The sequence below is a fragment of the Streptomyces sp. NPDC059668 genome (assembly GCF_042734135.1).
GTDB lineage: Bacteria > Actinomycetota > Actinomycetes > Streptomycetales > Streptomycetaceae > Streptomyces.
Window position 1 is genome coordinate 70389 of the sequence record NZ_JBHWEL010000003.1, and the last position, 55305, is coordinate 125693.

The 55305-nt window shown below is 71.7% G+C and carries 55 protein-coding genes (1 of these 55 cut by a window edge); 21 read left to right on the forward strand and 34 right to left on the reverse strand.

Going from position 1 to position 55305, the window contains the following annotated elements; all coding sequences use genetic code 11:
* Nucleotides 1-204: 204 nt before the first annotated feature.
* The 7 genes from ACFV2J_RS03975 to ACFV2J_RS04005 all read right to left on the reverse strand — a co-directional run bounded on the left by ACFV2J_RS03975 (nt 205) and on the right by ACFV2J_RS04005 (nt 7936).
* Nucleotides 205-1050, reverse strand: coding sequence for an SGNH/GDSL hydrolase family protein (locus ACFV2J_RS03975; protein WP_385437223.1), 846 nt, complete (start codon nt 1048-1050; stop codon nt 205-207).
* Nucleotides 1051-1281: 231 nt separating this feature from the next.
* Nucleotides 1282-4407 (reverse strand): discoidin domain-containing protein, encoded by a 3126-nt coding sequence (locus ACFV2J_RS03980; RefSeq protein ID WP_385083775.1) that lies wholly within the window; start codon nt 4405-4407, stop codon nt 1282-1284.
* A gap of 546 nt (nt 4408-4953) precedes the next feature.
* Entirely contained in the window at nt 4954-5589 is a 636-nt protein-coding gene (locus ACFV2J_RS03985) for a GPR1/FUN34/YaaH family transporter (RefSeq protein WP_385083802.1), read from the reverse strand.
* 250 nt (nt 5590-5839) lie between these two features.
* Nucleotides 5840-6244, reverse strand: coding sequence for an actin-binding ADF family protein (locus ACFV2J_RS03990; RefSeq protein ID WP_385083776.1), 405 nt, complete (start codon nt 6242-6244; stop codon nt 5840-5842).
* A 239-nt stretch (nt 6245-6483) separates the two neighbouring features.
* Nucleotides 6484-6990, reverse strand: coding sequence for a hypothetical protein (locus ACFV2J_RS03995; protein ID WP_385083777.1), 507 nt, complete (start codon nt 6988-6990; stop codon nt 6484-6486).
* Between the two features lie 269 nt (nt 6991-7259).
* Nucleotides 7260-7646 carry a VOC family protein gene (locus ACFV2J_RS04000; protein WP_385083778.1) on the reverse strand — a complete coding sequence of 129 codons (387 nt, stop codon included), beginning with the start codon at nt 7644-7646 and terminating at the stop codon, nt 7260-7262.
* Nucleotides 7643-7936 (reverse strand): ArsR/SmtB family transcription factor, encoded by a 294-nt coding sequence (locus ACFV2J_RS04005; protein ID WP_385083779.1) that lies wholly within the window; start codon nt 7934-7936, stop codon nt 7643-7645. The genes ACFV2J_RS04000 and ACFV2J_RS04005 overlap by 4 nt, the downstream gene beginning before the upstream one ends.
* Before the next feature lie 274 nt (nt 7937-8210).
* Here ACFV2J_RS04005 and ACFV2J_RS04010 point away from each other — a divergent pair, with 274 nt between their 5' ends.
* A complete protein-coding gene (locus ACFV2J_RS04010) occupies nt 8211-8687 on the forward strand; it encodes an ATP-binding protein (protein ID WP_385083780.1) in 477 nt (158 codons plus the stop codon).
* Between the two features lie 225 nt (nt 8688-8912).
* Entirely contained in the window at nt 8913-9392 is a 480-nt protein-coding gene (locus ACFV2J_RS04015) for an RICIN domain-containing protein (RefSeq protein WP_385083781.1), read from the forward strand.
* Nucleotides 9393-9568: 176 nt separating this feature from the next.
* Here ACFV2J_RS04015 and ACFV2J_RS04020 read toward each other — a convergent pair whose 3' ends face one another.
* Nucleotides 9569-10210, reverse strand: coding sequence for a hypothetical protein (locus ACFV2J_RS04020; RefSeq protein WP_385083782.1), 642 nt, complete (start codon nt 10208-10210; stop codon nt 9569-9571).
* 289 nt (nt 10211-10499) lie between these two features.
* Between ACFV2J_RS04020 and ACFV2J_RS04025 the strand changes: the two genes are divergently transcribed.
* From ACFV2J_RS04025 to ACFV2J_RS04035, 3 genes are all read left to right on the forward strand, one after another.
* On the forward strand, nt 10500-10682 hold the full coding sequence (locus tag ACFV2J_RS04025; RefSeq protein ID WP_385083783.1) for a hypothetical protein: 183 nt from the start codon (nt 10500-10502) through the stop codon (nt 10680-10682).
* Nucleotides 10679-11044 carry a hypothetical protein gene (locus ACFV2J_RS04030; RefSeq protein ID WP_385083784.1) on the forward strand — a complete coding sequence of 122 codons (366 nt, stop codon included), beginning with the start codon at nt 10679-10681 and terminating at the stop codon, nt 11042-11044. Before ACFV2J_RS04025 ends, ACFV2J_RS04030 begins: the two co-directional genes overlap by 4 nt.
* A 156-nt stretch (nt 11045-11200) precedes the next feature.
* Nucleotides 11201-11776, forward strand: a complete 576-nt coding sequence (locus tag ACFV2J_RS04035; RefSeq protein ID WP_385083785.1) for a GNAT family N-acetyltransferase — start codon at nt 11201-11203, stop codon at nt 11774-11776.
* Between the two features lie 165 nt (nt 11777-11941).
* Here ACFV2J_RS04035 and ACFV2J_RS04040 read toward each other — a convergent pair whose 3' ends face one another.
* Entirely contained in the window at nt 11942-12931 is a 990-nt protein-coding gene (locus tag ACFV2J_RS04040; RefSeq protein WP_385083786.1) for an alpha/beta fold hydrolase, read from the reverse strand.
* Between the two features lie 437 nt (nt 12932-13368).
* Complete coding sequence (locus ACFV2J_RS04045) at nt 13369-14280, reverse strand: helix-turn-helix domain-containing protein (RefSeq protein ID WP_385083787.1); 912 nt, start codon at nt 14278-14280, stop codon at nt 13369-13371.
* Between the two features lie 171 nt (nt 14281-14451).
* Here ACFV2J_RS04045 and ACFV2J_RS04050 point away from each other — a divergent pair, with 171 nt between their 5' ends.
* From ACFV2J_RS04050 to ACFV2J_RS04065, 4 genes are all read left to right on the forward strand, one after another.
* The gene (locus tag ACFV2J_RS04050) at nt 14452-14667 is read left to right on the forward strand and encodes a 4-oxalocrotonate tautomerase family protein (protein WP_385083803.1); all 216 of its coding nucleotides are present in this window, start codon (nt 14452-14454) and stop codon (nt 14665-14667) included.
* 132 nt (nt 14668-14799) lie between these two features.
* Nucleotides 14800-15504: a VanZ family protein gene (locus ACFV2J_RS04055; RefSeq protein WP_385437229.1), complete on the forward strand. Its 705-nt coding sequence runs from the start codon at nt 14800-14802 to the stop codon at nt 15502-15504.
* Between the two features lie 162 nt (nt 15505-15666).
* Nucleotides 15667-16368: a response regulator transcription factor gene (locus ACFV2J_RS04060; protein WP_385437231.1), complete on the forward strand. Its 702-nt coding sequence runs from the start codon at nt 15667-15669 to the stop codon at nt 16366-16368.
* Complete coding sequence (locus ACFV2J_RS04065; RefSeq protein WP_385083790.1) at nt 16361-17491, forward strand: sensor histidine kinase; 1131 nt, start codon at nt 16361-16363, stop codon at nt 17489-17491. The genes ACFV2J_RS04060 and ACFV2J_RS04065 overlap by 8 nt, the downstream gene beginning before the upstream one ends.
* Before the next feature lie 68 nt (nt 17492-17559).
* Here the strand turns inward: ACFV2J_RS04065 and ACFV2J_RS04070 are convergent, their stop codons facing one another.
* From ACFV2J_RS04070 to ACFV2J_RS04090, 5 genes are all read right to left on the reverse strand, one after another.
* Nucleotides 17560-18453, reverse strand: a complete 894-nt coding sequence (locus ACFV2J_RS04070; protein WP_385083791.1) for an alpha/beta hydrolase — start codon at nt 18451-18453, stop codon at nt 17560-17562.
* Between the two features lie 88 nt (nt 18454-18541).
* Nucleotides 18542-19366: an alpha/beta fold hydrolase gene (locus ACFV2J_RS04075; protein ID WP_385083792.1), complete on the reverse strand. Its 825-nt coding sequence runs from the start codon at nt 19364-19366 to the stop codon at nt 18542-18544.
* A gap of 131 nt (nt 19367-19497) precedes the next feature.
* Nucleotides 19498-19899 carry a tautomerase family protein gene (locus tag ACFV2J_RS04080; protein WP_385083793.1) on the reverse strand — a complete coding sequence of 134 codons (402 nt, stop codon included), beginning with the start codon at nt 19897-19899 and terminating at the stop codon, nt 19498-19500.
* Nucleotides 19900-20112: 213 nt separating this feature from the next.
* Complete coding sequence (locus tag ACFV2J_RS04085) at nt 20113-20847, reverse strand: flavin reductase family protein (RefSeq protein ID WP_385437235.1); 735 nt, start codon at nt 20845-20847, stop codon at nt 20113-20115.
* A gap of 245 nt (nt 20848-21092) precedes the next feature.
* Nucleotides 21093-21518: a nuclear transport factor 2 family protein gene (locus tag ACFV2J_RS04090; protein WP_385083795.1), complete on the reverse strand. Its 426-nt coding sequence runs from the start codon at nt 21516-21518 to the stop codon at nt 21093-21095.
* A 290-nt stretch (nt 21519-21808) separates the two neighbouring features.
* On the opposite strand from ACFV2J_RS04090, the gene ACFV2J_RS04095 reads away from it, so the two are divergent.
* Together ACFV2J_RS04095 and ACFV2J_RS04100 are read left to right on the forward strand one after the other, a co-directional pair.
* Nucleotides 21809-22276: a winged helix-turn-helix transcriptional regulator gene (locus ACFV2J_RS04095; RefSeq protein ID WP_385083796.1), complete on the forward strand. Its 468-nt coding sequence runs from the start codon at nt 21809-21811 to the stop codon at nt 22274-22276.
* A gap of 72 nt (nt 22277-22348) precedes the next feature.
* A complete protein-coding gene (locus ACFV2J_RS04100; protein WP_385083797.1) occupies nt 22349-23206 on the forward strand; it encodes an MBL fold metallo-hydrolase in 858 nt (285 codons plus the stop codon).
* 175 nt (nt 23207-23381) lie between these two features.
* On the opposite strand, the gene ACFV2J_RS04105 is transcribed toward ACFV2J_RS04100, so the two are convergent.
* Both ACFV2J_RS04105 and ACFV2J_RS04110 read right to left on the reverse strand, forming a co-directional pair.
* Nucleotides 23382-24278, reverse strand: coding sequence for a class I SAM-dependent methyltransferase (locus ACFV2J_RS04105; protein ID WP_385083798.1), 897 nt, complete (start codon nt 24276-24278; stop codon nt 23382-23384).
* 112 nt (nt 24279-24390) lie between these two features.
* On the reverse strand, nt 24391-24996 hold the full coding sequence (locus ACFV2J_RS04110; RefSeq protein ID WP_385083799.1) for a helix-turn-helix domain-containing protein: 606 nt from the start codon (nt 24994-24996) through the stop codon (nt 24391-24393).
* Between the two features lie 331 nt (nt 24997-25327).
* Between ACFV2J_RS04110 and ACFV2J_RS04115 the strand changes: the two genes are divergently transcribed.
* Entirely contained in the window at nt 25328-26926 is a 1599-nt protein-coding gene (locus ACFV2J_RS04115; RefSeq protein WP_385083800.1) for an MFS transporter, read from the forward strand.
* Between the two features lie 434 nt (nt 26927-27360).
* Nucleotides 27361-28590, forward strand: coding sequence for a phosphodiester glycosidase family protein (locus ACFV2J_RS04120; protein WP_385083801.1), 1230 nt, complete (start codon nt 27361-27363; stop codon nt 28588-28590).
* Nucleotides 28591-28690: 100 nt separating this feature from the next.
* Here ACFV2J_RS04120 and ACFV2J_RS04125 read toward each other — a convergent pair whose 3' ends face one another.
* Nucleotides 28691-29395, reverse strand: coding sequence for a hypothetical protein (locus ACFV2J_RS04125; RefSeq protein ID WP_385097354.1), 705 nt, complete (start codon nt 29393-29395; stop codon nt 28691-28693).
* A 572-nt stretch (nt 29396-29967) separates the two neighbouring features.
* On the opposite strand from ACFV2J_RS04125, the gene ACFV2J_RS04130 reads away from it, so the two are divergent.
* Nucleotides 29968-31173, forward strand: coding sequence for a glycosyltransferase (locus tag ACFV2J_RS04130; protein ID WP_385097351.1), 1206 nt, complete (start codon nt 29968-29970; stop codon nt 31171-31173).
* A 212-nt stretch (nt 31174-31385) separates the two neighbouring features.
* On the forward strand, nt 31386-31772 hold the full coding sequence (locus ACFV2J_RS04135; RefSeq protein ID WP_385097348.1) for a signal peptidase I: 387 nt from the start codon (nt 31386-31388) through the stop codon (nt 31770-31772).
* A gap of 138 nt (nt 31773-31910) precedes the next feature.
* Here ACFV2J_RS04135 and ACFV2J_RS04140 read toward each other — a convergent pair whose 3' ends face one another.
* On the reverse strand, nt 31911-32474 hold the full coding sequence (locus tag ACFV2J_RS04140; RefSeq protein ID WP_385093810.1) for an NADPH-dependent FMN reductase: 564 nt from the start codon (nt 32472-32474) through the stop codon (nt 31911-31913).
* A gap of 142 nt (nt 32475-32616) precedes the next feature.
* Here ACFV2J_RS04140 and ACFV2J_RS04145 point away from each other — a divergent pair, with 142 nt between their 5' ends.
* The 3 genes from ACFV2J_RS04145 to ACFV2J_RS04155 all read left to right on the forward strand — a co-directional run bounded on the left by ACFV2J_RS04145 (nt 32617) and on the right by ACFV2J_RS04155 (nt 35147).
* Nucleotides 32617-33162, forward strand: a complete 546-nt coding sequence (locus ACFV2J_RS04145; protein ID WP_385093807.1) for a MarR family winged helix-turn-helix transcriptional regulator — start codon at nt 32617-32619, stop codon at nt 33160-33162.
* Nucleotides 33163-33647: 485 nt separating this feature from the next.
* A complete protein-coding gene (locus ACFV2J_RS04150) occupies nt 33648-34463 on the forward strand; it encodes an SDR family NAD(P)-dependent oxidoreductase (RefSeq protein ID WP_385093804.1) in 816 nt (271 codons plus the stop codon).
* Nucleotides 34464-34553: 90 nt separating this feature from the next.
* Nucleotides 34554-35147, forward strand: coding sequence for a TetR/AcrR family transcriptional regulator C-terminal domain-containing protein (locus tag ACFV2J_RS04155; RefSeq protein ID WP_385437241.1), 594 nt, complete (start codon nt 34554-34556; stop codon nt 35145-35147).
* 175 nt (nt 35148-35322) lie between these two features.
* Here the strand turns inward: ACFV2J_RS04155 and ACFV2J_RS04160 are convergent, their stop codons facing one another.
* Nucleotides 35323-35736 (reverse strand): helix-turn-helix transcriptional regulator, encoded by a 414-nt coding sequence (locus ACFV2J_RS04160; protein WP_385093798.1) that lies wholly within the window; start codon nt 35734-35736, stop codon nt 35323-35325.
* Nucleotides 35737-36162: 426 nt separating this feature from the next.
* Between ACFV2J_RS04160 and ACFV2J_RS04165 the strand changes: the two genes are divergently transcribed.
* Together ACFV2J_RS04165 and ACFV2J_RS04170 are read left to right on the forward strand one after the other, a co-directional pair.
* Nucleotides 36163-37500, forward strand: a complete 1338-nt coding sequence (locus ACFV2J_RS04165) for a helix-turn-helix domain-containing protein (RefSeq protein ID WP_385093795.1) — start codon at nt 36163-36165, stop codon at nt 37498-37500.
* 621 nt (nt 37501-38121) lie between these two features.
* On the forward strand, nt 38122-39423 hold the full coding sequence (locus ACFV2J_RS04170) for a hypothetical protein (protein WP_385093793.1): 1302 nt from the start codon (nt 38122-38124) through the stop codon (nt 39421-39423).
* 120 nt (nt 39424-39543) lie between these two features.
* On the opposite strand, the gene ACFV2J_RS04175 is transcribed toward ACFV2J_RS04170, so the two are convergent.
* The 4 genes from ACFV2J_RS04175 to ACFV2J_RS04190 are packed head-to-tail and all read right to left on the reverse strand — an operon-like array spanning nt 39544 to nt 43763.
* Nucleotides 39544-40542 carry an aldo/keto reductase family protein gene (locus ACFV2J_RS04175; protein ID WP_385090638.1) on the reverse strand — a complete coding sequence of 333 codons (999 nt, stop codon included), beginning with the start codon at nt 40540-40542 and terminating at the stop codon, nt 39544-39546.
* A 13-nt stretch (nt 40543-40555) separates the two neighbouring features.
* The gene (locus ACFV2J_RS04180; RefSeq protein ID WP_385090635.1) at nt 40556-41197 is read right to left on the reverse strand and encodes a 2OG-Fe(II) oxygenase; all 642 of its coding nucleotides are present in this window, start codon (nt 41195-41197) and stop codon (nt 40556-40558) included.
* On the reverse strand, nt 41194-42804 hold the full coding sequence (locus tag ACFV2J_RS04185) for an MBL fold metallo-hydrolase (RefSeq protein WP_385090632.1): 1611 nt from the start codon (nt 42802-42804) through the stop codon (nt 41194-41196). The genes ACFV2J_RS04180 and ACFV2J_RS04185 overlap by 4 nt, the downstream gene beginning before the upstream one ends.
* Entirely contained in the window at nt 42801-43763 is a 963-nt protein-coding gene (locus ACFV2J_RS04190; RefSeq protein WP_385090629.1) for a class I SAM-dependent methyltransferase, read from the reverse strand. Before ACFV2J_RS04190 ends, ACFV2J_RS04185 begins: the two co-directional genes overlap by 4 nt.
* Before the next feature lie 141 nt (nt 43764-43904).
* On the opposite strand from ACFV2J_RS04190, the gene ACFV2J_RS04195 reads away from it, so the two are divergent.
* Nucleotides 43905-44468: a histidine phosphatase family protein gene (locus ACFV2J_RS04195; protein ID WP_385090626.1), complete on the forward strand. Its 564-nt coding sequence runs from the start codon at nt 43905-43907 to the stop codon at nt 44466-44468.
* Between the two features lie 96 nt (nt 44469-44564).
* Here ACFV2J_RS04195 and ACFV2J_RS04200 read toward each other — a convergent pair whose 3' ends face one another.
* The 10 genes from ACFV2J_RS04200 to ACFV2J_RS04245 all read right to left on the reverse strand — a co-directional run.
* The gene (locus tag ACFV2J_RS04200; RefSeq protein ID WP_385090623.1) at nt 44565-45749 is read right to left on the reverse strand and encodes a phosphotransferase; all 1185 of its coding nucleotides are present in this window, start codon (nt 45747-45749) and stop codon (nt 44565-44567) included.
* A gap of 12 nt (nt 45750-45761) precedes the next feature.
* A complete protein-coding gene (locus ACFV2J_RS04205; protein WP_385090620.1) occupies nt 45762-46826 on the reverse strand; it encodes an aKG-HExxH-type peptide beta-hydroxylase in 1065 nt (354 codons plus the stop codon).
* A gap of 32 nt (nt 46827-46858) precedes the next feature.
* Nucleotides 46859-47827: a hypothetical protein gene (locus ACFV2J_RS04210; protein WP_385090617.1), complete on the reverse strand. Its 969-nt coding sequence runs from the start codon at nt 47825-47827 to the stop codon at nt 46859-46861.
* Nucleotides 47828-47840: 13 nt separating this feature from the next.
* Nucleotides 47841-49013 (reverse strand): radical SAM protein, encoded by a 1173-nt coding sequence (locus ACFV2J_RS04215; protein WP_385437246.1) that lies wholly within the window; start codon nt 49011-49013, stop codon nt 47841-47843.
* 77 nt (nt 49014-49090) lie between these two features.
* Entirely contained in the window at nt 49091-50092 is a 1002-nt protein-coding gene (locus ACFV2J_RS04220) for an NAD-dependent epimerase/dehydratase family protein (protein ID WP_385090614.1), read from the reverse strand.
* Nucleotides 50093-50156: 64 nt separating this feature from the next.
* The gene (locus ACFV2J_RS04225) at nt 50157-51275 is read right to left on the reverse strand and encodes a phosphotransferase family protein (protein ID WP_385437248.1); all 1119 of its coding nucleotides are present in this window, start codon (nt 51273-51275) and stop codon (nt 50157-50159) included.
* Complete coding sequence (locus tag ACFV2J_RS04230; protein WP_385098295.1) at nt 51253-52404, reverse strand: hypothetical protein; 1152 nt, start codon at nt 52402-52404, stop codon at nt 51253-51255. The genes ACFV2J_RS04225 and ACFV2J_RS04230 overlap by 23 nt, the downstream gene beginning before the upstream one ends.
* Nucleotides 52401-53285 (reverse strand): glycosyltransferase family 2 protein, encoded by an 885-nt coding sequence (locus ACFV2J_RS04235; RefSeq protein ID WP_385437250.1) that lies wholly within the window; start codon nt 53283-53285, stop codon nt 52401-52403. Before ACFV2J_RS04235 ends, ACFV2J_RS04230 begins: the two co-directional genes overlap by 4 nt.
* The gene (locus ACFV2J_RS04240; protein ID WP_385090168.1) at nt 53282-53950 is read right to left on the reverse strand and encodes an AAA family ATPase; all 669 of its coding nucleotides are present in this window, start codon (nt 53948-53950) and stop codon (nt 53282-53284) included. Before ACFV2J_RS04240 ends, ACFV2J_RS04235 begins: the two co-directional genes overlap by 4 nt.
* Before the next feature lie 26 nt (nt 53951-53976).
* Nucleotides 53977-55305, reverse strand: the 3' portion of a protein-coding gene (locus tag ACFV2J_RS04245; RefSeq protein ID WP_385090170.1) for a protoporphyrinogen/coproporphyrinogen oxidase. The gene runs 33 nt beyond the window's last position; 1329 of the gene's 1362 nt are visible here — the last part of the coding sequence; its start codon lies beyond the right edge, outside the window; the stop codon is at nt 53977-53979.

Here is a 55305-nt window from a genome sequence, read left to right on the forward strand (position 1 = left end):
ACACCCCACCCCCCCCCCCCAACCCCCCCCCCGGCGTGTTCTCGGTGGGTTTTTTCGACCCCCGCCGGGGGGGGGCCCCCCCCCCCCCCCCCCGGTGGCTTCCCTGAGCGGTGGGGTGGACATCGGGGCGGTTTCCGTTCCCCGATCAGCTCCCTGACCAGTGGTCGCAGGTCAACTCCCGGCCCTGCGTGTGGTGTCCCGGCGTCAGCCCGTGATGGCGTTCAGGGCGGGCAGGTAGCCGTCGTGGTGGCCGGCCTGGTTCGGGTGGTACGACTCGTTGATCTTGTCCCACTCCAGACTCGTCACCCATGGCGTGCTCCGCGAGCAGATGGTGTGCGGGTCGAAGGCCGGCCGCGGATCGAGGAAGGTGAAACCGGCGTTCGCGGCCTGCTGGGCGAGGACACCGTCGAGCACGTCGGCCGCCGAGTTCAGCGCGGTCCGCTCCGTGTCGCTCAGGCCGAATATCCCGCACGTACCACCGATGGTGTAGAACCGGGGATAACCCACCACGACCACCTGGGCGTCGGGTGCGCCCTGTCTGATGGCCGCGTAGGTCTGGGCCAGCGCGCCCGGCAGCACACTGGTCGCCGTCGCCTTCGCCTGGTCCACTCCGGTGACGCAGTCCTTGTCGTCCAGCGTGAGGATGCAGTTCGCCAGGACGCTGACGAATCCGACATCGTTGCCGCCGGCCTGAACCGTCACGAGCGTCGCGTCCTGAGTGAGCCGGGGCACCTGTTGGTTCCGGATGTCCGCGGTGGTGGCTCCCGAGCAGGACGCCTCCACGAAGGCGTACGAGGTGTGCTGTGCCGCCCACAGCCGGGGGTAGGACAACGGACCGCGCCGGCAGGTGTCATTCGGGTCGTCGTAGGTCCGTGTGCCGGGCCCGACGGCGTACGAGTCGCCGAGCGCGACGTACTTCCCCGCCGCGGCGCTCGTTTCGCCCCGCTCCGCGCCCTGTGCGGCGGGGGCGGCCGCGGTGACAGCGAGACAGACGGCGGCGAACGCGGTGAGGAGCGAGGCCAGTGGTCTGAGGGAGCCTGCGGAACGCATACGAACTCCTGGGAGTGTGGGGGAACTTGACCACACTGAGATACCAGGTCAAGGATTCGGGATTGCTAACTCCGTTGGAATAGAGGGCTGTTGGGCGGGCGGTGGCGTTCGGGCGCCGGGGGGAGCGAGACACCGAGCGGGTCGGGAACAGCGCGGAGACGGAGGCGCACGACCCGCTCGGTGCGGTGTCACCGGCCCACCCGGTGCACGGCCAGAGGGTGGAAAGGCTGGTCAGCGCACGGAGAGGCGGGTCAGCCGGGCACCGCCCCGCTGCCCCGCCCCGGTCGCCAGCGCCACGTAACGGGCGGTGCCGTCGATGGTGAGCCGGCGGCTCCTGCCGTGCCCCGTGAGCCGGCCGGCCTGCGTGTAGGTCAGACCGTCGCTGCTGAGTTCCGCCGTGAGGCCGGGGACGTGACCCCCGGTCCACTCCGTGCGGATCTCCCGGACGGGGAGTTCGGTGCCGAGGTCGACGACCATGCGGCCGTCGGGACCCGGTGTCCAGGCCGTGTGCGGGTCACCGTCGACGGCGGCCGAGGGGTCCGACATGCCGGGCGGGAGCGGGTCGGTCGGGAAGACCGTGCGGCCCAGAGCGAGGTCGTCCAGCGGATACGCCTCGGCGCCCCGCAGGGTGACGGTGGTGGTACGGCCCGCGCGGACCTCGGTCAGCTCGCTGCGGCCCTGGCCGGTCACCCGGAGGCGGCAGGACGGCCCGGTGAGCCGCACGGTGGCCGCGTCGACGACCTCCGCCCGGAGTCCGGCGGGCAGCCTTCCGCCGGAAACGGGGCTCACCACCATGCGCGGGGGCAGGAGTTCGGCCGTGGCGGCGTCGAGGTGGGCCTCGTAGGCGCTGCCTTGGGCGGTGAGGGTCTGCCGTCCCTCGAACAGGACGGTGCGCGAGCCGGATCGGGGGAGGTCCACGCTCGTCGCCACCTGCTGGTCGGAAAGGTTGAACAGGCTGAGGTGGTCCTCGGTGAGAGCCGCTCGGACGCGGTCGTCCTGGGCCTGCGGAGCGGCGGCACGGGCGAGGTCGCGGAGCCTGTCGGTGGATATGCCGGGATAGCCCTCGGCCAGCAGGGGCGACGCCGGCCCGTCGGCCAGGACGACCGTGTCGCCGTACACCGCGAGCGGCTGCTTCGTCCCCCTGACGACGAGCCCGGCCCGGCCGTCGACGTCGAGCCAGCCGCCCTTGCTGGAGACGTCGGGTTCCGGCCAGGAGGCGAGGTCGTTCCACTGCTGACCGTCTGTCGACCCCTGCACGGTGTACGCGCGTCCGGCGGCGGCCTCCCAGCGGAGGGTGACACGGTCCACCGTGTGCGTCGCTCCCAGGTCGACGGCGATCCAGCTGTCCGCCCTGGGCCGGTCCGCCTTCGAAACCGCCCACCGGCTCGTGGCGTTCCCGTCCACCGCCAGCGCCGGCTCCTTGCCGAGGTCGTACGAGGACGCGGTCGCCGTCCCGCCCCGGGCGAGGTCGGCACCGTCCGAACCGTCGCGGGCCTCGAAGGCGTAGAGGGAGTAGCCGTACGTCGGGTCGGGCAGGACGCCGGTCATGCGCAACTGCCTGACCTCCGTCCTCGCGAAGGTGACCTCGTCCACGCGCGGGGTGGCGGCTGCCGGGCGGGCGTCCTGTGCGGTCACGGTGGCGCTGCCCTCCGCGAAGCGGTAGGTGCGTGAACCCGTGAGGCCCGCCATGCCCGGCATGGTGAGGTTGTGGACCTCCAGGTGCCCCTCCCCCGCGGCGACGCCGGTCGTCGCGTAGACGACCGCGCCCGAGGGCAAGGTGGTCAGACCCGCCCGGCCCGTGTTCAGGCGCACCACGGTGGCACTGCCGTCGAACCCGTCACGGAGCTTGTCGTACGTCCGCACCTGACGGCCGGTCACCTGCGCGGCCGTGCTGGGCAGGAACATGGGGTTGGCGCCGCTGAGCTTGAACAGCCAGTCGTCGTGGGCCGGTTGCCAGGCGAACTTCACGAAGCCCGGCTTGGTCACGGCACCCGCCCAGGCACCGGCCGACTGGTGGGACACCAGGCCGGGGCCGGTGCCGAAGTCGGTGACGCCCGAGGCGTGTTCGAACATTTCCTCCGCGGTCAGCGGCCGCACCGTGCGTCCGTTTCCTGCCGCCCACAGGTGCAGGAGGTAGCTGATGGCCACCTCCGCGCGGGCCTCCGGCTCGTACTTCGGTTCGCCGGAGAACTTCGCCAGACGGTACTCCGGCGGGTACTTCTGGTACGCCTCCAGCCGCTCCGCGAGTGCCACTTCCGCCCGGGCCGCCGCGCGGTCGCCGACCACCTGGGCGAGGAAGGCGAGCGGGATGACGTCACGGCCGTAGAGGTGCTCGCGGTCGTTGACCATCGGCATCAGCGGCTCACCGGCGTCGCTCATCACCCCGAGCAGGGTGCGCCACAGCTCGTCGGCGTTCGGCTGGTTGGTGAGCACCTGGGGCAACGGGCGTCCGGCGGTGATGAAGTGGGCGGCGTTGCGGCCGGACGTGCGCCACAGCTCTTCCTGGTAGTGCGGGCCGAAGGACCCGTGGTTCTCGACGATGAAGGTGTCGTACAGGTTGCGGGCGGTGTTGCCGGACACGGGGACGCCGTCGACGAGGGCCGGGTTGGCCAGGTCCGCCTGGGGCAGACCGGTCTCGTTGCGCGCCCAGGTGCCGAAGGCCTTGTCCCAGTCGGCGTGGCGTGCGTCGTCCGTGGCCCAGGCCAGTCCGGGGGCCAGTGACTGCGCGTAGACGCCCATCTCCTCGAGCTTGGTGTCGCCCTCGTGGCCACCGAGCAGTCCGTGCGGGGTCCAGCTGCCGGAGTTCGGGTCGTCGCCCGTGCCCAAGCCCGTGGTGTAGGCGGCCTGTTCGCGGGCGATCGTGTCGACGTTGGTGCGGGTGGCCTCGTCGAGTTCGTCCCACAACAGCCGTGCGGCCAGCACGAAGTAGAGCTGGAAGGTGGTGTCGAAGAACAGCGTCCGGCCCCACTGGGTGCCGCCGGTGAGCCGGTTCGACGCGGCGAAGTGCTGGATCGTGGCGATCGTCCGGGCCTTCAGCGTCTTCTCGTCGATCCCGGCGCGTTCACTGTCGTAGGTGCCGTGCGTGAGCAGCACCGCGTTGCCGAGCACCACGGCGAAGCCGAAGTCCTTGTCGGTGTAGTAGCCGCGCGCCCCGTCCCACTGCGTCTCGGACCAGTGGGTGTGGTTGAGCAGCACGCGGTAGTAGGTGTCCGCGAGGGGGTCGGGGGCCGTGCCCGGGCGTCCTTGGGCGCTCGCAGTGCCGCTGCCGAGGCTGACGGGGACGGTCGCCGCGAGCGCGGTGGCGCCGAGAAGCTGGACGAAACGGCGGCGATCGACATTCAGGGGTGCATCGGGCACGCTGGGCGCCTTTCGGTAAGACAACGTTGTCAGGCGGATGACCGAAATTGTTCGTCCGGAATCGTCCGTGCGTCAAGAGGTGTGACAGGAGTGATCGTTGCCTCCCTCGGTGCGTGGTGGCGGCCTTCGGCGCGGGACGACCGGGACCGGGCCTGCCAGGGGGGTCCATCCGGCGGGACTCCGTCAGGCCTGTTCGTCCCGATCTCGTGGTGGTGCCGGCCGGATCACGGTCGGCCTTCGAAGTGGGCGAGTCGCGGGCCGTGTTCGGGTTCCCCGGTGGTCGCGCTCGGTCCTTGGGCGGACCCTGGCCGGACGCACCGGGTCGGCGGTCGCGGCGGCGAACGGTCGCCCGTCCGGCGCCGGCGGCCGCCCGACCCGCTCCGGGCCGGCTCACCGGTTCCCCTCGAACGGAGGGGCCGGGCCGAGTCACCGGCTCCCTCGAACGGATGGGCGTAGTGTCGCGCTCACATCCGATCGGCGGCTCGAACAGGGGCGGGTCCAACTCGCGCCGGGGCGGGGCCGGTCGGCGAGACCCGGCACTCCGCGTCACAGCTGTTCGCGGACGCCGGGTTCGCCCGTAAGTCCGGGCGGGGCGGCGCTGAGCTTGCCGTTCAGCGCGAGCACCGCCTCGCCCCGTCGCAGGACCGGGAGGACGGCACGGGGCCAGGCGTTCTCGATCAGCAGGGCGAAGCCGAGGTAGGCGGCGGCCAGGGCGGCGGCACACGCTACGCACCCGGCCGCGCGTTGGAGGCCGGCGGATCCCGTCAGGACGTGGAGTCCGTCCAGTACCGCTCGGAGGGAACACAGGACGAGGACCGCGGCGATGAGGGGCTTGGCGCGTGAGGAGACCACCGCCAGGCCCGCGACGACGACGCCGAAGGAGAGGGAGAACAGGCCGAGCACGGTGGGGGTGGATCCGGGGCGGCCGACGATGTCGAGGAGGCCGAAGGCCAGCCAGCTCGTGGTGAACACGCCCAGTGTGGTGGCCCCCACGCTGTCACGGCCGAGGAAGGCCATGACGGTGGCGATGAGCTGGAGCGGGAAGGCGTAGGCGGCCAACAAGACCCCGACCAGCAGTTGCTCGTCCTCCACCCAGCCGAGGCTGTCGGCAGCCAGGACGATCATGCCCAGAGCGAAGGCGAGGTATCCCAGGGGAAGGCTGGTGGCGATGGGCCTCAGCATCACGCGGGTCAGGGGACCGCCCGTTCCGCCTGTTCCGTCCGTTCCGTGAGAGTACTGGGCCGGTGAGGTGCGATCGGGTTCATGCGGCGGCGCAGTCATCGTCGTCTCCGGGCAGGGGTGTTGCGGGTGGTCAGGAGCGTGAGCGTGCTGGGCGACGCGCTCGACGGTCTCGGACGGTGATGCCCACGCCCGCGCGCCGGGCGGACCCACCGGCCGCGATCACCAGATACCGCCGAGGAGGAGGGCCGGGTCACGAGGCCAGGGATACGAGTGCCTGGTACTGGACGTCGGACGGGTCCCTGGCGGGCACGTAGACCTGGACGCCTTCGAGCAGGTTCCGGAGGGGGTCGTAGCCGGCGGAGTGCGCGGTCTTCTCCTCGGCGGTCGACCGCGCCGGGCACCAGGAGATCAGCAGCACCTTTTCCTGCCGGGCCCCGTCCGCCGATGCGAAGAGCAGATCGTAGACGACGTACCGGGGCTCATCGGCCGGGAGTGCCTTCAGCAGTTCGTCGTGCGTCAGGTTCCCCTTGAAATCAAGGATGACGGTGTCCAGGCTCGCGTTGAGCCGGTAGATCACCGTGTTGACGTCCCGTCTTCCCTTCAGCTCGTGGAAGGCGCTGACACAGCTGTCGTCCACTGGGATTTGTCCGCTCACGACGAGTCCTTCTGATCGCAGGGAGAGCCGGCCGAGCGGCTCAACGAACCGGCTCCCCTGGAGGTTCTGGGCCGGTTGCCCTGAGTACCCGTTCTGCTGGATCGGACGGGCTCGGGCGACCACCGGGAGTCCGGTGGCGGCGACCGGAACTCCGCGGGCGGTCGGCCCCTGGTGGTCCGCCGCCAGAGGCCCCGGTTGCCGTTCCAGCCGGTCCCGCGGCGGACGGGCCGATCCGCCGTTCAGTCCCCGGACCCGGCCGCCGCCAGCCCGAGATAGTGGCGGGCCAGGTCCAGATGGTGGGTGCTGTCAGCGACCAGGTCCTCTCGGGTGGCCAGGTCGCCGTGATCGTCGGTGAGGACGGCTTCAGCAGCCTGGAAGAGATGGAACACGCTCTGGAGCTGCCCGTCCCCGGAACCCTGAAGTGCTCCGGGACCGGCGGGGACGATGGGAACGCGGACACCCCAAGTCCCCTCGATCTCCTCCTCCGTCGCCAGGTCCACCAGGTCGGCGAGGACCGAAGTCTGAGCTCTCGCCGTCTCGACGAACCGACCCGCCGCGGGGAGCCGCGCAAGCTCCGTGCCGCCGGCGGCGAACGCCTGAACGTCCGCGTCGAGCGCCGCCTCGAGCCCCTGGACCGTGACGGCCCAGATCTCCGCCCACGCGGCCACCGCCCCCGGCCGTGCGGTCTTCGCCGCCGACCTCAATGTCTCCAGCGCAGCCAGCAGTTCAGGATCAGTGATCGTCATGACGGGAATCCTGCTCCCCCGCGTACGGGCTCACGCTCGCGGAGCGGCACATTTACGGAGCCGGACCACGGGAGCGCGGCATTTCCGCGCCGGCTGCCGACCGGACGACCGAGGCGGCCGGCTGGTCAGCGGGAGGTCCCCCGCGAACATGCCGGCCGTCTCACCGCGCCGCCGCTTGTCTTCCCCCACCGAGGAGCGGGCCGGAGGGGACGCTGCCGGCGCGCCCGCGGACACCGACGGTCGGCAGACGGCACAGGCACCGCGGCCTGCTACTTGCTGTGCACGATCTGGATGAGGTTGCCGCAGGTGTCGTCCAGAACCGCGGTGGTGACCGGGCCCATCTCCAGCGGCTCCTGGGTGAAGTACACCCCGAGCTCGCGCAGCCGACCGAACTCCGCCCGCACGTCGTCCACGGCGAAGGAGGTGGCCGGGATGCCGTCCTGGACCAGCGCCGTCTTGTACGGCCGCACCGCGGGATGGCCGGAGGGTTCGAGGAGGAGCTCGGTCCCGTCCGGATCTTCCGGCGAGACCACGGTCAGCCACCGGTGGTCGCCCAGGGGGACGTCGTGCTTCTTCACGAAGCCGAGCACCTCGGTGTAGAAGCGCAGGGCCTTCTCCTGGTCATCGACGAAGACGCTGGACAGGTGGATCCTCATGGGGTGCTCTCCGGTGCATCGGGCCTGAGCCATCGTGTCGCGATGCGCTCGAGGGGTTCGGTGTTCAGATCGTGGAACTTGTAGCGCCCCTGGCGCCGCGAATGGACCAGACCCGCGGATTCGAGTACAGCCAGGTGCTGACTGATCGCCTGGCGGGACAGTCCCAGACCGTGCTTCGTCACCAGTCGCGCGCATATCTCGAACAGGGTCTGCCCGTCCCGTTCCACCAGCTCGTCGAGGATGCGCCGACGGGTCGGGTCGGCCAGCGCCTTGAACACATCCTCCGCCATGGCCGACACCATAGGCAAGTGACGGCTTGCCCATCAAGTGGATCTCCACCCTTCACGGCAGGCTCCTGACGGAAGCCGCACCTTCTTCCCGGAGTCCGCCCAGCGTCACGTGAACCGCCTGCCTTGCCTGATCAGGGCAGCCGTCAGGTCGGGTGCGGGCCGTCCCCGGCCGGATCGCGCAGGCCGTCGACGCCGGCGAGGTCAACAGGGATGCGGCCGTGTTTCCGGGGCAGCCGAGAGGGAGCAAAGGCTCTTCGGCAGTGAGGCAGAACCCATGAATCTGGCTGAGCGGCACCGCGGCCTGCACCACCTGCCCGGCCCTTCGGCGGCGGTCTCCGTCGTGGTAGAGGGCGCCGAGGAGATCGGCCGCACCCGGGACGCGGCCCGGAGCTTTCTGGAGTCGTTGCAGGCCGTGCACGGCCTTCCGGTGTCTCAGCGCGCGATCGGGGTCGTCCAGCTGGTGGTGTCCGAGCTGGTGACCAACGCCCACAAGTACGCCCCCGGCCCTTGTCTGCTGACCCTCGAGCTCAGCGAAGGGACCGTCGCGGTGACGGTGTGGGACAGCAGCACCGTACTGCCTCTGGTTCTGCCGCCGGACCCTGCCCGGGTCGGCCGGCACGGACTGGAGATCGTCATGGCCGTGTGCCGCAGCTTCGAGGTGCACCGCGAGCCCGTGGGCAAGCGCATCCGAGCAGCGGTCGTCCTGGCCGACGACCCCGGCGGCGACCCGGCCGGCCGGCAGCCGATGTGACCACACGTCCCCTCGGGGCTGCTGGACGCCGAGTGCGTGGATCAGGCGAGTGGTTGAGTAGCGGTTACTCATCCCCTGCCCCGGCGAGGTGGGCACGCTTTGCCACGGCGGCAACGTTGTCGCCGGCGCAACCAGTTCACGTCATCGGGGGACCACCCAATGAGCAAGTCCACAGCACGTGCGGGGCTTTCCGGACGCGCCGCCGCAGCGGCAACGGCGCTCGGAATGAGCCTGGTCGGACTCTTCGCCGCCGGAGCCGCCGCCCAGCCGCAGGCAGTGACGTACTACACGATGACCAACTACAACAGCGGCAAGTGCCTGGACGTACCGGAGTCCAGCACCGACGACGGGCAGGGCCTGGAGCAGTACCTCTGCACCAGCGGCAGGAACCAGCAATGGGCGCTGGAGCCCACCACCAGCGGTTACTACCTCGTCGTCAACCTCAACAGCGGCAAGTGCGCGGACGTCCGGCAACAGAGCCTCGACAACAACGCGGTGGTCAATCAGTACGGCTGCACCAAGCAGAACAACCAGCAGTGGCTGCTGAGGGCCGCACCGGCCGGCGTCAACGGCTTCCAGCTGGTGGCACGCCACAGCGCCAAATGCATGGCCGTCGCCAACTCGAGTCAGTCCGACAAGGCGGGAGTCGTCCAGTTCACCTGCGGTGCGGCAGCCGCGTGGAACCAGTACTGGCAGTTCAACTGACCGTACGAGAAGGCCTCGGCCGGGTGCGGGATCCCGGCCGAGGCCGTCGACGTGCGTGGGCGTGAAGGGCGGACGCCCACCCGGCGGGAGGCGCCAAGAGGCTTCCGCCGCTCGATCGTCGTCATGGGCTGTGGGTGCGGCCCGGGAACACGGCCGACTTCACCCGCGGCCCCCGGTCAGGACGTGCAGAAGCCGAGCCCCTTGAGGGCTTCGTTGATCTGCTTGCCCTGGGCCTCGGTGGTGGTGACGTCCTTGTAGGTGAAGCGCTGCGACGCCGCCCGGTCGAGCCGCCGGCCGCCGCCGGTGATGGCCATGCACTGGTTGCGGGCCGCGTCGATGGCCTTGTCCTCGTAGCGGACGGTGTCGGGGTTCGCGACCTCGAGCGCGCGGAGCAGCACCGCTCGGGTGGCGCCGGTCGGCTCCGGCGGCAGGCCGACGGCCTTCTCCGCGGCGCTCCGGGCCGCGCTGGGCGTGGCGGCCGCGGTGGCGGGGGCCTTGCCGGGCTTGTCCGCGGAGTCCTTGCTCGTGCCGCTGTCGCAGGCCGTGAGTACGGCAGCCGCCGCGAGCAGAGAGACGGCGGGCAGGATGGCGCGGGTCTTCAAGGTCCCCCCAAGGGTCGCGAGTTGAGTGGCCATCATGCCGTGGGAGCGGTGCGGGCGTCGCATGGCATGGCAGATGCGCAGGTAGCGGGTCGCCGACGGCAGGGGCACGGCATCCACGGGGCGGGGCCGGTACGGCCGTCCTGGTGCCGGGGCCCGCTGGTCGAACAGGCGGATGCCCGTGGACCGGGCGGAGCCGGTGGCGGAATCGGCACTCACGTCCTGAGCGTCCTCGTCACGGCCGCAACCGGGCGTCGCCCTCAGCAAGGACCTCGACGACGACTCCCCGGACTTCCCCTTCAGCCCGCGGGGCGGAGCCGACGCCGCGATGCCCAGCACCAGCCGGAACCTCTGCCGCCGTCCCGCTTCACCGTGGGTCTCGCCCCGACTGCCCTTCGAGGCCGACAGCCATCCCGAGCCGCCTGCCGGCCCGGAAGCCTGTTCGCCGGGCTCCGCCGTCTGTAGAACGGTACCGAGGGAACCTGTGTGACGAACGAGGGCGGCCTCCATGCCCCCTCCGCTGGTGGGTCGTGGCCGTCAGGCCACCCCCGGAACGCGCTCCGCGACGAAGGCGCCGCGCAGTCGCACCCGCCAGCACCAGAAATTCCCCCGCGACATCCGCGGCCGACGCCTCACCGAGGGAATGCTCAACACGACGAACGACATCCAGCCCAGCGGGGAGTACCTGTGACCCGAAACGAAACCGCGTGCACCATCGGCGCCATCATCCTGGTGGTCGCCGGCACCGCCGCCGCCTCGCACAGCATGTGGGCGGAGACCGCGGTGTTCTGGGCCTCCGCGCCAGTGCTGGTCACGGGAGCCGTCCGAGGGCGCCGCCGGGCACGCCGCGCCCGCTTCGACGCGCAGCGTGCCGAGCTGGCCGCCCGCGGCCCCGCTCCCCTGCCACCTCCGTGCTGCCAGATCTGGAAGTCCTCCAACGGCGCCGCCCACGGAGCCGACTGCACCCGTCCCCCGGCCGCACGCACCACGCTCCCCGACGCGGAGCGGCGCATCCTCGACCAGCTCGACGACGACACCCGGGACACCGCGTGACCGTGACCGCGGAAGCCACTCGGTGACGCCGGCGGCCCGACCGCGAGCCGGCCGGGGAGCCACTTCGCCGGCAACGCCGGGATCGCGGGGCGGGGACGGCCCGGCGGCGGCGGAGGCCGGAGTTCGGGATCTCGGCCGGGCCTTAGGCTGCCGGTCATGAATTCGGCCATGACCAGCGGTGCGTCCCTTGAGCCCGTCATCCTCGACGCCATGGAGCTGACCTCCGATCCGGAGCTGGAGGCCCGGTTCGCGGAGTCGGCGCACCGGATCCTGGCGGATCTGGTCGGTGGAGGTGCCGCGCTGGGCTGGATCGAACCGCCGTCACGGGACGAGGTGGCGGAACTCCTCGGCCACGTCGTCACCGCGGTGCGGGCCGGTGATGCGGCACTGCGTGCCGCCTACCTCGACCGCCGGCTCGTCGGGCTGGGGTACTGGGTCCGTTACAGCCGGCCGACCCATCGGCCACACGCCGACTTGGAGAAGATCGCGGTAGCGGCCGCCGCCCATCGTCGTGGTGTCGGCCGGGCGCTGACGACCGCGTTGATCACCGACGCCCGGGACGCGGGGATCGAGGTCCTCACCCTGGACGCCCGTGGGGACAACGCCCAGGCCCTGCGCCTCTACCGGTCGCTGGGCTTCACCGAGTACGGCCGTCTGCCCGACTTCGTCGCCGTCCGCGAACTCCGCTACGACAAAGTCTTCTACATGCTGGACCTCCGTCGGCAGGGCTGACCGTCGCCCTCCCGCACGAAGGCCTCGGCGCTCCGTGACCGCCGGAGACCTGGTTCTCGGCCTCCGTCCGTTCCTCCATCGTCGGCCAAGCGGCCGTAGGCGGTTCATCGCCTTGCGCCGGGAGGCACTTGGCCTCCGGCCCGCTCTCGGCAGCGGACCTCTCGCTCACAGGGTTCTGGACACGTGCGCCAGAAAGTCCAGGAGTTCCTGGTTGACTTCGTCGGGACGCTCCTGCTGGGTCCAGTGGCCGCAGCCGGGCAGGATCACGGCGCGCCACAGCTGCGGCGCCGCCTGTTCCACCGCGCTCAGCGTCGCGTCGTGGCCGCGCAGGCCGAGGACCATGTCACGGTCCCCTCCGACGTACAGGGCCGGCACCTCGATCCGGCGCCCGCGGAAGGCCGCGAGCAGCTCCCAGTTGCGTTCGATGTTCCGGTACCAGTTCAGGCCGCCGGTGAAGGCCCGGTCGCCGTGGCGGCCGTAGTCACCGACGAAGACGTCGATGTCGTCCTGGGTGAGCCAGTCCGGCAGGTGCGTCGGCTCCGGCATCGCGTCCAGCAGCGTGCCACCGGCGGGCACGATCCAGGGGCCGGGTGGATCGTTGAGGGGGTTGTCCCCCGAGGCGCCGACGAGCAGCCGGCGGAAGGTGGTCACGAGGTCCCGGGCCAGCGCCGCGTCGGCGACCCCGGGTTCCTGGAACCGGACCTGGTAAAAACCGTCGCCGAACCTCTTCCGGGTGACCGACGGCGGCGTCATCCCTCCGGGCAGTACCGGCGGGACGCTCAGCCCCGCCACGGCGCGCACGACGTCCGGGCGCAGCATGGCCGTCACCCAGGCGACAGGGGCGCCCCAGTCGTGGCCGACCAGCACCGCGTTCTCCTCGCCCAGCGCGTCGACCAGTCCGATGACGTCGCCGGCGAGATGGAGCAGGCTGTACGCCTCGACCGCTTCGGGCTGCGTACTGCGGGCGTAGCCCCGCTGGTCAGGGGCGACGACCCGATACCCCGCCGCGGCCAGCGCGCCGAACTGGTGCCGCCACGAGTACCAGCTCTCCGGGAATCCGTGAAGGAGTACCACCAGCGGGCCCTCGCCCAGCTCGGCGACATGCAGCCTGACGCCGTCGACGGTGACGAACGTGTGCTGGACCGTGCTCGACATCGCAACCTCCGTGTTGGGTTTCCGTCCCCCACCCGGCGCCCTTCTCCCGAGCGCAGGTCGGGCCGAGGGTGCGGCCGGCGCGGGTCTTCGTGCCGGAAAGCGCCGTAAAGGGTCGTCACCCGGCGGTCGGCCGGCCGACGACCCGACGACACGTCACCGCCGCCACGGTGGTCCGTCGCCGCGGTGGTCCGTCGCCGCGGTGGTCCGTTGCCGAGGTGACCGTTGCCGTGGTCGCCGTTGCCGGTCGCGCGGCACTGCGCCGCACCGCCTTCGGATCGGCGCAGCCGGGGAACAGTCGCATCATCTCGTCGGAGACCGCCTCGGGCATGCCGGCGCCCTCTTCGGCGAGTCGTGGGAAGGTGTGACGGCGACCGGGCCGGACACACGGTGCCGGTCCCGCGGCAGCCGAGGGGTGACGCGGTGCGCGTGACGACGGCTCAGCCGCGCCGCGCGTCCGGTCCGGGCACCCTGTCCGGTGCCCGCTGGGCCCGGGAGGTGCCCTCGGTCGCCGCCATGTCCTGCGTGCCGATGACGCCGAGGAGCGCGAGCTGAGCGGCACCCTCGGTGCCGGGCGGGGCCGTGAACCACAGGAGGCGCTGGCGGCCGTCCTCGCTGAACAGGCTGTGGCAGTCAAGCTCGATGACGCCCAGCGCGGGATGCACGATGCGCTTGTGATCGGTGCGGCGCAGGCCGACGTCGTGGGTGTCCCACAGGGTGGCGAACTCCGCGCTGCGGCGCCGCAGTGCGGCCGTCATCCCGGTGACCTCGGTGTCGCGGCCCCGGCGGGCGGCCACTGCCTGGAGGTCGGCGACGAAGACCCGTGAGTGGTGCGGATGGTCCTCCGGAGGGTAGAGCGCGCGGGCGGCCGGATCGGTGAACCAGCGGTAGGCGAAGCCGGTGGCGGGACCGCGCGGCTGCGGAGCCCGCCCGAGCAGTGCCGCGGCCGGCTCGTTCTGGACGAGCGTCTCGTGCAGGTCGGTGATGACCTGGGCCGGGGTGGTGGCCAGCCGGTCCAGCAGCCCGAGCAGGGCGGGCTGGACGTGGCGCGCGCTCGCGCCGTGCGTCGACGCGGGCAGCGGCCGGTCGGCGAGATGGAACAGGTGGTCGCGCTGGTCGCCGCCCAGCCGCAGCGCCCGGGCGAGGGCGGCCAGTGTCTGCGCCGAGGGCTGGGCACCGCGTCCGCGCTCCAGCTCGGTGTAGTAGTCCGCCGACAGGCCCGCCAGTTGCGCGACCTCCTCGCGCCGCAGGCCCGGCACCCGGCGCCGGGGCCCGGCGGGCAGACCGACGTCCGCCGGCCGGGTCCGATCACGCCGGGACCTGAGGAACGCCGCAAGCTCGGGAAGGTTCACCCGCTCATCGTCACCTCTCCCGCGGGGTCCGAGCCAGGGGCTGGTGACCCCTGGGTGGGCTGAGCCCTGGCCCGAGCAGGTGTCCCGGACGGATGGTTGCCCCCATCCGGGCCGACCCTCCTGCTCGCCGTGAGCAGCCAGGACGCCCCCTCCGCACGAAGAGAGAGCACCATGCCGTTCGCGAACTTCAAGGTCCCCGCCGGCGCCCTCACCGCCGAGCAGAAGGAGCAGATCATCACCCGTACCACCGACCTGTACGCCGAGATCTTCGGCGACCGCGCCCGGGCCACCACCCTCGTACTGGTCGAAGAGGTCACCGACGCCGGATGGGGCATCGGCGGCGAGGTCCTGACGCTCGCCAAGATCCGGCAGGCACCTCAGGAGTGACCAACGGCGGGGCGGGGATTCGGGAAAGCCGGGGGTGCGGCGGAGCCGGGGATGCCGTGTACGGCGGGTGTATCGCGGGCGTATCGAAAACCGCATACGCCACGGCAACGGCCCTCCGTCTCCCATGGGGGCATGAACCACAACGCGTCTCCGTCAGCAAGGCCCCGCCGCGTGCGCGCAACGGTGCTCCTCGGCGTGGCGGTCCTCGGCTCGGCGAGCGCCGCTTTCGTCCTGCGGCGGCCGCTCATGATGTCCGCTCCGATGTGCGTGGCCGGGCGGTGGCACGGCTGCTTCGACACCTTCAACGGTGTGGTGCTCATGACGTTGGTCACGCTGCCGTTGGCCGCGCTGGTGGTGTGGGCGCTGGCGCGCCGTCGACGTGCGGCCGGCGTCACGTCGGCGTGGCGGATGTCGATGGCCGAGGTGGGCATGGTCCACGGGACGGTGCCGTTCCTTTGGATGACCATGATGCCGGGCGCCGGTGCCGGCGTCGTCCCCCCTCGGGTGAGCCTGGTACCGCTGCGGGACCTGGTCACCATGGGGGCGCCCGGGATCGTCGGCAACCTGCTGGTCTTCGCGGCGCTGGGGTTCTTCGCCCCGATGCGGTTCGCGGCGCTCGCGTCCGCGCCGCGGATCCTGGCCCTCGGGGCGGGCTGCTCGGTCCTGGTCGAAACCGCGCAGTACGTGCTGCGGCTGGACCGGGTGTCCTCGGTGGACGACGTGCTGGTCAACGCCGTCGGCGCCCTGCTGGCCGCACTGGCGTCGCGCCGCTGGTGGCGCACCACGGCGCGACCGCCGTACGACCCGCCCCGCCCCGCGCCGGCACCCGCGGGCTGAGTGACGCCTGCGACCCGCACACGTTTCTGCGCACGTCCTCGCCAGACGTCGGGCGGTCGTCCCCGCAGTCGCCGTGCACTCGTCCCCGCGTACGCCGTGCACGCGTCCGTGCGTACATCCCCGCATACGCCGGCGATATGTCGCGCTGCCTACTCTTCGGACATGCGCGTACTGATCGTGGAGGACGAGCCCTACCTCGCGGAAGCCGTCCGTGACGGTCTGCGGCTGGAGGCGATCGCCGCGGACATCGCCGGCGACGGCGACTCCGCCCTGGAACTGCTCGGTGTCAACTCCTACGACCTCGCGGTCCTCGACCGCGACATCCCCGGCCCCTCCGGCGACGAGGTCGCCCGGCGCATCGTCGCCTCCGGCAGTGGCATCCCGATCCTCATGCTCACCGCCGCCGACCGGATCGACGACAAGGCCTCCGGGTTCGGGCTCGGCGCCGACGACTACCTCACCAAACCGTTCGAGCTGCGGGAGCTCGTCCTGCGGCTGAGGGCACTCGACCGCAGACGCGCGTACGCCCGGCCCCCGGTCCGCGAGATCGCGGGGCTGCGCCTCGACCCCTTCCGCCGGGAGGTCTTCCGCGACGGACACTACGTCGCGCTCACCCGTAAACAGTTCGCCGTGCTGGAAGTCCTCGTCGCCGCCGAGGGAGGGGTCGTCAGCACCGAGGAGCTGCTGGAACGGGCCTGGGACGAGAACGCCGATCCCTTCACCAACGCCGTGCGCATCACCGTCTCCGCGCTGCGGAAACGGCTCGGCGAACCGGGGATCATCGACACGGTGCCGGGTGTCGGCTACCGCGTCGGGACCGGCCCGGACCCGGAATCCACCCGCCCGGGAAGTACGCGTGCGTAGACGGCCGGGGCTCAGCGCCCGACTGAAACTCACCCTCAGCTACGCCGGGTTCCTCGCCGTCGCGGGCGCTCTCCTGCTGGCCGTGGTGTGGGGGTTCCTGCTGCGCTACGTGCCCGACAACTCCAAGGGCCTTCTCGGGATCTCGCCCAACCGCTATCTCCTTGTGCACACCTTCGCCCCGGCGGCGGCCGTGGCGATGGTCTTCCTGCTCGTGTTCGGCCTCGTCGGGGGATGGCTCCTCGCCGGCCGGATGCTCGCACCGCTCACCCACATCACGGCCGCGGCACGGAGGGCCGGGAACGGATCGCTGTCCCACCGGATCCGTATGAAGGGCGGCCAGGACGAGTTCCGTGAACTCGCCGACGCGTTCGACACCATGCTCGAACAACTCGAGTCGCACGTCGCCGAGCAGCGCAGGTTCGCCGCGAACGCCTCCCACGAACTGCGGACCCCGCTGGCCATCTCGCAGACGCTGCTCGACGTCGCCCGCAGGGACCCTGCGCGGGACCGGGACGCGCTCCTCGAACGCCTGCGGACGGTCAACACGCGCGCGATCGACCTCACCCAGGCTCTCCTGCTGCTCAGCCGCAGCGACCGCGGAGACGTCCCCCGCGGGAGCGTCGACCTCTCCCTCATCGCCGAAGAGGCCGCCGAGACCCTGCTTCCGCTCGCCGAACAGCGCGGGATCACGCTCGACGTCACCGGCGGGGCGGCCCGCACCACTGGCTCGGCGGAGCTCCTGGCGCGGATGGTGACGAACCTCGTCCAGAACGCCGTCGTCCACAACCTCCCGGCCGGCGGCACCGTGACGGTCCACACGGAGACGCGGGGCGACGCGAGCGTGCTGCGGGTCGAGAACTCGGGGCGCCGGCTTCCCCCGGAACTGGTGCCGACCCTCACCGAACCCTTCCAGCGCGGATCGGAACGCGTACGCACCGACGGGCACGCCGGTGTCGGCCTCGGCCTGGCCATCGTGCACAGCGTCGTCCACGCCCACGACGGGACGCTCGACCTCGTACCCCGGCCCGCCGGTGGTCTCCTCGTCACGGTCCGGCTCCCCGGCACGCCCTCGACCGGCGGGCTGTCGGAGACGGACGGACGGCAGGTGGGGCCACCGGCGTAGCGGAGGCTCCCCGTGCGCCCCCGCACCGCGAAGAACGAGCGGTACGGACCGAAGGACCGTCGCTCCCCTCAGCCGAGGTGCTCGCGGAACCACTCGACGGCGGCACCGCTCGCCTTGTCGAACTGGGTGGTGTACGGGTCGAAGTGGCCGCCCGCGACGGTCCGCAGCCGTTTGGGCTCCAGTGCGCGCTCGTAGGCGGCGAGGGCCAGATCGGTCACGGTGACGGTGTCGGCGAGCGCGACCACCATGAGCAGCGGTGTGGGCGAGACCCTGTCGACCCAGGTTCCGGGCTCGTACATGCGCGCGGCCCGTGTGGAGCGGACGGTGACCTCGTTCTCCCACACGCCGTCGGGCTTGGGCTGGAGGTAGAAGTCGATGGCCTCCCCCGTCCGGTAGGACGCGGGCACCGCCGGGTCGCTGCCGACGACGGCCAGGGTGCGCGGTGCCTCGCCGCGCAGCTGGGCGCGCTCGTCCTCGGAGAATCCCTCCTCCAGGGCCGCGACGGCCTCGGGGACGACACGGCGCCGGCCCTGCTCGAAGCCGCTGATGGTCGGCACCTGGGCGACCACGGCCCGCAGTCGGCGGTCGGTCGCTCCCAGGACGATCGCGTGGCCGCCGGCGTAGCTGGTGCCCCACAGGCCGATCCGCTCCGGATCGACCTCGGGCAGACTCTCCAGGAAGGAGATGGCCCGGCGCCAGTCGGCGATCTGCCGCCACGGGTCGACGTCCTGGCGCGGCCGGCCGTCGCTCGTCCCGAAGCCACGGTGGTCGTGGACCAGGACGACGAAACCGTTCTCGGCGAAGGCCTGGGCGAACGGCTCCAGTCCGTGTTCCTTGACCGCCGCGTAGCCGTGGGCCATGGTGATCGCCGGATGCGGTCCCGGGCCGTCCGGCAGGAAGAGCCACCCGCGCAGCTGCACCGCGCCGTCGGCCGTGAACTGGACATCCTTGCGCTGAATCATGGGACAACCTTGTCAGTCGGGAGGGACTTCGGCCTGGTCGCGGCCTTCCCCCGAGGGGGTGACGACGCTCGTCACCGGGGGCGTTGGCCTACCCCTCCCGGCGGGAGGTGGTCGTGGCGGGGGCGCTGTCGGTCCCGAGGATCTCGGCGAGGAGGCGGTCGAGGTGGGTGGCGACATGGGCCGCCTGCTCGATGTGGGCCCAGTGGCCGGCCCGGGCGACCGCCACCGGCGTCGTGGCGGTGAAGTGGGGGACGATCGCGTCGTCGACCATCTCCTCGGTGACGAATCCGTCGCCCTCCCCGCGGAAGATGAGGACCGGGCCGGTGTAGTCGCTCGGCCGTTGGCCTTGAGGGTGGCCGGTGTTCCAGCAGTCGGCGAGGGCGCGGACGACCTCGGGACGCAGATGCCGCCCGGTCGCCAGCAGCCTGTCGAACTCGGCCTCCGGGAAGGCGACGGACAGCTGTTCGCGTACGCCCCGCTGTCCGTCCTCGTCGCCGCCCAGGCCGCGGAACTGTTCGATCGTCTCGTCGGGCAGGTGGACGCCCCCGAGAGGGACCGGGGTCACCAGCACGAGTCCGCGAGCCCGGTCGGGCCGCCGCGTCGCGACCAGTTCGGCCACGGCGGCGCCCATGCTGTGCCCGACGATCACGAACGGCTTGCCGACGGCGTCGACGACCCGGCCCGCCTCGTCGGCGAACCGGTCGTAGTCGTAGGGCCCGTCCACCGCGTCACGGTCGCCGCAGCCGGCCAGGTCGAGCGTGACGCACTCGATGCCGGGTGTGGTGAGCCGGGAGATCAGGCGGTCCCAGGCGTACTGGTCGTCGAGGAAGCCGTGGACGAACACCACGGCCAGGTCTCCGTCGCCGGTGCGCCGATACCGTACGTCGGTGTCGGCGACGCGTTCCGTCTTCATGTGTGTCCTCACTGTCCGGGACGGACGTCGCCCCGGAAGGGGACCGGTCCTGGCTGTCGATGGGGGAAGGCCGTCGGAGGGGGCTCAGGTCCCGTCGAGCGGTCCCGGGCCCGCGGCCGGGGCCGCGGGGTTCACCAGCGTGGAGTGCCTTCGGCCAACTGCAGTTCGCCCCTTCCGAACGAGAAGCTCTCGTTCGGGACCGGGATCAGGGCGATGAAGATGTCGTCGGGCGAGACACCGAGCGTCTCGACGACCAGCCTGTTGATGGCCGCGGAGACGGCCCGCTTGTCCTCGACTGGACGGTGGGCCCCGAGGAGAACCGTGATGATCATGGCGTCCGAGCTGCGCTGCATGCCCATGAACGTCGGGTCGACGAACAGTTCGTCCTCGGCGTGTTCGCTGATCAGGATGAAGCGGTCGCCCTCGGGGATGCCGAGCCCCTGCACCAGCGACTGGTTGAGCGCGTCGGCGAGGGCACGCTTCTGCTGCGACGAGAAGCGGTCGGCGGGGATGTGGGCGTTGAAGACCGGCATGGGGGACTCCTTCGGGGAGAGGTCAACGGTGAGCTCGAGCAGGACGGCACGACGGCCGAGTGCGGTGTCGGGTGTCCCGACGGTTCGGAGGGCCTGGTCCAGGCCCCGGTTGCGGCGCAGTGCGCCGTGGGCGTCCGCGGGGCGCGGATGCGGTGAGGGGGTGCGTACGGCGGGGGTCGGGGTGCGTACGGCGGGGGGCGGGTGTCGGTGGCGTCAGGCCTTGACGGCTCCGGAGGCGGACCAGTCGGCGCTGTCCACCGGTGACCATCCGTCCGGGCGCTCGTCGAGACGGTGGCTGCGCCTGCCCAGACGCTCACGCAGGACGTCCGTGGCCAACGGCGGGACGAACGTGTTGTCGGCCAGGGTGTACTCGGCGGCGAGGCGGCCGACCGCGGGTATCGCCCCGGTGTCGATCCGCCCGTTCGGGGCGTAGACGTCGTCGCGGATGTGGAACCGCACGACCTTGCCCCAGACGACCTGGTCGTTGACGTCGCCGACCTGGATGATCCGGTCGAGCGTGCATTCCATCGCGATCGGGGAGTCCTTCACGCGTGGCGCCCTGACCACTTCACAGGCCTCCTTGGCCAGCCCGACCTCGTCGAACTCGTCCTGGGAGCCGTCGAACTCGATCGCGCTGCGATGCATCGCGTGGGCCTGCGGAAGCGTGACCAGGTTGGTGACGAACTCACCGCTGTCCCGGATGTTGATGAACGTGTCCTTCAGCGTCCCGTCCGACCTCGGCTGCAGGGTCAGGGACACCATCGGGGGGATCCGGCTCACCACGGTGAAGAACGAGATCGGGGCCAGATTGGCGACACCGGACGACGACAGGGTGCTCACCCAGCCGATCGCGCGCGGTGTGACCGCCCCGATGAGGAGCTTGTACGCGGACCTCGCGTCCAGTTCGTCGCTGTTGATGATCACATTGATGGCCTCTCTGACGTGCACGGCGGATTCCCGCCGCTGAAGGTGCGGCCCGTGCGACTGCTGCCGCAGGTGCGGGTCGAGGAGGGGCCGCCGGGCCGTGGGACGGCCGGCGCGTGCCACGACACCGCGGGTGCTCCGCAACTGCCCGGCGCCCGTGGGCCGTCCGCCTTCCCGGAGCCTTCCAGGGTCTGCTCCGCGATCAGCGTCACGGTAGGGACGGCGGGTTCCCCGGGTGGTGCGCCACGCCGTCGCGGTCGCGGGGTCGGTCAGCCGGCTGCGGAGGGAAAGAACTCCAGGCCTTCGAGCACGTCGCGCCCCTTGGCGGTGTCGGCGTACAGGCGCGCCTGCGTGATCAGTCCGCCGGTCACGGCGAACAGCAGGAGGTGCTCGTTCTCCATCGCGCGGCCGTTCTTCGCCTTGGCCCGGGCCCGGACGGGGACCACGACGTGCGAGCCGGCGTCGAGCACCGTGTGCAGGTCGTAGTGGAAGTACTCGTAGTAGTGGTCGAAGAGGTCCTTGTAGAACGCCACGAAACCCTCCCGCCCGTGGAACGTCCCGCCGTACGGCAGCGAGGTGGGGAAGTGGAAGACCACGTCCGGCGACATCAGTGCCACCAGGTCGGACGAGTCGTTCTTCTCGAATCCGGTGTAGGCGCGGTGGCAGGCGTCAACGATCGCCTGGTTGCTCGACATGTTTCCTCCATGCTCATGGCTGGGTGCGGCGCCGGGTGGACACGTGTCGGTCCATCCGCCTCCGGTTTCCGTCCGTCGTACGCGGAGGGACCGCAGGCAAGGGGGCGGCCGATCGGCTCGTGAGACGCGAGGCGAGCCGGAGGCCCGGGGGCTCGGCGGTCACCGAGCGGCTTCGCGGGCCGCCGGTGTGGCAGTGCCTTCCGACGGCCCCACGCCAGCTAAGTTCCCATCCGGAACTCAGGAAGTCAAGGCTGGGTTCCAGATGGCGACCCTGGGGTTATCCTGGCGGTATGGACTGGCGTGAAATGGATCTGGGCAATTGCAGCGTCGCCGCGACGCTGGGGCTGATCGGCGAGCGGTGGACCCTGCTCATCCTGCGCGAGGTCTTCGCCGGACTGCACCGCTTCGACGAGATCGCGGAGCACCTGGGGGTCTCGCGCCGTGTCCTGACCGAACGCCTGGGGCAACTCGTCGACGCCGGCCTGCTGGAGCGCCGGAGCTACCAGGAGACCGGACAACGTGCGCGCCAGGAGTACCACCTCACGCCGTCCGCCCATGACCTCCAGTGGGTCCTGGCCGCCCTCCTGCGGTACGGGGACACCCATCTCGGCGGCCCGGAGGGCCCGCCGACGCTGCTGGAGCACGCCGGGTGCGGCGGCCAGGTGCACGTCGAGCTGCACTGCTCGTGCGGGCACGAGGTCCCCGGGTCCGAGGTGGTGCCGATGACCGGCCCCGGCGCCGTCAGCACGTCCCGCTGACGGCAACCCGCGACCCGGCCACGGAGCGGACGGTCGCGTGAGCCACGTTCCGCCCCTGAAGGAGGCAGCATCATGACCGCATCCGCGTCCACTCCCCTGGCGTACGAGGTTCTCGTCCAGGAAGGGACACCCCGGGCGGGCGGCGAACGGCTGCCCAACGGTGAGGGGATCGTCTCCTCACCCCTGACGTCGACGCTGATCTTCGGGGACGAGGACGCCGTACTGGTCGACCCGCCTCTCACCGTCGAGCAGACCCGGCGGGTGGGCGACTGGATCGAGCGCTCCGGCAGGCGCCTGGCATACATCTACGCCACCCACGGACACGGCGACCACTGGTTCGGCACCGCCGATCTCGTGAAGCGGTTCCCCGGCGTCACCGTGTACGCGACCCCCGGCACCATCGAGGTCATGCACGAGCAGGCCACCCGGGGACGCGAGGAACTGTGGGACAAGCGCTTCCCCGGCCTGATCCCCGACACCCCGGTCCTGGCCCGGCCCGTCCCCGCCGAGGGCTTCCTCCTGGAGGGAAACCTCATCGAGGCCGTCGAGGTCGGGCACACCGACACCGACGCGACCACCGTCCTGCACGTGCCCTCGATCGGCCTCGTGGTGGCCGGCGACGTCGTCTACAACGGCGTGCACCAGTACCTCCTCGAAGGCGGCGACGGCGGCCTTCAGGAGTGGCTCCTGGCCCTCGACCGCGTCGCCGCGCTGACACCGCGCTCCGTCGTGGCCGGTCACAAGAACAAGGACCTGCCCGACGACCCGGCCACCATCGAGGAGACCCGCCGGTACCTGCTCGACGCCATCCGGCTGCTCGGCCAGAACCCCAGCGCCCGCGAGTACTTCGACGAAATGACGGCCCTCTACCCGGACCGCCTCAACCCGGGCCCGGTCTGGTACGGAGCGGTCGGCCTGCTCGGAGCCTGACGCCACGAGGGCGACGCCCCCGGCACGGGCCGGGCCGGCGTCCTTCCCCACGGAGCGGTGCATCCGCGCCACGGCCAGGTCGTCAGCGGCCCGATGCCGGCCGTGTGGCAGGGCGGCACGGCGGCACGGCGGCACGGCGGCACGGCGGCACGGCGGCACGGCGGCCTCCGGATCATCAGTCGGCGCGGCGGGCGGCCCAGACGCTGCGTTCGGTGCGTACGACCAGGTCGCCGCGGCGCAGGATGCTGTGGGGACTCTCGGTGTCGAGCAACCGGTCGAGCGCCGCGAGGTCCTCGGCCTGGAGTGCGTCGGTCACGCTGCCGCGCATGCGCTTCATGCTGCCGAGGGCGTACGCGCCGACCGCGCTGCCGTGGGAACCCTCGATGTTCACCGTGACCGTGCGTTCACCGGCGAGCAGGAATCCGGCCTCGGTCAGCTTCGGCCCCCAGTCGGCGCCGCGGTGGGACACGTGTTCGGCGTGATAGCGGTCGCTTGCCTCATGGCAGCGTTCCTCCAGCCCGGGCCGGTCCTCCGGAGCCGTCTCGGGCAGGAAGCGGGGGAAGCCGGACAGCTCCACCACCGCGAACAGCCCACCCGGCGCGAGCAGGTCGCGGACGGTGCGCAGGGTGCGGTCGGGGTGGGCCATGTGATGCATCGAGGCCGAGGCCCACACCAGGTCCGGGGTGCCGAGGTCCGGCCAGTCGGCGTCGTCGAGGTCGGCCTGAACGGTCCGTACGCGTCCCTCCACCCCCCTGGCACGTGCCTTGTCGCGCAGGCGTCGGAGGTGCCCGGCCGACGTGTCGACCGCGGTGACGTGCGCCTCGGGGAAGCGGTCGAGGAGTGCGAAGGTGCCCGCTCCTGTCCCGCATCCCAGGTCCACGATCCGACCGGGGACGGCCGTGACGGGCAGCCACCGGGTGATGGCGTCGATGTGCTCGGCGAGGACTTCCGCGTCCAGGTCGAGGATCTCCGCCTGGCCGTCGGTGTCGTGCGGGCTGTCGTGGCCGGGCCCGGTGCCGTGCCCGGTGCCGTGGCCGGTGTGACGGGGGGTCTGCGGGTGTACGTGGCTCATGCGCCCACGCTAGGGCGGCCATGTCCGGAGGACACGGTGTCTCCCGGTATCGGCAAGAAGGTGGCCGCAGCCGGTGCCGGGCGCGCAAGAAATCCACGCGGAGGGCGCGCGGTCACCGGCTGATGTCGTCCGGTTCGCGGTCGCCTTCGGCGCGTCGGTCGTCGCGTTGGTGGCCACGGCGGGCGTCGCGGTCGAAGATGCCCAGAATCTCGCAGGGGCCCCCTTCGGCGCCGATGGCGTGCGGCAGCATCGTGGGGAACTCGGCGGCCTGATTGGTCTCCACGCGCAAGCGGCGGTGGCCCAGCATGAGGATCGCGGTTCCTGACAGTACGACGAGCCACTCCCGGCCGGGGTGCGCGCGCATGCGGGCGGGGTTGTCCGGGGGCGGGTCGGTCATCCGCTGCCGGACGACGCTCATGCCCTGGTCGCCCTTGATGGGCCACCGCATCAGCCCGTGGGTGACGTCGATCATCGGACTGATGACCACATCGTCGGAGGCGGTCTCCACCAGCTGGTCCAGCGTGGTGTCGAGAGCGCGGGCGAGTGTGACGAGCTGGTCCAGGGCCAGCCTGCGCTGACCGTTCTCGATGCGGCTGAGGGAGGACTGGCTCAGGTTCGCGCGCGTGGCGAGCTCCTCGAGGGACCAGCCCTGCGCCACCCGCAAGGCGCGGATGCGTTTGCGTACGAGGCTGTCCAGGTCACCGTTGTCTTGCTTCATGGGCAACATCGTATGCGTTGGCCGCAAGGCCGGCTTAGCTTCGTGAGCACAGCACGGGTCACGGGTCACGGGTCATGGGCCACGGGTCAGGGGTCAGGGACGGTCGGGGCCGCGCACGAAGAGGAGAAGGGGAGCCGGTGGCCGCCACGGCCGCTCTCCCGGCCACCGACGACACGGAGGCGGCTCCGGCCGCCACCCGGCCCTCCCTCCTCACCGGCCGGCTCGCGCGGCAGACCCGAGCACCGCGCTGCCGTCCTCCCACCACGACGACCGGACCGGGTCCGGCGCCGGACCCCGTCTGCCCTTTTCCACTTCCACCTGAGAGGAATCCATGATCATGAATCAGCCCGCCCAGGGGGCACCAGCCCCCGCAGGCGGCGTGGGCGCACCCGACGCGCGTCAGCTGCGGACGATCCTGATAGCTGTCTCCGTCGCGTTGATGGCCGTCATCGCCTCGGTGTCCGGGCTGAACGTGGCCCAGACCGAGCTGGCCGTCGAGTTCCACGCCTCCCAGGGCACGATCCTGTGGATCATCAACATCTACACCCTGGTCCTGGCCGCCCTGCTGCTCCCGCTCGGCGCCGTCGGCGACCGGATCGGCCGCAAGCCCATGCTGACCGTCGGCCTGATCGTCTTCGGCGCCGCCGGCGTGCTGGCGGGCCTGGCCCCCTCGGCCGGGATCATGCTCACGGCGCGCGTGCTCAGCGGCGTCGGCGCGGCGATCGTCATGCCCATCACGCTCGCCGTGATCACCTCCACCTTCCCCGAGGAGGAGCGCGGAAAAGCGATCGGCGTGTGGACCGGTGTCGCGGGAGGCGGCGGCATCCTCGGCATGTTCCTCTCCGCCGCGCTCGTGGACGTCGCGAGCTGGCGATATCTGTTCGTCCTGCCCGTCGCGCTGGTCGTCGTCGCGCTCGCCATGACCCTGCGCTCGGTCCCCGACTCCCGCGAGCACACCGGGCACGCCTTCGACACGGTCGGTGCGCTGACCTCCGTCGTCGCCGTGGTGGGGCTCATCTTCACGCTGCAGGAAGGTCCGGAGCACGGCTGGACCGCGCCCGTCACGCTGATCGCCCTCACCGCCGGCATCACGGCCGGCGTCGCGTTCGTGGCCTGGGAGCTGCATCGCCGGGACGCCTCCCTGCTGGACGTGCGCCTCTTCCGCGAGCAGCGTCTCGCGAGCGGTTCCCTCACCCTGCTGGTGGCTTTCGGCGTCCAGGCGGGCATCGCCGTGGTCCTCTTCCCGTTCCTCCAGGCCGTGCTCGGCTGGTCCGGGCTGCTGTCCACACTCGCCCTGATGCCCATGGCCGTACTGATGATGACGTCTTCCGGCCTGGCCCCCAAGCTGGCCGCACGCGTCGGTGCCAACTCGGTCATGGCCGCCGGAATCGGGCTGGGTGGCGTCGGTCTCGCCCTGATGGCTCTCTTCGTCTCCGTCGACGGCGGCTACCTGTCCATCCTTCCCGGCATGCTCACCATGGGCCTCGGCATGGGTCTGGCGATGACCCCCTCCACCGAGGCCGTCACCGCCGCGCTGCCCCACGAGCGTCAGGGCGTCGCCTCCGCGCTCAACGACGTCACCCGCGAGTTCGGCACCGCGCTCGGGGTCGCGACGCTCGGCGCGCTCCTGTCGGCCGGATACCGGAGCGCGATCGACGACAGGCTGACCGGCATTCCCCGGGACACCGCGGACACCGCGCGCGAAGGGATCGCCAACGCCGTCGAAGCCGCGGGCGGCGCGGGCTCCCACCGGGACGCGCTCCTGCACGCCGCCCAGCAGTCCTTCGTGGACGGCTGGCAGCGGGCCATGTGGGTCGGCGTCGCGGTCATGGGTGTCCTGTTCCTCCACGTCGTCGCCCGCGGGCCGAAGCCCAGGGCCTCCACACCGGCGGCCGAACACGATGCCACCGAGACCGCCGTGGCCGGCTAGGCCCAGGGGGAACCAGGCGGTGACGGCGGCGGGGGTCGCCGTGGCGCTGCCCGACGCCCTCACCGCCTCGGCCCGTACAGGTGAACCGCCCACTGTCGCCGCGTGAGCCGGCCCGCTCCTCGCGGCGACCGAGGCGGCATCGCCCCGCGGCTTGACCTCGGTTGTCCCCCGCCCGACGCCCTCCCCCGGCCGCTCCCCCGTGCCCCCGGCCCTGTCCCGCGGTCGGTGGTGAGGGAGAGGACCCGCAGGTCCGCGCCGGCGTGGTCCACGGGATCCGACCACGCCGGTTGACCACACCGGTTGACCACGCCGACGCCGCGCCACCAGAGTTCGTCGTCATGTCGGTGCGCCGTTGTCCGATGTTGTGCCCCGTCCTGTGTCATGCCGTGTGTCGAGGATCCGGCAGGCAAAGAGATATGACGGGACATCACGTGATGAGATCTGTTGTGCGGGCGCGTACGGTCGTCGCTGCGGCGGCCACCGTGGGTGCGGTGGTCGCGGGTACGGGTATCGGGCCGGCGGCCGCCCTGGACAGGGTCCGGCTGGCCGACGACGTGTCCGTGGCTCCGGGCGTCAGCTACCGGGCGTTCTCGGTGACGGGCTCGCACGGGGTGGTGTCCGGGCATCTGGTCACCGCTGATCTCACCAACCGGCACGTCTCGGTGGACCTGCTCACGCCGGGCACCGTCTCCAGCCGCGTCAAGCTGTCCCAACTGGCCGCCGCCCAGGGCGCGGTGGCGGGCGTCAACGCGGACTTCTTCAACATCGAGGAGTCCCAGCACGTGGGGGTGGCCCCCACCAACTCCGCGGTCGGCCCGGCGATCGCGCACGGCGAGGCGCTCAAGGCGGCGGTGCCCGACGGCCAGCGGTTCGGTCCCGGCCTGCCGCCCGGCACGTCGACGCGCGACGTGATCGGGGTGGGCTACGACAAGCGGGCCCGGCTGGACGAGTTGACGCTCAAGGGCAGCGTCCGCACCAAGTCCGGTTCGTTCGATCTCGGCGGCTTCAACCAGTACGCCCTCCCGGTGGGCGGCGTGGGCGCGTTCACCCCGAAGTGGGGCGACGTCTCCCGGCAGCGTTCGGTGTGCGGGACCGACACCGTCCGGGCCGCGGCCTGTTCCACGGACACCTACGAGGTCACCGTCCGCGACGGCCGGGTGGTCTCCGGGTCCGCGACGATCGGGGCCGGCGCGATCGCCGAGGACACCGTGGTGCTGGTCGGCCGTGAGGCCGGCGCGGACCGGCTGCGCGCACTGCGGACCGGGGACAAGGTCAGGGTCTCCCACCGGCTGAAGACCACGACCGGCAAGCGGTTGCGGTTCGCCGTGGGCGGCTTCCCCGTGCTCCGGGGCGGCGCGCCCCTGCCCGGCCTGGACACCAAGGCCGCGGCGACCCGGACCGGCGCGGGTGTCGGTGACCACGGCAAGCGCCTCTACCTGCTGGTCCTGGACGGAAGTGCGGAGAGCGGCTCGGGTCTGACCGTCGCCGAGGTCGCCGAGGTGCTCTCCACCGTGGGCGCCGACGCCGGCGTGAACCTCGACGGCGGCGGTTCGTCCACCCTGGTGACCCGGGACCCGGTGACCGGCGCCCCCGTCGTCCGCAACCACCCGACCGGTGGCGCCGAACGCCCGGTGCCGGAGGGCATCGGGCTCTTCTCGCGCTGAGCCGATCGCCGGACGGGGCCCGGGGGTCCCGTCCGGCGGACAGTCTGCACCGTCGGTCTCCGGGCGACTACCACGCACGAGTTCGCCGGAGTTCGGTGAGTCAGCCGGCGACCGTGTTGTAGTTGACGATTCCCTCGACCATGAGGGCGACCGCACCGGCCAGGGGGCTGTCCACCCCTTTGCTCACCACGTCGGGTAACCGGTGTGCCTCGTCCTCGGCGACTGCCACCATGCCCCAGAACGCGTTGAAGCCCGCGGGATCCGCCGGCTTGTCGGCGGCCGCCCCGACGGTCACGACGCCGGGCCCCTCGACCAGTGCCAGCGCGCCCATCTGCCGCAGCGTGTCGGGACTGCGCTCTTCGGCGGCCACCACGCTCCAACCCGCCGCCTCCGTGTGCCGCAGGGCGGCGAGAAGGCTGCCGGCACTGCCCGCGCCGGAGACAACGATGTCGGGCAGGACAAGGGCCACGGGCCCCTGCGTCATCGGCAGCGCGGACCGGATCGCGCCGTCGAGGTCCGGTTCGAACGACTGGTCCTGGTAGACGAAGACCAGCTGAAAGATGTCGGCGTAGCGGGCGAGATACGTCACCGTGTCCAGCTTGTGTGTTCCGAAGACCACGACCAGGCGCACGTTGAGACCGCTCTTGGCCAGTTCGACAACGGCCTCCAGGCTGCGGTCCAGCACGGTGACCCCAGGAGCCAGGCAGTGCAGCTCCTTCGAGTAGGGCGCCCCGAAGCGCGTTCCGAATCCGGCGCAGGGCAGGATGATCGAAACGTCGGGGACGGGCACGGACGGACGTTGCATGGGGTGCCCCTCAGGTTGGGTGGACGATCGGGAACCTTGCGCGCCTCGCGGGGTACGGGTAGGGGCGGCCCCGGCCCGACGCCGCACCGTCGGCCCGGAAGGCACGCCGGCGCTCACCGTAGTCACCGAGGGCCTCTCCACGCGAGAGGGCGCGGTGATCGGCGAGGCCGTCAGCGAGGGACCCGGCGGACGCACGCCGCCGCCCACGGAGGCGGAAGTCGGCGTCGGCGCAGCCGAGTTGACGGTGCCGTCGGCCTCCGAGGTTCAGCGAGGCACCGCGGTCGCCGTGCCCGCGTCGCCGCGACACTCCAGGACCAGGGCCCGTTGCCCGTCCGACACGTCCAACTCCGTTCGTACGACGCCCACTTGCGTGACCGCTCGGGCGAGGACAAGGCATGGGCAGGCACCGGCATCCTGATGATCGAGGACCACTACCGCGTTCAGTACCACGCGACGTACGCTGCTGCCGCACAGCCGCTACGGCCGACGCGTAGCCGTCGACGAGGACCGCTCGAAGCCCGGGCGGGTACGGACCGGAACGCAGGGGAAGACGGAACGGAAGAGGACGCCGAATGCGGGTGCTGTTGTCCACGTACGGAACGCGTGGCGATGTCGAACCTCTGCTGGCACTCGCGGTGCGGCTTCGGGCGCTCGGCGTGGAGGTGCGGATGTGCGCCCCGCCGGACGAGGAGTTCGCGCGGCGGCTGGCAGGTCTCGGGGTGCGCCTGGTGCCGGTCGGCCCTCCGGTGCGGGAGTTGATGCGCGGGACGACACTGCCGTCGGCGGCGGACCTGTCCCGGTACCGGACCGAGATGGTCGGCACACAGTTCGACGTCTTCCCCGCGGCCGCCGACGGATGTGACGCGCTGGTGGCGGCCGGCCTGGCACAGATCGCCGCGCGGTCGGTGGCCGAGGCCGCGGGCATCCGTTACGTGTACGCGAGCTACTCGGCGGTCAACCTGCCCTCGCCGCACCACGCGCCGCCACCGCGGCCGGGTTGGCCGGAGCCGGAGGCGACGGACAACCGGACGCTGTGGGAGCTGGACGCCCACAACGTGAACGCGCAGTTCCGCGAGACGCTCAACGGCCACCGGACATCGATCGGTCTGCCACCCGTGGACAACGTCCGCGACCACGTCCTCACCGACCAGCCGTGGCTGGCGGCGGACCCGGTCCTGGGACCGTGGCGGGAGACCCCGGGCCTCGACGTGACGCAGACGGGTGCGTGGAGCCTGCCGGACGAACGCCCCCTCCCCGCCGAGCTGGTGACGTTCCTGGACGCGGGTGACCCGCCGGTCTACGTGGGCTTCGGCAGCATGCGCCCGTCGCCGGACATCGCCCGCAGGGCCGTCGAGGCGATCCGCGCACGCGGACACCGCGTGCTCGTCTCCCGCGGCTGGGCCGATCTGGACCTGGTCGACGACCGGGACGACTGCTTCGCCATCGGCGAGGTCAACCATCAGCGTCTGTTCGGCAGGGTGGCCGCCGTGGTGCACCACGGCGGCGCGGGCACGACGCTGACAGCCGCCCGGGCGGGCGCGCCGCAAGTGGTGGTGCCCCTCCAACTGGCGGACAACCCCTACTGGGCGAGCCGGGTCGCAGACCTGGACATCGGCGCGGCACTCGACAGTCCGACTCCGGCCGTCGACTCCCTGGACCTCGCGTTCAAGACGGCCCTGGCACCTGAGACCCGGGCGCGGGCCAGGGCTCTGAGCAGCGAGATCCGCACCGACGGGGCGGAGGTGGCCGCGAACCTGCTGCTCGACGCCCTCCGGTGAGCGCGGCCGGCGCGGGACGCCGGCCAGGGACGACGCGGCCGCTCAAGAGCAACGGGGCCGGGGAAGCACGCCCCGACCGGTCCGGGCGGAGCCCGATCGGCGGGAATCGGACCGGAGTTCCGCCGCGGCCACCCGTCACCCGTCAGCCGTCACCCTGTGAGCGCTCGTCGCACCGCGCCTGACGCGGTGGTCCACTGCTAGCGTTCGGACGCATGGAAGACGGCGTGTACGTGGGCAACGCGGGCAAGGACGCGGCACTTGACCGGGGCTGGCTGCTCGGGCACTTCAAGGACGACGGTGGCCCTCGCCACAGCGACGCCGTGGAGGTCAAATGGGGCGTCCACCCACGCGGCGAGCAGCGGGCACAGTGGGTGAGGGGCGAGGTGCGTTCAGCGCTCCTGGTCCTCATCAAGGGTCGCTTCCGTATGAAGTTCCCCGGTCGTAGCGTGCTGTTGGAGGAGCAGGGCGACTATGTCGTCTGGGGCCAAGGGGTGGATCACTCCTGGGTCGCCGAGGACGAGTCCGTGGTACTGACCCTGCGATGGCCCTCCGTGCCTGGATACGCCGTGCCACAAGAGGAAGAGCGGACGGGTTCGTAGCGCCGAACGCCACTCCGCCTGACGGCTGCGGACCTCTCGGTCACGGTCCCGGAACCCGGTCCCGGAACCTGACCGCAGTCGGTTCCGGGACCGCGTCCGAGGTGGACGGTCCGCGGCGTCGGCCGCCGTCCGGGGCCGTCAGACCCGGACGGTCTTGAGGGCGCGGGCCCACGACTCCAGCTGGTCGAACAGGGTGGTCGCCGCGGCGTCGTGCTGCTCGGCCGGCTTGAAGACGGAGAAGTTCTCGAAGTCGGTGAACAGCGAGAAGGACAGCTGCTGGCGCACGTGCGCCAGCTGCAGTTCGCTGGCCACGGCGCGCAGGTGCTCGATGGCCCGGGCGCCGCCGAGGGAACCGTAGGAGACGAAGGCCGCGGCCTTGTTGTTCCACTCCCCGTACAGGTAGTCGATCGCGTTCTTGAGCACGCCGGAGGTCGAGTGGTTGTACTCGGGGGTCACGAAGACGTACCCGTCGAACTCGGCAATCTTGGCCGCCCACGTCCTGGTGTGCTCACCCTGGTACTGACCCATGGCCGGCGGCATGACCTCGTCCAGGTGGGGCAGCGGATAGTCGGCGAGGTCGACCAGCTCGTACTCGACACCCGTACGGGCACCGGAACGGTCCACCACCCAGTCCGCCACAGCCTTGCCATTGCGTCCCGGCCGGGTACTACCGAGAATCACGGCGATCTTCAGGTCACTCATGCGGTCTTCTCCTTGACGGGCCGGCCGGCGTGAGGCCGATCCTCTTGACTTGAACCTTCATTTCACACCCTAGGCCGCGACATATGAATATTCAAGTGTCGGCCGCGATTCGTGAACGTTCATGCCCGATAGACTCCGGGGCATGCCCGAACAGCCTCCGCGCCCGAACGATCAGCCCCGCTGGCTGACCCCGGCAGAGCTGGAGACCTGGCAGCGGTTCAGCCTGATGCTGCACAGACTGCCCACCGCCCTGGAAACGCAGCTCCAGCACGACGCACAGCTCAGTTACATCGAGTACTACGTCCTCGCCGGACTGTCCGACCAGCCGGGGCACCGCATGCGCATGAGCGACCTGGCCGTCCTCACCAACTCCGAGCAGTCCCGCCTCTCCCACCTGACCAGCAGGCTGGAACGCCGGGGGTTCGTCCGCCGCGAGCCCGACCCCACCAACGGCCGCTACACGCATGCGATCCTGACCGAGGCCGGCCACGCCCATCTCCGCGAAGCCGCCCCGGGACACGTCGCCCGGGTACGCGACCTCGTCTACGACGTCCTCGACCCCGCCGAGCTCGACAACCTGCGCACCGCCGCCGAGAAGATCGGCCGGCGCATCGACCTGCGGGAAGAGCAGGCCTGTCCGCGCAAGGACACCACCTCCAGGCAGCCCCAGCGGGACGCCACGCCCTGACGGGCCCTCCCACGTGACGGACGGATCCGGGGTCACCAGGGGATGACGCCGCCACCCTCCCGGAGCCAACCCGTCGGACCGCCGCCGGCCGGCACGGCGAGCCGGATCGGCGTAGCCGCGCCCTGGCCAGACCCCGATCGCGGACACCCGGCCGGTCCCCTCACGGTGTGACGGGGCCGTACGCCATGGGGTCCTCCGTCCACACCGCACCCGTTGACTTTTGGTCGCTGACCAACTCTACTGAGGCGCAGAACTTGGTCACCGACCAAGAGCGGAGGTGGCTGAAGCATGACCGGACCGGCGGCGTTGATCTCCGGCGGCGACCGGCCCCGCACGGCGAGCACGCTCATCGGCGGCCGTGCCCCCGGTCGGCCCGCATGGCTCGCCGGAGACGACGACCCGGCCACCGCACCCACGAACTCCCCAACGACACAGGGCCGTTGGGGAGCGTCGTCGACAGGCACAGAGGAACACGGGAGACCGACATGACCACGAAGACATGGTTCATCACCGGCGCGTCCAAGGGGTTCGGCAGGCAGTGGACCGAGGCCGCGCTGGAGCGGGGCGATCGGGTCGCCGCGACGAGCCGGACCACCGGCGCGTTCGACGACCTGGTCGAGATCCATGGCGACCGCCTGCTGCCGCTCGCACTGGACGTCACGGATCGCACGGCCGTCCATGCCGCGACAGGTCGGGCCGCGGACCACTTCCGCGGTCTCGACGTCGTGGTCAACAACGCCGGTTACGGACTGTTCGGCATGGTCGAGGAGATCAGCGAGGAACAGGCCCGGGCCCAGATCGAGGTGAACCTGTTCGGCCCCCTGTGGGTCACGCAGGCCGCGCTGCCGTACCTGCGCGCCCAGGGCGGCGGCCACATCATCCAGGTCTCGTCCATCGCGGGCGTCTTCTCACTGCCGGGCCTCGGCGTCTACCACGCCTCGAAGTTCGGTCTGGAGGGATTCACCGCGAGCCTCGCCAAGGAGGTCAGGGACTTCGGCGTCAAGGTCACCCTGGTCGAACCCGCCGGGTACGCCACCGAATGGGCGGGACCGTCCGCCGTGCACGCGGAACGGCAGCCCGCCTACGACGACTTCCGCGCCGCCATGCAGCGGCCGGCCGGGGTGCGCGGCGAACCGGCCGCCACCCGCGAGGCGATCCTCGCGGTCGTCGACGCTGACGAGCCGCCGCTGCGGATCTTCTTCGGCAGGGGGCCGCTCGACGTGATCCGGGCGGAGTACGCGTCCCGCATCGACGAGTGGGAGCGCTGGGACGCGGTGTCCCAGGCGGCGTTCGGCGCCTGATCCGGTCCATGGAAGGGGCTGTGGGCAGCCCACTTGTACCATGACCGGGAATTCGCCGGTGGACGGCGGAGAACGGAACGGGACACGGGAATGCGCTGGACACTGGACGACGTGATCGAGGCGGCGTTCACCACGCTCGACGCCGAAGGGCTCGACGGGCTGACGCTGCGTGGCGTCGCCCGCACCCTCGGCTCCCACCTCAACTCCGTGAGCTGGTACGTGAAGACGAAGCAGACCCTCATCGAGACGATGGCCGACCACATCGTCGGCTCCGTCGACGTCACCCACCTGCCCGACGCACCGATCGAACGGGTCCGCACGGTCGTCACCCGCTACCGGGACGCCATGCTCGCGCACCGCGACGGCGGCCGCCTGGTCGCGGGCACCTTCAGCGGCACGGGCAAGACACTGCGCGTCGCCGACACCATCGTCGGCGCCCTGCTGGACGCCGGACACCGCGAGGCGGACGCGGCCCGCCTGTGCTGGTCGGCCGTCTACTTCACGCTCGGTCTGACCCAGGAGCAGCAGACGCCGTCCGACGATCCCCGCGGCTCGTTCCACGAACTCGTCGCCACCGGCAGCTATCCCGCCCTCGCGCTGGTCGGCGAGCACCTCATGGTCGGGGACTCCTACGACGAACGCTTCCACTACGGACTGTCGCGGCTGCTGTCCCCGGAGGCGTGAAGCCCCCTCGGCGACGCCGCCGCAGCCCTGCCGGCCCCCGGCACTCGGCCCATGTTCCGAACCGGTCGGCAGGGCGTCCGAGCCGGACCCGCGTCCGCCGGGCACCCTTTCGGCGCACGCCGGCACAGCGGGCGAGGCCGGCACTGCCCGGCCGCCACCGCAGGCGAGCCCGGCCCTACCTGTCTGCGGCGCCGTTCAGGGCCGAACCAGCCCGGGGGCCGGAACCCTCCGGCGCTCCCTCGCCCGGCCGCAGGGCGGTGTAGGGCGGACGGCTCGGCCGGTCGGGAACGCGTATGCGGCTGCCGAGGGCCACCCCCAGCTGGAAGCGGTTGTCGACGCCGAGGCGGTCCATGAGGGACCGCAGGATGTTCGTCACCGTGCGGGGACTGACGTCGAGCCGGCTCGCGGCACTGGCGTCCGTGTGGCCGGCGAGCAGCAGGGCGATGAGCTTGCGCTGGCGCTCGTCCAGCGGCATGACGGCGGCCAGCCGGTCCTCGACGCCCGGTCGGAGGTGGCTGCTCCGTTGTGCGCTCCCAGGTGTCCGGAGGCCGTTGTGACGCAGGGGTGTGGGGTTCGCTGACGTACGCACGGGACTCCCTTGGTCGGTGTGATCAAGAGTGGCGAGGGGGGTGAATGGATGAGGGTTGTGTCGGGCGCGCGTGAGGGGCGGAGGAAGTGTCGGGCGCGGGTGAGCAGGGCGTGGAGCGATCCGTCGCGCGAGTGGAGACGCTTCCTGGAATCGGTCACATGTGACCATTCGATCTGTGGTCAATAACTTCACTCGTAACCTGGAAGTGCCGAAATCGGAATCATCCCTCCGAGGTCACTTGTCCTGGCGTCGGCACGCCTCTCAGCTGCGCAAACGCCTCGGAGGTCCGCGTCCGGCAAAGAGTGGACCGGCGCCTCTTCCGGCCGCCGGGAGGGTACCGACGACTCTCTGGTGCACAATGCTCTGAGCTAAACTTGACTCATTGGTAATGCTCGTAACGCCCGCCAAGTTGACCGAGGAGCAGGTGTGAAGATCTCGGATGAAGTCGGTGCCCGCATCCGACGTCTGCGCCGTGCCGCCGGAATGTCGCAGGCCGACCTCGCGGGCGAGGATCTGTCCGCGAGCTACATCTCGCTGCTGGAGGCCGGCAAGCGCACGCCGTCCACCGAGGTGCTCGAGCAGCTGGCCCGGCGCCTGGGCTGCGAGCTCCCCGAGCTGACCGGCGTTCCGGTGAAGACCCCGGCCGGCGAGCTCGAAGTAGAGCTCAACTACGCCGAGATGGCTCTGAACAACGGAGACCCGCAGACGGCGTTCGAGGCGTACCGCGCCGTGCAGGAGAAGGTGAGCGTCACCTCCCAGGCCGAGATCTACTACAAGGCGGAGCACGGCATGGCCCGCTCCCTGGAGCACGTGGGCCGCCTGGAAGAGGCGGTGGTGCGGCTCGACGCGCTGCACTCCGTCTCCCTGGAACGCCCCGATCTGGTACCGCGACTCACCACCGTGATCGCGCTGTGCCGGTGCTACCGGGAGCTCGGCGACCTCTCCCACGCCATCGAGGTGGCCGAGGCCACCCTCGCCGAGCTGGAGAAGCTCCACCTCGGGCCGACGGTCATCGGCGTCGAACTGCTGTCCACCCTGGTGGGCGTCTACATGGAGCGCGGCGACATGCACCGCGCCTCGTACCTCGCCACCAAAGCCATCGAACAGGCAGGCGCGATCACGGACTCCCGTGCACTGGGCGCCGCCTACTGGAACGCCAGCGTGGTCATGCACCGCAACGGAAAGACCGCGGACGCCCTCATGCTGATCGAGAAGGCCCTGGCCATCTACGCGGAGGGTGAGGACCAGCGCGCCCTGGCACGGCTCCGCAACGCGTACGCCATGGTCCTTCTCCAGTCGGACACTCCGCAGCCGGAGGCCGCACGCGACGTCCTCAGCCAGAGCCTCACCAGCCTGCGCGAGGTCGGCAGCAGTGTCGACATCGCGTACTGCCTCTCGGCCCTGGCCCGGGCGGAACTGCGCCTCGGAAACGCGGCGGTGGCGATCGACCACGCCGAGCGCGCACTGGACCTGCTCGGACCCGACCACCGCCTCCAGAACGCCCGCAACCACCTGGTGCTGGCCGCGGCCCGGCTCTCCCAGGGCGAACGTGAAGCCGCCCAGGTCGCCTACGAGCGGGGCGCCCTGATGCTGGAGGCGTCCGAGGCCAACCGGCAGGCCGCCTTCGCCTGGGCCGAGTTGGCCGAGATCCTGCGACTCTGCGGGGAGGACGAGCGCGCGGTGTGGGCGTACCGGCAGAGCATGCGCTGCATGGGCCACCGCGAGACGTTCCTGACGACGCAGACGCTGACGTCGCACAACTGAGGACGGCGCGGAGCCGGCGGAGACGTCCACCCGGGGCGGCAGTGCGAGGCCACTGCCGCCCTCGGACGTCGCGGCGCGGACCATCAGCAGCAGAGCGGGATGTCGTCGTTGTCCGGAAGCCCGGTGGGCGACGGAGCGGGCGCCGGGACAACGATGTCAGCAGACGAATCGCGACTCCCCTTCGGTCCTTCCTCCGCCGCGGTGGTTCCCAGGGCGGCGGCACACACCAGCATCACGGTGGCGACGAGCAGGCGAGTTGATCGGATCATGTGCTTCTCTCCCAGACGGTGTCTCATGAGCGGCTGAAGCGCGCCGCCCGGCCATGACTCAGTTTTGTGACTGACTTGACTGCCTGGCGACAGCCCGATGTTGGCACGGCATGACTGAGTCAGTCAATGCATGAATTAGGTGAAGCGACTCGCGCATCCTGTCCGCATATGTCCAACTTTTCGAAGTTCCTCGCGGTCGAAATACATGGATTATTCAGGCGAAATTGAATTCGAAAAAATACGTGGCGGGCAATGACTTGACATGACTATCTTTTGTGACAGCCAGTGAAGTTCTGTCATCATGCAGACGGGGAGTGATGTGAGTGCGCGAGTGTCCCGCAGGGGAGAGCGAGTGAGTGAGCCGTACGTCCGTGCCGCGTCGGCGCTGGCCGAATGCCTGGTGGGCCGCGGCTACCGTCGCCGGCCGCCGCGGCCCCTGCTCGCCGACGACGGCGGAACGACGCTCTTCACGTCCGTCGCGTCCCCGTCCTGGCGGAGGTCCCTGACCGGCTACCCGCGGCCCGAGCCTGGCGGCGCCGCCGTCCTCCAATGGGTCCTGAACACCAGTCGGCTGGTGACACCGCCCGCCGCCTCACCCCCCAGTGCCAGTCGCGCGGTGGGCGCCGTCTGGACGGGCACGCGCCCGTACGAGGCGGCGCTCCGTGACTCCTGGGAGGCCCTGCGCCAGGCCGGCATCGCACCGGGCGAGCTGAGATTCCTCCTCAGCGCGGAGGCACAGGACTCCGCTCCGGTCGTGCAGGCCCTCCTGGACCTCGGCGTCGAGCGCGGGCGCATCACGCACGGTGCGCGCCCGCCGGAAGCCCCGCTGCGCATGGACCCCGCGCTGGGACCCTGTCTGACGCTTCGCCGCACCGTACGAAGGCCCCTGTTCGCGCACTGCGACGCCAGGTGCACCTGCGGCTGTCACGTCTCCGTCGCACACATCCAGTTCGTGGAGCGCCGGCGGGCGGCGGGGCGCATGTCGGCCGTTCCGCAGCCCCTGTTCGAGATGATCGTCTTCGAACACACGCTGACGCACGTCCCTCTCACCCGGCCACCGGAGCCGGGCCGCGCGCTGCCCCCCGTTCCCCTGCTGCTGGAGCCGCTGATCGCGGGCATCTCCGAATTGCTGGCCGGGAAGTCCGCCCCGCCCGGGCCGAACCCCGTCTTCCTCGCCGACGTGTCGAGCAGCGCCTCGCTGCTCCTCGGTGAGGGAATGGCGCCAGGGCCCCGCGGCGGCCCGTACGTCCTGCGGCGGCTCATCCGCATGATCGGCACCGAACTGGTCCTGCACGGACTGCCGTCGGCGTTGCTGATGTCGGTGCTCGCCGCCACCGAGCCCGCCTATCGGGCCCCCCACGGCTTTCCCCGGTTGTCCGCGCGGTCCTGGGGACATGTGGCGGACGAGCACGACGCCTTCACGAGGGTGCTCAGGAAGGGGCGCGACCATGTGACACGGCCCGGCGCCCTCTCGGACCGGCCGTACGAGATGGCTCGGCAACTGATACGGCTGAGGTCCGAACGCGGGGTGCCGCTCGGACTGTCGCTGCGCTGGTGCCGCGAAGCGGGGATGGAGCTGTCCCACGTCCACCTGGCACTGGCGGATCTCTGGGACACCGAGACGCCCGCGCTCCGGGCCGGCCCCTCGGTGTGACGTGCCCGCGGCCCACCCCTTGCCGGGAACGCAGGCCGCTCCCGGCCTGTGGGCCGACCGCACCGGTGGCGGCCGGCCCAGCGGCCGGGAGCGAGGACGGGCGGACGGACCCCGCCCGGCTCAGCGTCCGCCCGGACTGGTCGTGAGGGCCGGGTCCTTGAGCGCCACGGGATCGAGGACGGCGTCCACCGCCTCCTTGAGATCCGCGTCCAGAGTGATCTCACAGGCCACGGCGTTGGCGGTGATCTGCCCGGGTTCGGCGGCTCCGATGACCGCGCTCGCCACGTTCGGTTCGTGCAGGACCCAGGACAGCGCCAGGACGGGCAGCGGGAGACCCGCCTCATGGGCCAGCGGCAGCAGACGCTGAACCCGTTCGAGGATGTCCTCGCGCAGCACCTTCTCCATGAAGTGACCGCCGAATCCCCTGGTGTCGGTGGCCCGGGACCCGGGCGGCGGCGGCCGCCCCGGCAGGTACTTCCCCGTGAGTACGCCCTGCGCGAGGGGGGAGAAGGCCAGTTGGCCCAGGCCCAGTTCCCGGCAGGCGGGGATCACCTCGGCCTCGACGACTCGGTGCAGGGCCGAGTACCGGCACTGGTTGGAGACCAGCGGTACGCGCAGTTCACGGGCGAGGGACTGCGCGGCGCGGATCTCCTCCGCCCGCCACTCGGAGACACCGATGTAGAGGGCCTTGCCCGAGCGGACGACGTCGGCGAAGGCGGTCATCGTCTCCTCCAGCGGGGTCCCGTGATCGAAACGATGGGCCTGGTAGAGGTCGACGTAGTCGGTGCCGAGCCGGCGCAACGAGACGTCGATGGTCTCCATGATGTGCTTGCGCGAAAGGCCCCGGTCGTTCGGCCCCGGGCCGACCGGCCAGTACACCTTGGTGAAGATCTCGACGCCGGAGCGGCGCTCGCCCGCCAGGGCGCGGCCGAGGATCTCCTCCCCCGCACCGAACGCGTACCCGTCGGCCGTGTCGAAACTGGTGATGCCGCAGTCCAGCGCGGCCCGTACGCACGCGAGGGCCGCGTCGGCGTCGATCTGCCCTCCGTGGGTGATCCAGTTCCCGTAGGCGATCTCACTCACGTGCAGGCCACTGCGGCCCAGCCGCCGGTGCTTCACGGTGTGCCTCCCGTCATGCGCCGTCCTCCGGATCCGTCCAGAAGTGCACCGTGACGGTCTTGCGGGTGCCGGGCGGCGATGCCCGCACCGCCGAAATGCCGTGCAGGGAACGGGCTGTCGTCTCGATGAGCACACTGCGGCCGAACACGGGCAGGATCCTGGCCGTCGGCTCCCCTCCGTCGGGCTCGCCCAGTTCGAGCCACCCGCCGTCCTCCGGCCGCCAGCCCTCGCTGAGGTACGTGAACAGCGAGTACCGGCGCAGCCGCCCGGTCTCGGGATGCCGGTTGGAGCCGACGTGCGCGTGATGGACGGCGCCGTGGCCCGCGAGGCGATAGCTGCCCCAGTCCCCGTCCGGCTCGGTGCGGAGGCCCTCGACGCCCGTCACCTTCGCCAGGAACGCGGCGAGGTCGTCGCCGAGCAAGGCCGCACACACCTCCCGCAGGGCCGGACCGGCCAGGCCGATGTCCTGCGAGTGCCAACGGGGGATGCCGGGTTTCGCCGTCATCACGGAGGTGTCCGGATAGGCGTCCGCGGCGGCCCGCAGTGCCTCCCGGCGGAGGATTCCCTCCCAGACGTAGTGGGGGAAGGGGTCGGCGCGGAAGCAGGGCGGCGTCGCCTCGTCCAGTTGCCGTTCCATGGCCGCAAAGTCGATCACTGCTGTTCCTGCCTTTCTCGGGGACGCCGGGCGGCGTCCGACGGGGTGTCCCGGTCCGGGGTTTCCGGGGTGACGGCGAGCCGCGCCCGGCCGTTGGAGCAGGCGCCGTCCGGGAGGGCGAAACGCCAGCCGTGCTGGGGGCAGACCACCGAATCCAGTTCGGGGTCGTAGTCCTGCGGGCCGAGTCGCGCGCCGAGGTGCGGGCAGGTGTCGGACACCAGGTAGGTCCCGGTGCCGGCCTCGAGCCGGAACTCACCCGGTTCGCGGTCCTGGGCCGTCCGGTCGAGGTACTCGGCCAGGTCGTCGGGTGCGCTGCACCGCAGCACCGACATCAGCTCCTCGTTGTAGGCCCCGATGCCGGGACGCCAGGCCTCGAAGCGGAAGGAGAAGAAGAACTCCTCCCAGCTCATGCCGCCGTCGAGGATCTCCGGCAGGAACCGCGAGGGAAGGGTGAACCGGTAGTCGTGAGGGTCCGCTCCCGGCCCGCTTCCCTCCCGGATCCGCAGGGAGCGGAAGTCGACGAGCCAGAACCCTCCACCCGGCCCCTGGACGTCGAAGGCGACGACGGCGTCGACGGCCCGGCACAGGCTCTCGCCCGCCGCGAACAGCGCGGCGAAGTGGGCGGCGAACGCCTCGTAGAGACTGCCGCGCGGTTCGGGGTGCCGGGCGAGCACCTCGGCGATGGCGGGCGCCCGCCTGCGGGCGTAGTCCGCCGTGTACGCCGGCAGGTCGTCCCAGTCGAACTCCTCCCGGATCTTCGGGTCGGGACGCAACTCGCCCGTGGCCACGTCGAGTTCGTCGCCCGGCAACGGTGCCGTGGTGCGCTCCGCCAGGTCGGGGTGTTCGCGCCCCAGCCACGCCAGGAGTTCGGGCGGTGTGGTGAAGACGGACGACTCCGCGAAGAAGTGCGGGGCGAGGTCCGGGTCGAGCAGGGCAGGCGGCCCGGCGAACGCGACGGCGCTGCGCGGGTTGAGCGCCTGCATGTAACGGGTCCAGCGGCGCATGGAGTTGACCTTCTTCCGCTCCGCGGCCTCCACCTGCTCCCGCTCGGGGAAGGAGTAGGCGAACGGGAACCACGTGGCACCCGAGAACTGCGCCATCACGACGTCGACGCGCGGATGGAGCCGCCGGATGGCGCGCAGCTGGTCGCGGTCCACCTGGCAGTCGTTGAGGTTGACCACGACCTGGCCGGTGACGGTGTCCTCGATGACGAGGGCCGAGTCCTGGTGCCGGGGTGTCGGCGAGTGGATCAGACGCAGACGCAGTGGCCCCGCTCGCAGGACCTCCTGGTCGCGCAGGAGCACCGGAGCCGGGCCGCGCAGCGAGGCCACGAGCCGCTTCCAGCTCGGCAGCGGGTAGTCGGGCATCAGCAGGGTGACGGACGGGTCGAGGGCGTTCAGCACCTCGGCGTCGAAGTGGTCCTGGTGATCGTGCGAGACGTACACATGGGTCGCGTCGTGCGTCAGGGGGGCGTACGGGCTGTTGTCGGGGAGTTGGTGCCAGCCCGAGAGGAAGGCGCCGTCGGAGGTGAACCACGGGTCGCAGACCAGTCTGACGCCGTCGGCCTCCACGAGGGCGCCCGCGTGCCCCAGGAACGTGATCTTCATGACTGCCTCCACGGAGGTGAGTGGTGTGTGGGGGTCGGCCGCTGGGCCACGACGAGGTGCCGGGCGAGGTTCGGATCCGAGGAGTCGGCGAACGGCCGTCCGACCAGGGTCACTTCGAGCCCCGCCGAGGAGAGCTGGGCGGCGAGCCGCTCGGCGGTCGGCACGTGCAGCACCGAGTGGAAGACCTCTGGCGGGCCGGCTTCCGGGTCCTCGCCCACCGCGATGATCCGATGGCCGAGCAGCGCTCCGCCGTCGGCGACGAAGCCCTCGCTGAGCAGCAGGTGCGGGCCGTCCCGGAAGACCGATCCTCCCTGACGGCGGTGGACTTGGCGGCCCTCGTCGAATCCCCGGACACCGTCCTCGGCGAGCCGCAGGTCGAGGACGACGGTGCCGCCCCGGCGCAACTGCCGTACGAGGGTGCCGAGGAGGGACGTCAGCTCCCGCGGGGCGAAGAAGTTGGCGGCGTCGTAGGTGAGCAACAGGGTGTCGTACGTGCGGCCGGCCGGTGCCAGGGCCGGGTCCAGGGCGTCGCCGAGCAGGAAGCGGATGTCGTCCTGCCCGGCGAAGCGGCTCCGGGCGTGCTCGACGACGGCGGGGCCCGCGTCGATGCCGACGTAGGAGGTCATGCCGTGGCGGCGCAGGGCGGTCGTGTAGTGCCCCGGTCCGCACAGCGGGTGGTGCACGCGGCCGGGCCGCCAGTCGGGCAGTGCCGCGCGCAGCCAGGCGAGTTGGCGTTCGACGACGGCCGGGGGGCGGGAGGAGTCCGTCGTGGCGGTGTCGGTCTGCTCCCGCAGCAGGCGGCGGCTGAACGCCGCGTCGCCGTAGGGAAGGGAGGGCAGCGCGGCGATCCGGGCCCGTGTCATGCCGTCGAGGTCCGGGAGTTCCGGCCAGAGGGACGGGGCGCCGTGCGCGAGAAACTCTCCGGTGATTTCCTGCGGTGTTCTGTCGACCAATTCCATTCCGACTCCGTTGTCCGCGGCGCCGCCGCCCTTCGCTCGCATTCCCGTTCAGGCTGTGCGGACGGAATCCCGTGGTCAACGATTTTGCGGATACCCGCTAAGTCTTGGACTCCGCCGACGGGCCCGGGCATGATGCGCCGTATGTTCGACAATGCGTGCACGGTTGTGCTGGATCTGGTCCCCCATTGCTCCTCCTCCCCGCGGGAGTCATGGAGCGGTCACGACGATCTGCGGCCGCTGAGCAAGGAGGGGATGCGGCAGGCCGACGTCCTGGCCGAGGTGTTCGGAACGGGGGTCGACGCCGTGTACAGCAGCCCCGCGCTGCGCTGCCGCCAGTCGGTCGTCCCGCTGGCGACGGCCTCCGGTCTGCCGGTGGTGGACGAGGACCGGCTGCGGGAGGCCCGGGGGTTCGGCGAGCCGGCGGCCTGGACGGAGGGTGTCTTCACGCCGATCGGTCCGTCCCTCGGCGGCGCGTGGGCCGCGGGCCGCGCCATGGGTGCCCTGGCGGACATCGCCGTCCGTCATCAGGGCGGTCACGCGGTCGCCTGTTCGCACGGCGACGCCATACCCGCCGTACTGGCGTATCTGGCGGCGGCCCACGACTGTGCGCTGCCGCGGATCGTGGGGCGGGGCAGCTGGTACCGCCTGCGGCTGGAGGGCGGGCGACTGTCCATGGAGGGACTGCGTCCGACGGACACCGTCTGAAGCCCTCGCGGCCGGCAGGCGGGCCCGGCAGGCCTGACGGGCCCGGCCCTCGGGCTGGGCCCGTCGAGCAGGGCCGGCAGGCGGAGCCGGCGGGCCTCACCGGCGCGCGAGGTCCCGCAGGTCCGGCTGAGCCGCCTCCAGCAAGGCCGTCATGACGTCGGCGCGGCGCCGTGTGTCCGGGTCCTCCGCCATCTCGTACCGGGACGCGCCGTCCCGGGCGAGCAGCCGCTCCGCCAGCCGGACCAGGGGAAGTCCGAAGTGGTACGCGGCCACGAGCCGGAACGCGAGGGCGACGGAGTCCGGGTCGCACGGACCGCCCGCCGCCGCCGTCCCCGCGTGGTGGCGGGCGGCAGCGGCGGCGCCGAGAGCGAGCGTGTCCTCGGGCCCCAGGCGCGCGGCGGCCGCCGACGACAGCACGAGGGTGGCCAGGTCCTCACCGGCGGGGCCGGAGCCCACCTGACCCCAGTCGACCGCCACCGTGCGCCCGCCGGACCTGAACAGGTTCCGCGGGGTCAGGTCCCGGTGCACCAGCCCGGCCGGCAGGGACCGCAGCGTCCGTACGGCCCGGTCATGGCCGCGTGCCAGTGACCGCAGCGCGGTGACGGCCGCCGGGGGGAAGAGCCGGCGCAACGCGGGGTCGGCGCCGGTCGCGGCGTCCGCGACCCGCTCGATCAGGGTGAACCGGGCGTGCAGGGCGGCCTGTTCCACGAAGGGCCTGCACCACCACGGCCGGTCCGCGGGCCGCTGCCGTTGCGAGCGGGCGTGGAAGCCGCCCAGGGACTCGGCGGTGTCGAGCAGTTCACCGGCCGCCCAGTCGTCGCCGGGTCTTCCCTCCACCTTCTCGAGCCACAGGCGGATCCGGTCCCCCGGCATCGGCACGATCCCCAGACACCGGACGGCGGCGAACCGGCCGTCGGCCGTGCCCGGAAGCGGAGAGGCGAGGGCCAGTGCCTCGCGCCGCCAGTACGCCCAGTCCCCCGGGCCGTCGCCCCCGTCGTCGATCTGACGGGCCAGGTCCCGCCGGCTCGGCTGCCAGCGGCGGTGTCGGACCTGTTTGAGCACGGCCTCCCACGGGTGGTCGCCGTGGTCGGACGAGGCCGTTCCGCGCACCACGTACAGGCCGTCACTCGCTCTGCTCCAGCTCTCGTAGCCGATCGGTTCGCAGCTGAAGTCGCGCACGTGGGCCGTGGGTTCCGCGAGCAGGGTCCGCACCGGTTCCCGCAGGTCCTCGATGGTGAGACCGGGCGGTGTGCCCGGGTTGCGGTAGGGCGGGCCCGGCATCGGACGCCGCCCTCAGACCGCGCGCCGCGCGTCGGCGACGGCGGCCCGCAGATAGGCGCGGAGGCGGTCGCTGCGTACCTGGTCGAAGCACTCCAGGGCCGACGCGTGGCCGATGTCCAGCGACTCCAGTTCGACCGCGAGCCGCCGACGCAGCACGGCTGCCAGCGGGGAGCCGTCCTCGTCGGCCGGCTGGATGCGGGAGAGGTAGTGGATGACGTTCGCGAACGCGAGGGCCGCGTGCACGATGCCGAACACCGGGCGGTCCTCGTTCTTCCACGGTGAGTGGAACCGCGGTCCGCCGTCCTCGAAGACCACCCCCTCGGCCGCGAAGGACTCGTTCAGCCAGGAGTGCGTGGCCTCGTGGACGAGGGTCTCGCCCAGGCGCAGCGGTTCGTCGGTCCAGTTCAGCACGACGGTGCTCGGCAGGAAGTCGAACGTGTAGCTGCGGCAGGTCGCGCCCAGCGGGACGGTGCCGGTCCGGATGACGACGGCCGTGGAGGAGCGCAGCACGTCGCTGCCGACCGCGAGTGCGGCGTCCACGGCCTCGTTCAGGGTCCGCGCGATCTGTTCCCGCTCCCCCGCGCTCTGCTCGGGCAGGGTGTCGAGGAGGTACATCTGGCTGCCGAGGCGGTCGTCGTCGACGGCGGCGCAGTCCGCGGCCCGTACCACCAGGACGGGGCCGACGGCCGTGGGAACCGCTCGGGCACGCAGCTCCGCCCGGTTCTCCCACAGCCGCACGGCCCGCCGGGCACGGTCGGCGTCACGCGTCCGCGCGGCGATCCGCGCCTGCTGGAAGGCGTGGTGCAGGACGGCGTTGTCGAAGGCGTCCGCTGCCCCGTCCGGGCCGCCGAGGTCCGTACCCGGCACAAGCTCGCGGAGACTGGCCAGGAGGGTGCGCGCGCGGTCGGAGCGGTGCTCCACGAGTCGCTCGGTGAGGTCGGTCCGCAGCAGCTCGGTGGACGTGCCGTCCTCCGAGGCCGCCGTTCCGGCGGTCTCGGCTCCGGCGGTCTTGACGGTCCCGGTCTCGACGGTCTCGTTCTTGAGGGTCCCGCTGTTGACGGTGTCGGTCTTGATCATGGTGATTCCCGGTCCTTTCGGGGCGGGCGCGGTCAGCGTACGGCGGTGGGGGCGGCCCACCGGCTCAGGTGCTCCGCCTTCTCGGCGTCCGTCAGCGGTCTGATCTCGCGGATGTAGTCGAAGGGGGATTTCACGGCGAACTGCCGCCGGTTCCAGCAGGGATAGGTCGTTCCGACGAGCTCGGCGACGATGCCCATACCGGCCGTCCGGCCGACTCTGTCCGGCAGTTCGGACCGCAGGGCGCGCAGCGCGTCGTAGATCTCCTGCCGGCGTGAGGACACCCGCGCCGTCGTGCCCCGCGGTTCCCGCGCGGCGAGCCGGTCGTACAGCTGGAAGGCGAGGGAGTCGGCGAGGACGTCGGCGAGCCAGTCCCGGTCCGCCGCGGGCAACGGGGCGGAGCGGGTGCCCACGGCCTCCTCGGTGCGCAGCCACTGCCTCATCCAGGACCGGGCGCCCTCGCGGAGCAGCGCCTCGGCGAACGCCGGCGGGTCCGTGCCGGGCGGGCCGGGACACGCCACGTCACACAGGTCGGCGATCCCGGCGGAGCGGGCGTCGTCCCCGAGCACCACGGCTCCGACGCCGAGGTCGACGACGTATCCGAGGCCGACGCCGTTCAGGGTCCGCCGGGCGTCGTCGGTGGCCGCACGGGCCCGCGGCCCGGCCCGCCGGAGCCGGAGCGGGCCGCCTTCGGCCGTGCCCTCCAGGACCGCGATCGCAGGGCCGTCCGGCGGGGTTCCGGGACCGGGGTCCGCCTCGGAGACGTCGAGGGCCACCGCCGGGCTGCCGGCGAGACCGGTCAGGGCACGGCCGAGTGCGTGGGGCGCGCCGCGGAGTGCGACGGCCGCCACCTCGTCACCGGCCGCCTCGGCGGCGCGCCGGGCCCAGGCGTTGCTGTGCGGCTCGACCCACAGCAGGAAGGAGTGGATGGCACGGCCGTCCAGGGAGGCGTTCCAGTAGCGGTTCTGTGTCTCGTCGTCGTCGATGACGGGAAGAAGGAACATCGGTTCCGCCCTCTCAGGCCGCGGCCGGCAGGGCCGCGGCGACATGGTCGATGACCTTGCGCCGGTAGTCGCAGTAGTCCTCCTCGAAGCCGGTGCCCTCGAAGCGGAGCCGGTCGGGAAGGGCACCGCCGCGGCACGACGCCTCGTGCGAGCAGCCCGCGCACTTGTTCAACAGGGCCGACAGGTCGGTGCGGAGCCGGGGGTTGCTGTCCAGCGTGAGCAGGTCGTCCATCCCGGTGGCGGTGTCCACCGAGCCCAGCAGGGCGCCGGGCATGCTCAGTTCGTCGGAACTGCCGATGCGGCCGTCGGGGTAGAGCGTCACGACGAAGGGTTCCTTGCGGTCGCTGAAGCTCGTGTAGCTGGTCGGCAGCCCCGACAGGGACCGGATGACGCTGAAGAACGGCTCCAGTACGTACGAGCCGTAGGAGCGGGTCGACGACCAGTGCTCGAACGCCTCGATCAGGAAGTCGGCGTACTCGTCGGGAGTGGTCGCCCAGCCGGGCATACCGACGCCGTCGGGGTTGAGGATCTGCAGCGACTCGCGGTTGGGCGTCCGGTACTCCTTGGTCTTCACGTTGAAGTCCAGGCATCCCGAGAGCTTGACGACCTTCACGGCCTCGAACTTGCTGAGCGAGTCCAGCACCTCCGCGGCACGGCCGAGGATGCGGCGGGTGACCACGACGATGACGCCGACGTTGCGTCCGCGGGCGGCCATCATGTCGAGCGCCTTGGTGACCTTGCGGTACGTGGGGCGGTCCCGGAAGTCGACCCGGTGGGCGTTGCCCTGCTCGTCCCCGTCGAGGCTGATGCCGATCTCGATGTCCGGCCATTCGCTGTCGAAGAAGTCGAGCCACGCCTTGTCGAGGAGGATGCCGTTGGTCTGCATGGAGACCGTCACCGCGCCCTCGTAGCGGCGCAGTTCGGCGAAGAGTTCGCCCATCTTGCGGCGTCCGATGAGCAGGGGTTCACCGCCGTGGAGTTCGACCGCCAGCGGTCGCCCGTCGCACAGGCCGAGGAATTTCCGCAGCACCTCCGGCTTCAGCATGAGGGCATTGGGATACGGCTTGCGTCGTTCATAGCAGTAATGGCAGTTGATATTGCACATTTCTCCGGGGAGTTTGAGCATCGCCAAGATGGTTTCCCCGGGCGCCGGCAGCTGCAGTTCCATCGTGCGACTCCTCCGCATCGAATGTCTTCGGGAAGATTCTCGTGCTCTCTCATTTGCGTCAACGAAATACGGTTCTTCTTGCGCGAACCCGCATTTCACCCCGCGGTGGACATCGAGCCGGCCCGTCGCGCCTCTGCCGTCTTCCGTACGAGGGAGGCGGCGGACAGCCACTCGGTCTCGCCGACCGCCGCGGTCAGCCGGTCCAGACAGGGCACGCGGCCGGTCACGTCCGTGCGGCCGGGGAAGACCGACCCGTAAGGCACGTGGACGACACCGGCGGTGCTGCCGGTGGTGTCGAGGACCAGGCGGGCCAGGTCCCCGATGGAAGTCTCCGTGGTGGAACCGATGTTGAGGACGTTGCCGTCCGGCTCCCACGCGGCCTCGGTGTCGGTGAGCTCCAGCAGGCGGCGGGTGAACTGGTCGACGTCGGTGAAGCAGCGGCGCTGCGTGCCGTCGCCGTGGACGGTCAACGGCTCCCCGGCGGCGGCCTGTCGCAGGAAGGTCGGCAGCACCATGCCGTAACGGCCCCGCTGTCCCGGTCCGACGACGTTGAAGGGTCGTACCACGAGTACGGGCCGGTGGCGCGAAGCCTGCCGGCCGAGCCGTTCCATCTCCCACTTGCCGGTCGCGTACCCCGGAGTTCCGCTGTCGTAGGCCAGCGGGACGGCCCGGTCAAGGGGCACGTCCTCGCGCAGGGGGGCGGTGCTGTCGCTGAGTCCGTAGACGGCGGAGCTGGACACCAGGACGACGGGTGTCTCGCCGGACCGGTCCAGCACGTTCGCGGTCCCGTGGTGTCCCACGGCGTAGGCGTGGTCGGCCTGGCCCGTCGCCAGCCGCATGCCGACGATCCCCGCGAGGTGCAGGACGAGTCCGGTGCCGTGCGCGCTCCGCGCCACCGCGTCCGGGTCCAGCACGCTGCCACGGACGAGGGTGACTCCGGGGATGGACTCGACCGACTCCGGGCGCCCTGTCGTCAGGTCGTCCAGGACCCTGACCCGGTGGCCTGCCGCGGCCAGGTGGCGTACGAGGCGGCTGCCGATGAACCCGGCGCCGCCGGTGACCAGGACGGGCTGCGCCGTCGCGGTGGAGGACCACATACGAGCGTCTCCTTCGTGGGTGGGAAAGGGGAAGTGCCCTCGGGAGAGGGGAAGTTGTGGGTGGTCACCCGCGGTCGGCCTCGTCGACGGCCCGCGGCAGCCTCCGCGCCCACCACAGCAGCCGCGGTGCCCAGTCCGTCCTCTCCCGCGGCTCCGCCTCGTCGAGCAGGCGCGCGTAGGTGACGAGCTGGTTGAACGCGGCCACCGGCTCGGCGAGCCGCCACACCGTCCGGCACTCCTCGCGCGACATCAGCGGTGACCAGTGCGTGAAGTACCGGTCGAGAGCACGGGAGCGGGCCGCGGCGTCGGGACAGCTCCGCAGGGCCGCAGCGACGTCGAGGAACGGGTGGCCCACGCTCGCTTCCGCCCAGTCCAGGAGCACGATCCGGCCCGTGTCACGCTCGACGCCCCAGTTCCCCGGGTGGAGATCGCCGTGCACGAGGGTGACGCCGGGTGGTGCCGCCGCCAGCTCGGCGCAGAGCTCGGGGAGCCGGGCACACGCCTCGGTGAAGCGGGTCCGCTCCCGCGCGGACAGCGCGCCGGGCAGGGCGGAGGCCGCTCCGAAGAGATCGCGCCGGGCCGCCGTCGGGACCAGGCCGGCCAGCGCCTCCGGAGTGCGTGACCAGCAGCCCGTGGCGGCGAGTTCGGCCGTCCGCCCCAGCCAGTCGCGTTGCAGTCCGCAGAGGACGGCGAGGGCGCGGCCGCGTGCGTCCTGCGCAAGCTCCGTCCCCGGGCGCAGGTTCACCTCCCGGGTGCACCAGCCGTCGTACGGCTCTCCCAGTGCGACGACGGTGGGGACCGGTCCGTCCCGCCGGTTACCCAGCGCGGCCAGGACCCGGCCTTCGTGCGCCAGGGACGGGTGGGACCGCTTGTGGAAGACGACTCCACCGCTGGTCGCGCAGCGCAGCACCACCGAGAGCGTCCAGCGTTTGACGACCTCGGCCGGGCCGGTGCGCCGCAGCCCGGCCGAGGCCAGTTGGGCGTCGAGGGCGGCGACCGTCCGCGCCTCCCAGCCGGGCAGTCGCCACGGCCGGGCCACCGGGACGGTGCCGGTGTCGACTGCTACGTCGCCTTCGGTGCCGGTGCCGGTGCCGGTACCGGTGTCGGCGCCGATGCCGATGCCGGCGTCCATGGCGGCGCGACCGGTGCCGCCACCGGCGTCAGTGCCGGAAGAAGCGTTCACCGGTCACGACCCAGCTCATACCGTGCTCGGCACAGGCGTCCCGCAGGGCGTCCGCGTCCGCGGAACCCCGCGGCGTGACCAACTGCGTGACGCCCAGGCGGGCCGCCAGCTCGATCACCTCGACGAACGGGAAGTGGTTGTCGGCCGCGAGGGTCACCCCGGACAGGGGCGGTGTCCTGCTCCAGTCCGGTTCCCGGCCGGCGTCCTCCGCGTCCCGCAGCACCCCGGCGAACTCGGCACGGACCGAGGCCGTCAGGTCCCCCTCGGCGAGCCGCGCGCGCCACACGGCACGCTCCGCCGCGCCGACACCCTCGCGGAAGCGCAGGCCCAGGACGTCCGGGTGGTGGCGGCGCTGCCACGTACGGGCCCGGGCGGCGGCCAGCCGGGTGCAGTCCAGGCGGTTCTGCTGGCCCATGCCGATACCGATGGTGGCGCCGTCGACGACGAAGGCCATGGCGTTGGACTGGGCGTGCCTGACCGCCGTGACCGCCACGGCGAGGTCACCGGGGCGGCCGGCCGTGCCGGACTCGGTCCGCAGGCCGCCCGCGAACCCGGACAGCGGTGCCGCCGAGCGCGTCAGCCGCAGTCCCGCGGTCTCCAGGCTCTCCGGCGCGGGAGCGCTCCCGGCGGGCCGCTGCCCGGCGGGGTTCCCGCGCAGCACGATGAACCGGCCGTCGTTGAACCGGGACAGCGCCGCCAGTGCTTCCGGGGTGAAGTCGGGGGCGATGACACCGATGGCGTGGGCGAACAGGGGTGCCTCGGTAGTGACCGGTCCCGACACCGCGACGAAATCGCCGTAGGAACACTTCGGCGCGGTGCTCCGGGCCCGTAGGACGGCCCGGCCGAGGGGTCCGGACGGCAGCGGTCCCGCGTCGTGGAAGTCCTCGTCGCCCGGTGCGGAGGGGACACCGAGCGCGATGCCCGCGGGGGACGTGTGCTTGAAGGAGGCGCAGGCCTCCGTACCGGTGTGGTCCCGCAGGGCGCCGACCGCCTCCCAGGCGCCGAGCGCGTCCAGCACGTTGATGTACGACGGGCTGCCGTGCAGCAACTCGAAAGGGGGCTCTCCCGGGTCGAGCGGTTCCGCCAGTGCGGTCTCGTGCGGGTTCAGCCCTCGGGACAGTTCGATCACGGCGTCTCCGGCGTCGGGAGCGGGGTGGGGGACGGCAGCGGGGAACGGAGTGCGCCCAGGACACCCGTCTGCCAGCCGAGTTCCCACACCAGGGCGGAGGGAGCGGCTCGCGGGCCCGCGCGCGCCACTGCCGCGGGCAGGTCCAGCCAGTCCTTCAGGTGCGTGCGCCAAGTCGTCGGCGCGACGCCGTACGGGGCGTATTTCGCGCGTAGGGCGACGATGTCGCGGCCCTGGAACCGGCCGCGGCGGAACCTGCCGCGGTGGGTGCCGCGGACGCTGACGGACACGACGGTGTCGGCGACGCCGATGGCGTGACCGGCCAGCTGCGCCCGCCAGGAGATGTCGACGTCGGCGAGGGCGGGAAGGTTCTCGTCGAAGCCGTCGAGCTCGTCGAACAGCGCCCGGGAGATGCCCATGAGGCCTCCCAGGACATGCGGTTTGAAGAGGCTGGCGGTCAGGATGTCGCAGAGCTGGTCGGGCGGAGTGGCGCGCAGCACCTCGGGCGGGTTGAGGCGCCGGTAGTCGATGCCGGCGGTGACCAGCTCGGCCTCGTCGAGTGCCGCCGTCATCGCGTCGATGTGGTCGTCGGCGATCTCGTCGTCGGCGTCCAGGAACAGCAGACGGTCTCCGCGGGCGGCGCGTGCGCCGGTGTTGCGTGCGGCCCCGGTGCCGCCGCGCCGGGCGCGGGTGACGACGCGGACGTCGTCGGGCAGGCCGGACCGGTGGCTGTCGACGACACCGGCCAGGTCGTCGGTGGAACCGTCGTCGACGACCACCAGACCCCAGTCGGTGCCGGTGCGCTGGCGTCCGAGAGCGGCGAGCTGCCGGCCGACGACGTGCGCGGCGTTGTGACAGGGCAGGACGACGTCGACGCGGCTCACGAGGTCTCCAGCAGCTGACGTCCGGGCGTCGGAGGCGCGTCCACCGCACGGAACAGGTCCAGGAGCCGGCTGTCCTCGTGCGCACCCGTGGTGTTGCGGAAGACGTGCACCGGGGGAAGGTAGGGCGGCGGGTCGTCCAGCAGCAGGGAGCGGTACACGGTGCTGACCTTGTCGAGGGTGTAGCTGTTCTCGTAGTGCCGCATGCTCTTGCCGCGGGCGACGACCCGGTCCGCGGCCAGGCCGACCGGGACGTCGAGGTAGACGATGAGGTCCGGCAGGAGTGTGCCGCGCGCGTGGTGGCGGTCCAGGGTCTCGCGCGCCGGGATGCCGTAGAGGACCTCCAGGTACGCGGCGTCGCTGAAGATGTATCGGTCCGACAGAACGCTGCGGTCGCGCAGCAGTTCGCCGATCGCGCCGGCCTGGAGCTGCTTGTCGCGGAAGTACGCCTGCGTGATCTCCTGGTGGCTGTGCCGGTGGGGCCGGTCCTCGCGGACGTCGATGATGACGCGGGCCGCCTGCGGGTCGAGCCAGGAGTGCTGTCCGATGCGGGACAGGGGGCGCCCCTGGGCCCGCACGTGTTCGGCGATCAGCCGCGCGGTCGTCGTCTTCCCGGATCCGTCGACGCCCTCCAGCGCGAGGAAGCCGTGGTTCGTGGTGCTGGGCAAGGGGATCTCCCTGTCTGCTGTCTGGGTCATGTCGTCAGCGCCGAGCTGTCGGCCGCCCATGCGAACGCCTCCTCCATGACCTGGGACATGGAGGAGTAGGTCCACGTGCCGTAGCGGCCGAGCGGGGTGATGCCGCGGGAGGTGAGGAACCGGGTGGCCTCGGCGGTGGTGTCCCGGGCGGCATCGGTGAAGACGACGTAGCCCGGGTCGGTGGTGAACACGCTCGATCCGACGATCCGGCTGCCGGGGGCGAGCAGTCCCACCGCCTCGACGCCCCGCCGGACCTCGGCCACCAGGGCGTCGTCCGAGGCCCGCGGTCCCCCGGAGGGTTCGAGCACCTCGGCGAGCACGCCCCAGCCCTCGGCCGGCGCCATGTCCGGGTCGAACTCCGTCATGAACACGAGGCGGGTGAAGGGAACGTCCTCGCGGGTGTAGTACCGCCAGTGCCCGGTGTCGCGCGGACGCGGCCCGCGCACGGCGAGGGCCACCGACCGGACGCGGTTGCGGGGCAGGTTCCGGCACCGTTCGACCAGTGCGGCGGGTGCCTGTTCGCACAGCGACACGGTGGTGGGCAGCGGCAGCGTGGAGACACAGTCGCGCGTGTAGCGGAAGTCGGTGACGCCTTCGGGTGAACGGGTCCGTACGGTGCGGGTGTCCGGGTCGACGGCGGTGACGACGTGCCGCAGCCGCAGGTCGCTGACACGGTCGGCCAGAGCCCGGGACAGTACCTCCATACCGCGCCGACCCCCGTTCGTGGGACGGGGGTACCAGCCGCGTGCGTTGTAACCGGCCGTCGGCCGGGGGGCGTTCGCGCCGCGCTCGATCTCCTCGACGCTCGGCCGGGTCAGGTTCCAGTGGAAACCGGAGGCCGAGAGGCTGCTGAGCGGACGCTGCCAGAGCTTCCGGTTGTACGGGAAGAAGAACAGCTCGCACAGGGTGCGGCCGAAGGCGCTCAGCAGCAGCTCCTCGTAGTTGTCCGGTGAGGCCGGCTGCTCGTGCGCGGTCCGCAGGTCCGCGAGGCACGCTGCCCGTACTTCGGCGGGCAGACCGTGCAGGTTCAGCTGGACGGGGAACCGGGTCGCGCCCCGCGTGGTCTCGACGCGGGCGTCCGGCGGGCACGGCCGCAGTGTGTCGCCCAGCAGGGAACGCACCCGGGTCTCGACGTCGGGATGGCTGAAGTAGAGGAGGTGGATGACGCGATCGAACCAGTAGTCCCCGATGCGCTCGGTGCGCACCAGACCGCCGGGCCGGTCCTCGGCCTCGACGACGACGGCACGGTCACCCAGGAGGGAACCGGCGGCGAGCCCGGCCAGCCCACCGCCGAGGACGAGTACGTCGGACTCCACCTCACGGTC

Coding starts and splice junctions, on each gene's coding strand:
- ACFV2J_RS04025 (WP_385083783.1), top strand. CDS start 10,500: ATGCCCCCTCCGCTGGTGGGTCGTGGCCGTCAGGCCACCCCCGGAACG.
- ACFV2J_RS04120 (WP_385083801.1), top strand. CDS start 27,361: ATGAGATCTGTTGTGCGGGCGCGTACGGTCGTCGCTGCGGCGGCCACC.
- ACFV2J_RS04040 (WP_385083786.1), bottom strand. CDS start 12,931: ATGTCGAGCACGGTCCAGCACACGTTCGTCACCGTCGACGGCGTCAGG.
- ACFV2J_RS04090 (WP_385083795.1), bottom strand. CDS start 21,518: ATGTCGAGCAACCAGGCGATCGTTGACGCCTGCCACCGCGCCTACACC.
- ACFV2J_RS04150 (WP_385093804.1), top strand. CDS start 33,648: ATGACCACGAAGACATGGTTCATCACCGGCGCGTCCAAGGGGTTCGGC.
- ACFV2J_RS04070 (WP_385083791.1), bottom strand. CDS start 18,453: ATGATTCAGCGCAAGGATGTCCAGTTCACGGCCGACGGCGCGGTGCAG.
- ACFV2J_RS04220 (WP_385090614.1), bottom strand. CDS start 50,092: ATGTGGTCCTCCACCGCGACGGCGCAGCCCGTCCTGGTCACCGGCGGC.
- ACFV2J_RS04185 (WP_385090632.1), bottom strand. CDS start 42,804: ATGAAGATCACGTTCCTGGGGCACGCGGGCGCCCTCGTGGAGGCCGAC.
- ACFV2J_RS04000 (WP_385083778.1), bottom strand. CDS start 7,646: ATGAGGATCCACCTGTCCAGCGTCTTCGTCGATGACCAGGAGAAGGCC.
- ACFV2J_RS04210 (WP_385090617.1), bottom strand. CDS start 47,827: ATGTTCCTTCTTCCCGTCATCGACGACGACGAGACACAGAACCGCTAC.
- ACFV2J_RS04010 (WP_385083780.1), top strand. CDS start 8,211: ATGAATCTGGCTGAGCGGCACCGCGGCCTGCACCACCTGCCCGGCCCT.
- ACFV2J_RS04055 (WP_385437229.1), top strand. CDS start 14,800: ATGAACCACAACGCGTCTCCGTCAGCAAGGCCCCGCCGCGTGCGCGCA.
- ACFV2J_RS04145 (WP_385093807.1), top strand. CDS start 32,617: ATGCCCGAACAGCCTCCGCGCCCGAACGATCAGCCCCGCTGGCTGACC.
- ACFV2J_RS04125 (WP_385097354.1), bottom strand. CDS start 29,395: ATGCAACGTCCGTCCGTGCCCGTCCCCGACGTTTCGATCATCCTGCCC.
- ACFV2J_RS04190 (WP_385090629.1), bottom strand. CDS start 43,763: ATGGAATTGGTCGACAGAACACCGCAGGAAATCACCGGAGAGTTTCTC.
- ACFV2J_RS04080 (WP_385083793.1), bottom strand. CDS start 19,899: ATGCCGGTCTTCAACGCCCACATCCCCGCCGACCGCTTCTCGTCGCAG.
- ACFV2J_RS04130 (WP_385097351.1), top strand. CDS start 29,968: ATGCGGGTGCTGTTGTCCACGTACGGAACGCGTGGCGATGTCGAACCT.
- ACFV2J_RS04075 (WP_385083792.1), bottom strand. CDS start 19,366: ATGAAGACGGAACGCGTCGCCGACACCGACGTACGGTATCGGCGCACC.
- ACFV2J_RS04035 (WP_385083785.1), top strand. CDS start 11,201: ATGAATTCGGCCATGACCAGCGGTGCGTCCCTTGAGCCCGTCATCCTC.
- ACFV2J_RS04140 (WP_385093810.1), bottom strand. CDS start 32,474: ATGAGTGACCTGAAGATCGCCGTGATTCTCGGTAGTACCCGGCCGGGA.
- ACFV2J_RS04110 (WP_385083799.1), bottom strand. CDS start 24,996: ATGAAGCAAGACAACGGTGACCTGGACAGCCTCGTACGCAAACGCATC.
- ACFV2J_RS04195 (WP_385090626.1), top strand. CDS start 43,905: ATGTTCGACAATGCGTGCACGGTTGTGCTGGATCTGGTCCCCCATTGC.
- ACFV2J_RS04115 (WP_385083800.1), top strand. CDS start 25,328: ATGATCATGAATCAGCCCGCCCAGGGGGCACCAGCCCCCGCAGGCGGC.
- ACFV2J_RS04100 (WP_385083797.1), top strand. CDS start 22,349: ATGACCGCATCCGCGTCCACTCCCCTGGCGTACGAGGTTCTCGTCCAG.
- ACFV2J_RS03985 (WP_385083802.1), bottom strand. CDS start 5,589: ATGCTGAGGCCCATCGCCACCAGCCTTCCCCTGGGATACCTCGCCTTC.
- ACFV2J_RS03995 (WP_385083777.1), bottom strand. CDS start 6,990: ATGACGATCACTGATCCTGAACTGCTGGCTGCGCTGGAGACATTGAGG.
- ACFV2J_RS04050 (WP_385083803.1), top strand. CDS start 14,452: ATGCCGTTCGCGAACTTCAAGGTCCCCGCCGGCGCCCTCACCGCCGAG.
- ACFV2J_RS04200 (WP_385090623.1), bottom strand. CDS start 45,749: ATGCCGGGCCCGCCCTACCGCAACCCGGGCACACCGCCCGGTCTCACC.
- ACFV2J_RS04155 (WP_385437241.1), top strand. CDS start 34,554: ATGCGCTGGACACTGGACGACGTGATCGAGGCGGCGTTCACCACGCTC.
- ACFV2J_RS03975 (WP_385437223.1), bottom strand. CDS start 1,050: ATGCGTTCCGCAGGCTCCCTCAGACCACTGGCCTCGCTCCTCACCGCG.
- ACFV2J_RS04205 (WP_385090620.1), bottom strand. CDS start 46,826: ATGATCAAGACCGACACCGTCAACAGCGGGACCCTCAAGAACGAGACC.
- ACFV2J_RS04105 (WP_385083798.1), bottom strand. CDS start 24,278: ATGAGCCACGTACACCCGCAGACCCCCCGTCACACCGGCCACGGCACC.
- ACFV2J_RS04135 (WP_385097348.1), top strand. CDS start 31,386: ATGGAAGACGGCGTGTACGTGGGCAACGCGGGCAAGGACGCGGCACTT.
- ACFV2J_RS04215 (WP_385437246.1), bottom strand. CDS start 49,013: ATGCGGAGGAGTCGCACGATGGAACTGCAGCTGCCGGCGCCCGGGGAA.
- ACFV2J_RS04060 (WP_385437231.1), top strand. CDS start 15,667: ATGCGCGTACTGATCGTGGAGGACGAGCCCTACCTCGCGGAAGCCGTC.
- ACFV2J_RS04015 (WP_385083781.1), top strand. CDS start 8,913: ATGAGCCTGGTCGGACTCTTCGCCGCCGGAGCCGCCGCCCAGCCGCAG.
- ACFV2J_RS04005 (WP_385083779.1), bottom strand. CDS start 7,936: ATGGCGGAGGATGTGTTCAAGGCGCTGGCCGACCCGACCCGTCGGCGC.
- ACFV2J_RS04095 (WP_385083796.1), top strand. CDS start 21,809: ATGGACTGGCGTGAAATGGATCTGGGCAATTGCAGCGTCGCCGCGACG.